The following is a 46,801-nucleotide window of genomic DNA, read 5'->3' on the forward strand; positions in this document are numbered from 1 at the left end:
CGGTCGGCTCGACATCAGGAGGATAGAATAGAGCCTCATGGCGGAACACGATCTGAGCAGGGCCGAACAAGCCTGGCTTGTATTGCAAGACGGCTTCGTAGCCGTCCCTGAAGCACTCGGCGAAAGACAAACTCTCGGGACGCGGGCCGACCAGTGCCATTTCGCCTCTCAGGACGTTCCACAACTGCGGCAATTCATCCAATTTGCTGAAAGCGAGAAACCTGCCCACCGTCGTCATCCGGGCGTCGTTGGCAAGTGTGAGCGCAAGGCCTCCCGCATCGCACCGCGGGTAGAATTTTCGGAATTTGTACATCTGGAAAAGCTGACCGCAGGCGCCTATGCGAGGCTGAACAAAAAGCAGTGGACGACCGCTTTCGATCAGCAGCGCCACTGCGACAAACAGCATTAGCGGTGACAGGGCAACGAGGCCGACGAACGCGGCGATGATGTCCATGGCGCGTCGGCAAAGTCCATGGCTTGCGCGGCGCATTGCAAGCCGGCCAAGGGGCATGTCAAACGCATTCATGCCGCAGCCCCTGCCCGAGCGCAACTGTTGAGGGCGGATGCCAGGGCATCCACCACTGCCTCCGCCACGGGAGACGTTATCTGCGGATGGAGCGGAATGGTCAGCTCACGGTCGGCGAAAGCCTCCGTCCGCGGCAGGTGAACTCCGGGAAAGAGCTCCCGGTAGAACGTCATATGATGCACCGGCGGATAGTGAATTGTCGTCTGTATGCCCTGCGCCCGCAATTGATCGATGACATCTTGCCTGTTGACGCCGCGCGGCAAAAGGATCGGCATGATGTGATAGGCAGAGGTGCGCGCTTCGACAAACGGCATCGAGATGGCTGGGCAGCGCATGGCGATGAGGCGTCGATACAGCGCGACGAGTATGCGCCTGACCTCATTCCATTCCTGCAAATTGCGCAGTTGCACCAGGCCGATGGCAGCCCGCATTTCATCCATGCGATAATTGAAGCCCAGCATGGTCACATCATATTGCGCAGTGCGGCTGTTCAGTCTCTGATGCGTGCCGGTGGTCATGCCATGGCCACGCGCCAGGCGAATCTTCTCCCGTAAGCCGGGGTCGCGCGTAATGACAACGCCGCCTTCGGCGGTGGTCATGTTCTTGTTGCCGTAGAAGCTGAACGCCGCCGCCGCACCATAAGTCCCCACCTCTTTCAGGCCAGGAGCATGTGCGGCGTCCTCGATGATGTAGAGCCCTCGCACACTTGCGAATGTCTGCCACTCCTGCTTGCTTGCGAGATAGCCTGCGAAATGGACGAGGATCACGGCCCTGGTGCGGGAGGTGCAGCTTGCCTCCGCATCTTCGACCGACATCAGAGGCACGTCATCGGATTCTATATCGACGAAGATAGGCTTGGCCCCGACATACAAGACTGCGTTCACAGTCGCCACGAACGTCAGTGAAGGCACCAGGACCTCGTCACCGGGTCCGATTCCAAGTCCATGGAGGATGAGGTGCAGGGCTGCGGTGCAGGAGGCGACGGCGACACAATCATCGGCGCCGTGCACCGCTGCAAATGCCTCCTCAAATGCTCTGACGCGTTCGCCCATCGTCAGCCAGCCGCTGTCAATCACCTTCGACAAAGCGGCCTTCTCTGGCACACCCAACACGGGGGCACTAACCAAGAGCATCCCAACCTCCCGGTGAACTCTCGCGCCTCGAAACGGCCTCAGGCAGCAGCCGCGGCTACCTCTATGGAAGCCGACTGCTCCTCCCAGGAAATCGTTTGCGCCTTCTGAAAATCTTCGACGCGGCCAATGTCCAACCAAAGACCTTCATGCTTATAGACATGCACGATCTGCCCATCTTGCAGCATTTGCAGCATGAGATCGTCGAATCCGAAGGGAATGCCCGATGGAATGAACTGCAGAACGGCTGGATCCATGCAGTAAATTCCCATGCTTACCAGATGCGTGAGAGCAGGCTTTTCGCGAAACACTTGGACAGTGTCATTAACCTCGTCGATGACGCCAAAGTCCATTTTGGTTACACGCGCTGCCGTCGCGATTGTAACCAGATCCTTGTGCGCGCGATGCGCCGCCACGAAACGGCTGAGGCTGAGGTCGGTTAGCACATCGCCGTTGAGGACCAGAAACGGTTCATCCAGTTCCTCTCTGATCAAGGAGAGTGGGCCGATGGTCCCGAGCGGTTCCATTTCCTGTGTGTAGCATATCTTGAGGTTCCATTGCGAACCATCGCCGCACACGCTGCGGATCAGATGACCCAGGTAGCCGGTTGTGACGTAGACGATTTCAATACCGTTGCGCCGTAGCCATTTAAGCAGCAACTCAAGCACTGGTCGAGCGCCGATAGGCATCAGAGGCTTTGGTAGAACCGATGTGAACGGGCGCAGGCGCATGCCCATCCCACCGCATTGGATAACCGCTTTCATATGACACTCCCTGCGCACAAGGCCATACAGTCCAACAATCAAGCTCAGCGTCCGAAGTTCACGCGCCCGGCTGGATTATGAGGTTTGGGCTGCCGGACGTGCTCCGAATTAGGTGCGAAATTACGCCCGGGCAGCAGACGTGTCGTCGTGCGTTCGAATGGCGCGCTGCGGAGGTGGCGGGTGGCAAAACGGTTGGAAGCCGCCATGTCGGGTGCGGTGCAACAGACCAAGGTCTGACTTTGCATCATGGTAAACGCGGAGTAGTCTGCGACCTGGAAAAGGTTTACGAGAGGGTTGAGAGGGTCAAGGTTTTTTTGGTCCGGCAGCGGGCCAAACCGGTATCGTCACAGAACGACTTCGCTTCCAAAATAACGTTCTGGACGCCTGTCGGTGTCTGCATGCCGGAGATGTGTGCGTTGGGGTGAGATGTACAAGATCGTCATCGCCGATGATCACGGCCTGTACAGGCGTGGCTTGCGGTTGGCGCTGAGCGCCGGCATCGAGGACATCGAGATATTCGAAGCAACATGTTTCGATGCGGTGGTTAGCCTCCTTGCCGAACAGGAATGCGTCAGCCTGGCGATGCTTGACCTGAATATGCCGGGGCTCTTCACGCAAGAAGTGCTGAGCGACGTCCTAGCGGCGTACCCGGACACGCGGTTTGCGATTGTTTCCGGAAACGATTCACGCTCCGAAATCCTGACTGCTCTCAATGTGGGGCTGCACGGCTATATCGTGAAATCGCAAACGGATGACGAGGTCGTGCTGGCAGTCAAGGAAATCCTGTCAGGTCGCATCTACGTCCCGGCGCTCCTGTCGCGGCACTTGGGAACGCACGAGCAGACGCCCGAGATCCGTCACGGGAGCAGCGTCGGTACCGGCGCTCTCGAAAGGCTCACATCCCGGCAGAAGGACGTTCTGAGGCTGATGGCCGAAGGATATTCAAACAAGGAAATTGCGCGAGATCTCGACATCGCCGAGGCTACGACGAAGATTCATGCGGCCGCAATTATGCGGGAATTAGGGGTTCGAAACCGCACGGAAGCCGCAGTTCTGATAAAGACTTGGTTGGGAACAGTGTGAGCTAAGCTTGGACTTCCTTCGGCGACAGCCGGAGGGAATAGTGCAATCCATCCTCCCTGATTTCGAATTGCGAGGAATGACCGAGAAGAGGCGTTCCGTCGGCTCCAAGAATCATCGATCCAAAACCCTGGCGCTTGATCGAAGTTGCGCGTCGGCGCCCCGTTTCTATCCAGTCAAAAACGATCTCGTCGCTCTGCCCGCCTGGCGCAAGAGCCCAACGTGCGTCAACCTTGCCTAGCGCATCCCCGAGCACGCCATGCTTGATCGAATTGGTGGTGAGTTCGTGGACTATCATTGCAAAACTCTCCGCCGCCCCGCCTGAAATCTTGATGTCAGGGCCTGTGATCGTTGCCTTGCCCGCTTCCAGGAAAGGCTTGAGTTCCTGAACGATGAGATCATGAATGGTGGATGATCCCTCAGCGCTGTGCATGAGCAGCGTATGCGTCGCCTCGAGCGCGCGAATTCGCTCGACGAGAGTTTCTTTGAAATTGGCGAGATCGCCCTCCGGCGCATCGAGCATCTTCACTATCGCCGAGATGACGGGGAACAGATTGCTGAACCGGTGACGCTGTTCCAGCATCAATTTTTCTTGCTTCCTTACGGCCGCGCGCAACAGTGCGGATTGGCGGCTGGACCGGTCCAAAAGAAAGGCGATCATCCCGCCGGAAAGCACGAGCAGGATTGCGCGTACCCACTCATCGGCGAGAATTTGGCCATTCACAATTATCCGGGCACCCAGGCCGGCGGCCGCCATCAAAAGCGTTGATGCGAGCGCAATCCGGCGGTTTTCCAGGAAGGCGATGACGACGATCGCCGGAATAAATTCGAGGAAGGCTGGGTCCGTGGCGCCCGCTAGGGAAACACTAACCTCAAAGAGCAGCGTAGCGACCAGTACAGCCGTCGACGCCAAGTGAGCTCGCGACAGGATTGTACCTCCCTCGGCATCCTCATCCAACCTAACTACAACTTTCGGCTTAGCCCGTCGAGGTTAGACCGTCGAGCCTGCAGCTAATACGTCTGCCTGCTTTCAGGTCGCCAAAAATCGAGGCCTTATAAAAACCAGTACCCAACCTTCTGGCTATCGATCGTCGAGCACGGATAGCAGAGATGGATAACGAGGATGGATGATCCATGAATCTGGTCAGCGGGCGCAACGACACGAGAATGATCGCGACATCTGGCATGATAGCGGCGGGCTCCGGCAGCAGAACAGCGGCTGCTTTCGCCAGAGACGCCTCTCGCAAAACCATCAGTCCGATCACAACGAGCAAATGCGTGCGGCCGTGCCTTGATTCCATAACCGGCATGCTCGAGCGCATAGGCTGTGGGTGGCTTGTGCTGAGCGAGTCAAAAAGGGTGCTCGAATGGAATGCGGCAGCCGAAAGCATCCTCACCGCCTGTGAGGATTGTCTGGATTCGCCTGGCGACCTATCGGCGGCGCTACGGAGCCTGACAGCGGGCGTTCCTACTCATTTTGTAGCCGGATCATTGTCCTGGATCGTAATCCGCAATGCCGGGGATCGGCCGGTTGTCATGAATGAAGAAGGCGTCGTCACCCCCGATGGGTCTATCATTGTCGCGCTCCTCGACCGTCAGCCGAGAACCGGGCCTAATCCGGAGACCCTGCGGAAAATGTTCGGATTGACCTGCGCCGAAACGGATCTGGCGTTGCGTTTGGCGAGTGGCGATGCCCCCTTGGAAATTGCCGAGCGCAGCCGGCTCAGCCGGACCACGATCCGCACCCAGCTGGCGTCGCTGTTTGCCAAGACGGAGACGAGGCGCCAGGCGGAACTGGTCGCCCTCCTAGGGCGCATCTCGGTGCTGCCGTAGAGCCGGCACGCTTCCGACTGTCCCGTGCGCCTCCACTTTGCGGCGCGTCACCGGCTCTGGGTTTGGTCAGGCAAATGGGGGCGGCTTGTCCCCACGACACCACCGAATGGGACGCGCCGATGCGCGACTATGCCAATGGCCCGCGCCGGATGTAGAGCATTGAGCCGCACGAAGTTCTCAGGAACAGCGCCTGGAGCAATTCCAGGAAGGCATGAAACGGCTTTCCATCCGAAATTGCGCAAAAAACAAAGAGACAGAGCGGTTCGCCGTTTCCGTGAAACGGTGAACTGCTCTAGCACCTCGCAAGGGGTCGCGTCAGCGTTTGCGGGTCTGCACTGCGCCAAGTTTTGGGCGTATCTTGAACAGGTATTCCAGGGCGTACTGGTTTGCGATCTTCATGACTGACGGCCGAAGTATTTGCACCGCGTCTCGCATTGTCGTTCGCAATGATTGATGTCGGAACCTGGCTGGGATACGAGCGACCCGCAGCGCACGCAAAAGCGGCTCGGGTCTCGGAAGGCCTTTTCTATCCTCGATCAGATGCCAGTTAAGCTGTTTGACGGCAAGCGTGACCTCGTCCACTTCTTCGTAGCTCTTCGACGTCGTTATGCTTGGATGATGTGTAGCATCGTAGAAGATCAGACCTTCGTTGATTGCCACCATCTCCCCATGTCGTGCGAGATCGACAAAGAACAGTTGATCGACACCGGCCGGGATGGATTTATGGGCGCGCATCTGGCATCCGGCGTGAATTACCGCGGCGTTGATCAGCAGCGTCGAAGGTATGATACCTAGACTCCTTGTCACTCGTACGAGATACAGGTCCGTCAGGCACTGCTGGCTTGAATAGAGCGAAATCCGGTTTTGCTCCGGCGGATCCGACCGCGTTACGACCCGGTTCTCCTCCACAACATGCGCCGCGCAGGTCATGAACGCTACCGACGGATATTCAACCGAGATTTCGGCAAATCTTTTCAGCGCTCCCGGGGCTAGCCAATCATCGTCATGCAACAACTTGATCCACTTACCCGTGCAGGCAAGCATGGCGTTGTTGGTGTTCTCCACCTGCCCTCTGCCCCTGTGGTTTTCAACAATCCGGATGCGCGGATCGCTTCGCGCATACTCTTCCACAATGGACCAGCTCTGCCCCCCTCGTCCGTCGTCGTCGCTGACAACAAGTTCCCAGTTGGAAAAGTCTTGTCCCACGATACTATCGATGGTGCGCCGAATAGTGTCCGGCCGGTGATACGTCGGGACGGCAACGGAAATGAATGGTCGTTCGCTCGAAGCGCCCGCAGGATCAGCGATATCGGTCACCGGACCGGGCGGCAGATCTGTCTCACTTTTGCCGCCAGCGACGGATTCTGCCGAGGGCACAGCTCCTTCAGAGCTCGCGTCGCTAGTCAACAGGAGCTTCATCGTAGTTTTTCCTCGCGATTGGATACGGACTCGACAGCGTTGCCGGTGCCGGTTCGGTGTCGCGCTTCAGAAGGTACAGCGAGGCGGCGGTTTTGATGGCAAACCCGACCGTCCCGCCAGCCGCCATGAGATAGATGACGTCGATAGGCTCCCAGCCCGCTTCGGCGCCGGCGAGCAGCGGACCGAAGACAAGCACCATCCGCGCGGCGTCGACGACCAGCCGTACCTCCTGCCGCCGCAACAGAGTAGGGACTTCGCTGAGCGGTGTCGACAAGGCCTGGACGGCGCCCATGAATGCCAAGGCAGTCATGATTTGGGCCGTCGGAATCCAAGCCTCGCCCAGGAGCGGCACGACAAGATAAGGGGCTGCCAGCCCAAGCGCCAATATCGGCAATGCGGTGAGGCCAGCGGCAAGCAGCAGGAGTCCCCGCGCGATACAGAACATACGGCCACCGCTGCTGTCCTTGTTCGCCTCGGCGACGAACACATTGCTTAACGGAGTGGCTATCAGCACGATGGGCCCGGTCACCAGCCGTGTCGCGACGCCGAGATAACCAGCGAAGGCGGCGCCGAACAACGACCCCACGATAATCGCCGGAAGATTGTTGATGGCATAACTGCCGAGGGTCGCGGGGATGTCGAACAATGGGAACTTGTATTCCCTGGCGGCCTTATCGAACGCACTTCTCCATGATGACCGGTAAATGCCGCGCACGTCTTCCCAACTCAGAATCCGGAAGCCCAGAAAAGCGAGAAAAATGAACTGGCTGAGGACATGCGCGTGCACCATCGCTTCGCCCCCGAGATGGGCAAGGCCGAAAACCAATTGCAGCAGCGCCATGGTGGCCGGCAGGATCAGACGGCCGAGGGCGAAGTCGCGCAGCAGGCCCGCACGCAAGGCCAAGCAATTCATAGTTTCAACAAGCGCTGCGCCGCTCATCCCAATTGGAACCAGCCAGAACAGATTTCTGAGTTGGGCGGGCGCAAAGCTCAGAAGCACCTGCCCGACCGCAAGGGCCAGCACACCAGTGGTCAATATGGCCAGCACGATGAGCTTGACAGTGACATAGGTCTGCTCGATTTCCTTGACGCCGTAGAGAGAGGGCTCGAAGCGCAGCGCCGCGACCGCGCCGAGGATGTTCACGGTTGAAAGATAGATCGTGAAGACGCCAAACTCCGCGGGGGAATAGAGGCGGGCCAATATCGGAATTGTGGCGACCAGCGTGAGTTGCCCTGCAATTGCCATTGCCGAAACACCGCCCGCAACGCGGACGATCTTGCCGATCGGGCTTGCTGTCATCCGCTCCTCCCTGGACCTCAGAAAGTCGCTGTAGGACATTGGTTCGCGACTCCGAGAAGCGGCTGGCGACTGGGATAGCGAGCGTACGGTGGCTGCCGCACCTCGCCATCATTCACCTGAATGATGTTGCACTTCCCAATGCCAGTTCGATTCCGCAATGGGTGAAATGAAGCGTCAGTAGCGGCTTCACGAAACTGTGTCGGCGGCCAAACTCAGCTACGTTTTGGCCGGGCTGGATCAGCGGGTTGGATGGGCGCGAGGCGGGTGGCCGGTGGCCCGTGGAGTCCCAATGTTTAGGATGGCTGCTCGACCTGACGGCGCTCACCATCCGGTTTATTCGGAATGTACCTGGCGATGATCGCCTGCTCAACCTCTTGCGTGCTCTTCATTGTCGAGCGTTGGCTTGAAGTTTTCGCACAAATAACGTCCCGCCCTGAAATGGCAAGTATGTCGCTCATCGTCTTGAAGACGCTGAGGGAATGCATATTGACTTCGAAATCGGCCTCGAAGAGCCGCTCCGCCGGGGGCTCGCGTTCCATGCGCCGGCGAAGACGAGCCGCCACTGTCGCTCGTGGCGCCACAACTCTAATCGTGAGATCCGCGACCGGTACATTGCCTAGCATCGTTGCGAGAATGGCTTTGTCCGCACTCCCATTGAGTAACGCCAGAGATCCGACTGCCTGAACGTAACCTTCGTCGAAGATTAGAATATCCTGGGCCAGCTTCGCTCGATCCCAAGCGTGTGACAGTTTCAGTATGTGCTGCCAAATTCGGGCGCGCCAGATTGGTCTTTTCGGAGGTATTGCTCTGAGCATCGACAGAGATTTCGACAGATTTGACCTGCCGGTTCGTGGGAAAAAAATAATCTTGGCCGTGGAAGCGGTTGCCGAGACGATCCTTGTCACGAACAGAAAGACGCCCAGATCAAGTGTCCCGGATCTGGTCGCTGGTTGGTAGCTGCGGACAACTTCGGCACGGTATCCGTCCTCGCGCAGTCGGCTGGCAAGAATAAGGGCGAAAGTTGTCTTGCCCGAACCGGGCGGACCGAAGAGCTCGACGATCACGATTCAACACTCGACATAGCGCCTCGCGGCTGGACTCACGGCATCCGCGCAAGTAACAAATCCGCGCTGTCGCCGAACCGATATTTGACGTGTCGTTTAAGATTGACCCGGGTGAGAACGCTCGCGGCGGGAATCGAAATTGTGCCGTCCCTTTGAGGCAGCTCCAAAACACCGCGAGCGATATCGGGCGGCGTCCTGTTCCAGCTAACGGCAAGAAGGATCGCGTTCGCCCAACTCGTCAGGAACCTTGCTTCCGGCCCGGCAAGGCCGGACGGCCCTTTGATGATGTCCAGGCTATACTCAGCCTGCAGTTCATCCCTGCATACAAGGCTGTCCGCGCGCGCCAGAGCCGGGCTCGGCCGAATATCGATGGTCGCTTTCTTGGCCCTGGGACCCGTGTCGGATCTCAGAATGTCGCTGGCCCTGTCTGACATGAGTTCGCACTTCCGAGAGCCAAAGTCATCGCGATATGAGGAGCTTACGATGGGCACCCGACTTCACCATCATCCATCTGAATGACACGATTCGGCAGCGCGGCTGGATCGCGAATTTGTGTGTCCGCTCAATGCAAATCATCGCAAACGGGTTCATTCTCGAACATCGGCACCCGCGCGACGCACTCACGGAAACCGGCGCGAGGATTCAACAATCGCTAGCCTCTCCGCAGGCAGAGGTAGCTCTCGAACTGGCCACCTCGATGCAGGAATTCATCGCGCGCCCCGCCGGACGATGTCATTTAGATGGATGATGGTGACGTTGGGCGCCGGTCGTAAGCTCCATCCGCATTTTGTCTTTCAGAAGCGCAGATTCATTCGGCAAGGTTTTTTGGGACAAGCGAGATGACCATTTGTCCGGCGTGTCGCAGCGTATCAACTGCGAAATTATTCGAAGTGACGGCTGACGAAGCCTCTCGACACTTTCTCAATCCGCGCCAGGAGCCGGTTCGCTTTCGAAAATTGACGAGCTACTTGTCAGACCTCTGGGGCAGCAACATGTGCGATATCCGCAGATGCACAGATTGCGGATTCGGTTTCGCAGATCCGTTCGTCGCGGGAGGCATTGAATTTTACAACCTGGCCTGGGCGCATCCTTCCTATCCAGCGATGAGATGGGAGTATGCAAGAACAATCGAAGAACTTGCGGACCTGAGGACCGACGGAAAAACTGTCATGGACGTGGGTGCCGGATTCGGCTTCTTTCTGGACCGCGTCAAAAATAAATTCTTCAAACCGTCGGATATTTTTGCGGTCGATTATAACGAAACATCGCAATCGGTATTGTCGTCAAAGGGTTTCACGACGTTTTCAGGCGACGTTCGCGGCGACAGCTTCGATCGGTTGGAGGAGTCATTCGACTTCATCTGCTTGTTTCAGGTGTTCGAACACATGGACAACGTAGACGACGTCTTCACTCGATTGAAGTTCCTGCTGAAGCCGCACGGGTCTGTCTTCATTGCGGTGCCCAACGAAAACAGAACCTACTATATGGAGTCTCATGGATCCCTCATTGACATGCCACCCAATCACATCGGCCGATGGACGAAACAAGCATTCGACGCGATTTGCCGGCGGCATGGCTTGCAACTGACCAAATGTGAGCGGGAACCGTTCAACCTGCTTGGATTCCTCAAACAAGACATCGTGAACAGCTATTTGCGCAAGGGAGAAGAGCCGGGCAGCCTGAGTGAGTTCGTGCGCGCCCTGCCGCGAAGCAAAGCTCAACGGATTGCACAGGCTTTGACCGCTTTGGCGATTTCACCATCGCGCCTGCCAGCATGGGCATATGCGGTCAGCAACGCGTCGACGCTGGGGGGGAACGCACTCTGGGCGAGGATCGACAAAGTCTCCTCGCCGACCGACGCTACGGAGACATCAAGCCAGGCTGCAATCAACGGCCAAGAGCAATTCCAAGAAAGTGCGTAACGGTCTTCCGTCTGGAATTTTTCAAATAGTTAGAGCAGTTCGGGACCGTCCGTTATGGTTGGGATCTCGCCCTGAACCGTAAAGTCATTAAGGCCAGCCGGGCGAAGCATCGAAGCTGACCGTATGCGTTCGAATTGGTTGTTGATGTAACGCGCGTTGGTCGTTCGACAACAAAGTAACTCAACACCGACAGGGCGATGGCGGCTCCAAGGCCGAAAACCCTTCCAATTATCCCTGGAAACTGAGCAAAGGGTTGCTGCCACAGATACATTGAAAAGGACAGCATGCCGATAGCAACGAGGGGCTTCGAACCGAGCAGGCGAAGCAACGCGGCGGGCGCTTGCCCAAGGTAGACCATGGCCAGGGCAAGAAGGGCACTTCCCACCCCATATTTAACAGGCTGCCAGTTCAAAATTGAAAAAGACTGCGGTTATCCCAAGGGCAATCGGCGCCCAGGATGGTACTTTGTACGAACGGAAAAGAAGATAGGCACCCGCGGCCATGAGGATCGAGGCAGCACGTACATCGGTGCGTCAATAGACGTCGTAGTAACCCCCGCCAAGTAGCGTTCGGATAGCGCCGTCGCTCCATGCGAGCGCCGCAAGCGACAGGCACACTATGCCCCCGGTTATCTGGGATCTGCGACTGATCGCGGCGATGGCTGCCAGGATGACGTAGGTGTGTTCCTCGACGCACAGCGACCATACGTGGTCAAGAAAGGCGACGCGCCCGGCTTCGAGCACGTAATAGTTGTGGTAAACGTAGATGCGCTGAGCAGATGTTGCCAGTCTGCGGGCCAAAGGCCGGCGCCAGCGGCAATCGCCATCCCAGACAGGAAGAATGCAAAGAGGGCGGGGTAAACGCGCGCTATTCGCCGACCAAAGAATTTCGGCAAGCCCATCTGTTTCACAAACAGAATGTCTGCCATCAGCAAGCCACTGAGAACGAAGAACCATCTCGACCCCAAAGCGGCCAGGGTTAATAAACCGAGATGCGAGATAGTGATCTGCCAGAACGCCCATAATTGCGACGGCACACAACCGTCCAGGTAGGGCAAATGCGGCAGACCCAACGATGGGTGACGCTAGCTAGATGTCGCCCTTCCGGCGCAGAAGAAGTTCCGCGACAAGGCGATTGAAGACGCAACGGCGCGCAATTGCCGCAACTCGCTCGCCCAACTGATTCCACGGCTTTGTCCGACAGCGACAGGAAATCCACTGGATACTCGATGGTTTACCCAACTCGATAAGGTGTTAGATCGGATGAAGTCCACCGAGCATCGGGTGTTGACCTCCCTAGCATCCATCGATCAGCCGCACGGTATTCGCAAAAGACTTGGCGATACTCTCGCTCATGCCGGAGTACGAGCCGGCGGTCCTTAAATCACCTTCTCGCGCAGGAGGTCGGCGCTGTCGCCGAGCCGATATCCGGCATGTTTTTTGAGATTCACCCGCGTAAGAACGCTGCCGACGGGTACCGGAATGGAATCATCTCCCTGAAGCAGTTCCAGAACACCGCGAGCGACATGGCGTTGCGTCTTCGCCCACCGGACGGCGAAAAGCACCACGTCCGCCCATTCGGTGAGGAATCTGGCTTCCGGCCTCCCAAGCCCCGATGGTCCATTTAAGACAACTACGCTGTAAACCGAGTGTAGATCTTCCATCACTTCAGACCCGTTCCCGCGTGACAGAAGCGTCAGCAGATCCTCCGAAGGGCCGAGGGTCATCAGGTTGATGCCGATTTCTGGCATGCTGGTGACAGCACCCTCCAAAGTGCACCGATTGCAAACATAGTCCGCGAATGAATGGCGAGCCTTAGGCCCACCATACTGGTCCAGAAACTCAAGCGTGAGTTGAGCGCCCTTGGGTTCAAGATCGACCATAAGGACTCGGCCGCCCAGGCGCGTCGCAACCAATGCCAAGCTCCAGGCGAGCTCGGTCGCCCCATCATCGGGCATGCTGGACGTCACAAGCATGATCTGCGCGGAGCGAGATCTCAGTTGACTTGGCGCTGCGGCGACCAGCAGCGACGTCACGGCGCGGCTGTATCCGGACTCCTGTTGGCCTAGCACCAGCTGCTTCAGTCGCTTGGCGTGCGTGATCGCGGCCCGAGGTATCAGCGCCAGGCACGGAACCTTGAGCGCTGCTTCAGCTTCAGCCTCACCGCGCAAAGTGCGATCGAAATGTCGGCGGAGAAGTACGAGAATTCCTCCGATCAGGCCGAACACGATCATGCCCGGCGGAACGAGGAAAATTGGTGGAAGGGTCGTTGGATTGGTAGGCGGCCAAGCGGCGGAAAGAACCCCGACTCCAGCGGACGGATTTGCAATCCGCCGCTTCAGATCCTGTTGACGGGCCAACAGGTCGTTGTATCGCTGGGTCAGGATGCTCACCTGCGGCTCGAGCGCGCGCAATCCGGAGAGCCGACCGGCTGTATCGGCCACAACGGCATCGAGAACCTTCTTGCGATCTTCCAGAGCCTCGACCTGAGAGCGATAAATGTCGGCCTCAGCGGCCACACGAGCGAAACCTTGCTCTACTGCATTGTCAATTGCTTTGCTTATATCCTTGTCTTCCGGCGCACGGGCCTGGCGAGTTGCAAGGTCGGTCAACTCGGACGTACCGATCGCTTCGGCCAGCGACGCCAATGGTGCGTTCTGCTTGCGAAGGTCCTGAATGCGTTGAAGGCGGGATACTTGCGCGGCGAGGTCCGCTTTGGACATCGATATCTGCTGCGTAAGTTCGGCAGTCTCCTTGGCCGCGTTGTCCGCCGCACCTTGATCCGCTGCGCCATGGCTCAGCCGATATCTTTCCAGACGATCCGTCGCTTCCGCGAGACTGTCTCGTATAGCCGGCAGCCCGGCAACTATCGAGTCGAGCTCCTGTTCGTCCGAAGCCTGACTTCTGCTTGCAAGATCGGCAATATACACATGGACAAACGTATTGGCCACAAGAGCGGCGCGCGTCGGATCCTTGTCGGTAAAGCCGACACTGATAACTCTGGACCTCAGTTCCTGCCCAATCCTTATACCATCGCGCAGCACCTTTAGTTCAGCCGCATCTGGCCCCGCCGGCGTGCTTTGCGGCCAGATTTTCGCCAGTAAATCGTCCAGAACAGGGCGCGATTTCGGCGGCTCGACGCGAGCCAGATCGGGAGAAGAGGTTGCGGTCGCGACATCAGCCTGTTTTGTACCGTCGGCGGCTTTGGCAACATTGGCGGCATCTGTTTTGCGCAATGCCGCCACGACACTTCGCAGATGGCTCTGCGACGAGAGCATGGTTATATGGTCGTCGATGCTGGATTCCAGCAGATCCTGGGTAGAACTCAAACCGCCGACCGGAGCCGCCCTGCTGGGCGCATCCACGAGTATCTGTGTGGTGGCCTCGTACTGGGAAGGCCGCGCAAGACCCAAAAGGGCGGCCAGGACACCGCCCGCGATTACCATGGTAAGCAAGAACCATTTTTTCCGCTGAAGGGTGACGAGGAGCTGATGGAGCGGCGTTTGCGTGTCCACCTGCTCTCGTAACGGCCGTCTCATGCGAGGATTTGGCGGCGGCACTTGTGGAAGATGGATGCGGCTAACCTTGGACCCTTCCATCTTATACTCCTGTAAGTTCGGGCACTCGAGAAAGCCCCCCTTCTGACACCGACGATCCGCTCGCCTCTTTGCGCCAGGCCTGGAACATAAGAGCTGGCCACAATTCGCGGGAATGATTGTTCTTTCCGTCGACGTGGTCGCGCCAGCACGCGTCCACCTTCGCAAGGTCGAATATCCCGTCTCCGGAACTGCGCATGCCGGCGATAAGGTCGTTGGCCCAAATGCGCAGCGGGCCTCTCAGCCAGACTGCTATGGGCACATCAAAACCTTGCTTTGGCCTGTCGATCAACCGCTCCGGAAGATAGCGGCGCAGCAAGTGACGAAGGATCCACTTACCGCCGCCATTGCGAACCTTCACATTGGACGGAAGGCGCCAGGCAAATTCGACGACCCGATGATCGAGAAGGGGGCATCGTCCCTCGAGGCTGTTGGCCATGGTGGCGCGATCCAGCTTCACCAGTATGTCGCCAGGCAGGTAGCCCCCCATGTCGTCATACAAGAGACGGGACAGCAGTCCGTCGAGCTGTTGTGCACTATCGTTCGATGCGGGCAGCTTCTGCCGGGTGAGGTTTTCGACCGCCGATCCCTTCAGCCTCTGATACAACTCGTCTTCGCTGGTTGCGGCGAGCAGTGGACCAAGCCGATCGAGCCGGTCACTCCGTAGCGCATGCCTGACACTCGCCGAAAGCGGCAGGTTTTCAACGATATCGTAACGGACCGCGCGGGCAAGCAACCCTGCCCCAGCCGCCAATGCGCGGCGCAGTGGTATGGGCAGCCGCTGATGCCGCTTCAATCTCTCCGCCATGAAATGACGGGCATATCCCGCGAAACATTCATCGCCACCGTCACCCGATAGCGCCACAGTCACATGCTGGCGGGCGAGCCGCGCCACCAGCAGCGTTGGAATCTGTGATTCGTCGGCGAAAGGCTCGTCCCAGATACGCGGCAATTCTGGAATGACCTCGCGTGCGGCGGTCGGCGAAAGGTGAAGTTCCGTGTGATCGGTTCCCAAATGCCGTGCTACTTCGGCCGCATAAGGGGCCTCGTCGAAGCCGGCCTCTGCAAAGGCGATCGTGAATGTGCGCACCGGACTTTTCGATTGGGCCTGCATCAGCGCCACCACGGTGGAGCTGTCAATCCCACCTGACAGAAAGCCGCCCAATGGCACGTCAGCGATCATCCGTTCACGAACGGCGAGCCGAAGCAGGTTGTCCAGGTCGTCGGTCAGATCCTCGTCGTTGCCGGCGATCTGATTTTCCCGGCCTGCGGCGGCGACCTCGGCCAGCGACCACCACTGTTTCACCCGCCTGCGAAGAGCGTCGGCGCAGCCCGCTTGAGTAAGATCGGTGGATCTAACGGAGAGCAGGGAACCGGGCGGTAGCTTGAACACACCCTGCCAGATGCATTTATGATCCGGTATCCACCCTCTCGAAAGCATGACTGCGGTCGCATCAAGGTCGAGTTCGGCCGAGAAGCCCGGAAAGCAGCGGATCGCCTTCAGCTCGGATGCAAACACCAGGGCATGCCCGACCAATGCGACGTAAAGCGGTTTTTTGCCCATTCGATCCCGTACGAGATGAAGGGTTCTGGTCTTTAGGTCCCATAACGCAAACGCAAACATGCCCGCAAAGCGTTTCAGGGCGGCCTCGATGCCCCAAGCCTCGATGGCGCACAGCATAATCTCCGTGTCACCAGTGCCGCGAAACCGATGCCCGGTCACTTCAAGTTCGCGCCGGAGATCTCTGAAATTGTAAATCTCGCCATTGAAGGCGACCACATACCGGCCACTAGCGGAATGCATGGGCTGACGCCCCGTCGCCGACAGGTCGACGATCGCCAGTCGCCGGTGGCCCAGCGCAATGCCCGCTTCACGATCTGTCCAACGTCCTTCGCCGTCCGGCCCACGGTGCCGAAGGGCCGTCGTCAGCAGGCTTATTGCCTCGAGCGGCTTCATATTCGCGGCGGCGTTTGCGAGAAGAATTCCAGCAATCCCACACATCACGCAACCCTTATGGGCTCGAGCCGCGGAGCGAACTCGCGAGGCGTACCCGCAACAAGGCACAGGGTCAGCGCAAACCACACGATCGGGTGACGGATAATCAGGTGTGGCATGCTGAAGATGACGATCGACACCATGAGCGCCAACAGCGCGTCCAGCTTCGCGCGCCACGCCGACATAATGGCTGCGCCAACGAGCCAGGCCAGCGCCAGAACCGAGATGGCGCCACCTTGAGTGTATAGATCGAGTATCGTGTTGTGAGCCTCAAAGGGTCGTGTAAGAAAATCAAACTGTCTCTCCCAGGTTGCCGGGCGGCTGACATGCGGACCCGGACCGAGGCCCATAGACCCTGATTGCACGCCCTTCTCCAACGCCGCGCTCCAAAGATATAAGCGGAGCTCGGCGGTTTCGGCTGTCGCTTCGCTGCCGTTGTCCTTGGTCAGGCTCTTGGCGAAGCTTTCGAGCGTGTTGGCCTCTGACAAAACATAGGGGGTGATCGAGACCGCCATCGGAAAACTGCCGATGAGCAATAGGAGCAGGGCCTGCCGTGAAAGGCTGACCTTATTGCCAGCTGTCTTGAGCCACGTCCTGATTTGCAGCCCGACGAATGTCAAGCAAGTCAGGATGCTGGTGTATAAATAGGCGTCACTCTTGGTCAGCCGTCCCACATAGAAGGTTAAGAACACGCTGGCGATGCCAAGGAGCCTACCCCAACCGTTGCGGGTGGTCGTCGCAAGATGCAAAGCCAGCGTTCCAAAGATCGCGCAGTAGAGCGCGAGTTGATTTGGATTCTCCGACCAGCCACGAAAGCGATCCCAGTACCATAACTCGATACCAGCCTGGGGGAGCCACCCCCAGCCCTGCACCACCTGAATGGCAAGTGTGACATTCGCGATCGCGATCAGCCACCACGCACTGCGACGCAAACGGCGATCAGCATCGGGCTCCGCGGCAGCCAGGCAGGTAATGCAGGCCAACAGAAGATACGCTTCCGTATCGTGCACCAGCCCGGTCGCGTATAGGATCGAGGTGAAATAGGCGACGATGGTGCCGAAAGCCAAAGCGACCGTCATCACCAGCCAGAAGCCGGCGAGTTTGGTCAGGGCGAGTGTAAGCACAGTACGGCCGCCGGCGAGTATTCGTCCGATCGACAGCATGATCCAAAGGACCAGGAACAATTCGCCGTAGCCAAAGGAGGTGCCCGGAAGGCTAAGCTGCGTCGCACCGGCCATTACGGCCCCAAGGGCGAGGAGCGCGTCCCGGGTCATCCGTGCATTCCACCGAGCCGCTGATCCGCGAGGTCGCGCCGAGGCGTGGTCGCGCGGCGCAGCCGAACAGACCCGCCTTGGGATCTGGCGTTGATCGTATTGTCGTACAGCTCGCAGTACTGGTCGACTATCAGCGGCAGTGCAAATCGCTCCTTGACAACTGCGGCGGAGCGGCTGCCGAAAATCGCTGCAAGGGGCCGATCCGACAGCAGGTCGACTATGCGATCTGCGAGCGCATCCGGGTCGCGCGGCGCGACGAGGTAGCCGTTCCATCCGTCTTCGATGAAATCGCTACAACCGGGCATTCTGGAAGCAACTGTCGGCAATCCCGCGAGACCCGCTTCCAGCAACACGCGCGGAATTCCCTCGCGGTATTCGGTTGGGAAGGCGAATATGTCAGCCATGCCCAGAAGAGCAGGAACGTCCTGCCGTTTCCCAAGCACGACGACGTGAGGCGCGAAGCGCTCAAATTCCGACGCTTCGACGGCAAACGGACCCTCGGATTGCCACGGACCGACAAAGACGAAGCGCGTATTTGGTCTTTTGGCGAGGACTTTTGGAGCCGCCGCAAGAAGGGTCGGTATCCCTTTTTGACGTGTCAAGCGCCCGACAAACATGACGACCTCAGCCGACTGCAGCCCGAATTCCTGACGCAACCTTGCTGCCGATGAACCAAGCCGTCTCGCGGCTGCGAACGCGCCGATGTCGATGCCGGATCCGCCGATAAGAAGACTTTCGCCGCGTCCTATCAGCCGGTAGCGCTCAAAAAATGCCTGGTCGTCGCGGTTTTGGAAGACTGTCGCAGCAGTCCAGAAGGACGCAAGCCATTGCAGGCCGCAAAAGACTGGACGAAGAGCCAGGGCGCTCGGCTGGAACGATGAGAACGTCCAGCCCAACCCGTTGATGGTGCGGACGACCGGTGCCTGTCCGCGCACCGCCAGCGGCGTCAAGAGATTGGGCTTCGTATCGAAACTTTGGACAATGTCCGGACGCAGTTCCGATATCAATCTGCGAAGTGTTCTGATCGTGCCTGCATCGCCGCCGCCGGTGTCAAAGCGGTCAAACCTATAGCTCCGGTGCGCTATGCCGTGGCGCAGGAATGGAGCTTCCTCGCCACTTGAGACAGCCGTGATCCGGAAGCCTCTCTCGCGCATTTCCATGAAAAACGGAATTCTCAGCGCGTGATCCTCGCCACCGACGCAGACCAGGTGCGGCTTCATTTTGCCAACCCCAAAAAGCTGCGGTCCTGCCCAAAATGGCTGGAACTTGGATAGTCTCTCATGGCCGCCATCTTTGCGAGGAATGCGTTCGATCGGCCATCAAGCTACGGGTGGACCCGAAGCTTGTCCTCGTCCGTTTAAATGACGGAACCGGTCGGTTCAGTGGCGTGATCAGGGCAGTATGATGCCGGAGCTGGTGCAGGTTAGGCGTCAACGCTCAGCTGGTTTAATGCTGGCTGGAGAAGGGGATCCGTCGCCATCGAGCGTCCGACTGACGATGCAGGACAGCTCCTGCGGTGACGCATCAAGAAGCCATCGTTAATTCGGATGCGAGGACCGGACCGATGTGGACGGGCATTGGGACTATGATGGCATGGCGCGCGAAGCAAACCGGGGTCGCTCAATGACGGTATATTCGTACGCCCGATGCCGTCTGTCTTCTTCGAAGACCCGTATCCATCGGACCTCGGAATTGCGCAGCGTAATATCCCGGTTCGTCGCGAGCTTGGCGGCCCGGAATGGCGTTGGCGCAACAACCTTGTGGGAGACGATCACCTTTCCGGCGAAAATCTCCTCAACCTCGTAATTCGGCATATCATTCTCCCGCACCCTTGTCCCGCGACCAGATAATCAACCTCGATCCGGGCAAAACGTTCCACAAAGCCATGAAACGCGCGGAGGCTCGGCCCCGCGCACGCAAGAGGTGATCTGATTTTGAAAGGTGGACCTGACGTCCAGGGGGAAAGCAGCGGCTGCAAAGATCATACAGGAGGAGCGGCGACCAGATGGACGAGAGCTAAGTTCGTCATCCAGTCGAGCGTCACGCCCGTTGTCCGAACCCTATCATGGAAAGGCGCGAGACCGGTGTCACAGGCCGAACCGGTAGGAGTGCTGAGTCGCTCCTACCGGCAAGGCGCCTTGTCAGATTACAAGAAAGGAGTGTTCGCCCAAATGGAGATGTGGAGCGAGCGAGGCAAATTGCGTCTGGGCATGCCCGCCAATTCCGTCGCCGTCGAAGGAGAGCACCCCGGTCGCACTGTTGTAGATGATGTGATCGCTCGCATCATGTGCACTGCGACCGATGTGGAAATCGCCGGCTGCAAGCGCGCCCTTCTGAAGCCCGGCGAATATGGCATGGTCGAGATGGATCTTGTCTTGCGAAACGTTGAAGTCGGCGATCCTGTCGATGTTGTACTTGCCAAGGGTCGTGTTGAACACGAAGGCATCGTGGCCCCCATGGCCCTTCAACAGATCTGAGCCGCCGCCGCCGTTTATCTTGTTGTCGCCGTTGTTGCCGTTGATCGTCTGGCCGAACTCGTTGCCTGTCAGATCGATGGCAGTTTTGCCGCCCGTCCTGGAGGTGGCGAGCTGTTCGATATGCGAGCCGGCGGATAGGGCATAGCTGACCGAGGCCATTACCTTGTCGAAGCCGCCGGTGACGCCTTCCATTATTTTGTCATGCGCGTTGTTGACGTGATAGGTGTTATTGCCCTTGCTGCCGTGAACAACCTGATCGACGTGTGAAGGGTCTGTGGTTGTCGGCGGGGGCGTCGCATCCGACGTTGGCGGCGTGGGCTCGGAGGTTGCCGGCGGCGTCGGTTCAGTGGTCGTCGGCGGCGTCGACGAAGTCGAGTTGGTATTGTGCTCGCGGAAGACCGCCTGCAACGCCGCAGAGTTCTCAAGGGCGGTATCGCCGTTTTGTGAGCCCCATGCATAGGTATAGTCGAATGCCGGCGACGGGACCAGCTTGGCCCAGTGATCAAACACAGCCTTCGCCTGCTCAGCGGTCGGGACAGCAAAGGCGGAGCCACTTTCGCTCACCCAATTCCCGCCGCCGAAAGCCTGGAATTCCGGGACGATACGGTCAGCCGGAATGCCTGATGCAACCGCGGCCGCGACGAGGCGATCGATCATCGAGTAGTCAGGATTACTGCCCGTATTGGAATGGATAACGTAGGCACCCATGCCGTAATAGTCGATACCCGTGTTTGCCGGATTGTAAGTATTGGCGAAACTCGGATCGGCGTTGGACCCCATGTTCATCATCGAGATGAAGGTCTTTGCGCCCGGGAAATGAGAATGAATCCAGTCAGATTCGGCCTTCAGATTTGCCGCGGTCGTCAGCGAATGCCAGTGACCAGTCGGGTCAGGCTCATCGCAGAGATAGAATCCGAACACCTTTGAATTGTTGAGGAAGGGAGTGACTTGATCAATGAAGGACGAGGTGGCTCCATCATGGGCGTTGAGATACACCAAAGCTTTCATTCCGTCAGGCAGTGCGTTTACCTGCGAAAGATATTGGACGTCGACGAGATTGAATCCGGCCGTTGCGACCTCGGCGGTCGAACCGCCCGATGCATAGTGAAGAGTTGCCATGCTTATTCCTTCTTGTGATTCGGCAACGCGCCCCGCCCCGCTCCGCCTGCCTAATTGAAAGCTACATTAGACAGAAATCACATACAGATTTCGTCGGTCAAAATAATTGATCGCGCCACCATTCGTTCGTTGGCGCCTTGCAGAAAAAAACACAACGTTTTCAGTTCGGTCACGCTTCGTTAGTCAACGTATCACGAAGCGTATCTTTCAATATTGTCCCCGCTTTCCACTGATTCAGCCGGTCCCATTTTGGCACATGGCCACGATTTCGCTTCATTTCGATTAAAGTAGGCTACATTAGCGAGGCCTCACGTCCGGCATATCGATCAGCGGCCTGACAATCCATGCAGTGAAGGCTTCCAATACCGGGTAAGGCCAAAATAAATGCGCGGTTATCCGCGTGAGAATAAGAAGGCAAATGAAGATCAAGCAAGAATCATCCTCACTTCTACGAACCGCAATGTCCGACTGCGCACCGGGATTGTTTGGAGTTGGGCTTTTTTCCGCAGTGACGAACCTCCTGGCATTGACCGGATCTCTTTATATGCTCCAGGTCTATGACCGGGTGCTGCCCTCCCAGAGCGTTCCGACTCTGGTTGGATTGACCGTTGGCATGCTGGGTCTATACGCAGCCTACGGACTGCTCGACTTCGTGCGGCTTCGTCTATTGGTCCGCGTTGGCAGCCGGCTCTACAGGAACCTTCACCAAAGAGCCTTCGCCATATCGGTGCTTTTGCCGCTCAAGGCCGGTCGGGAGGCAGACCGGCTGGACCCCCTGCGAGACCTCGACCACCTGCGCGGCTTTCTATCGGGATCGGGGCCGACTGTCGTCTTCGATGCGCCCTGGATTCCGTTTTATCTGCTGGTCATCTATATGCTGCACCCGTCGCTCGGTGTGCTGGCGACCATCGGTGCTCTTGCCGTCGTGGCGCTGACTGCGGTCGCGGAAATTTTCGGTCGCAGGCCTGCCAAGCTGACATCCGAAGCCATGATCTCGCAGCGTGCCCTTGCTGAGTCCGGCCGTCGCAATGCAGAGGTCGTCCAGGCCATGGGCCTCTCTTCCAGGCTGGCCGGGCGCTGGAGCGACATCGTTCATAGCTACCTGGCCCATCAGGAGCGGCTCTCGGACATCATAGGGGGGACCAGCTCGTTGTCGAAGGCGCTGAGGATGGCGCTGCAGTCTTCTGTGCTCGGCCTTGGCGCTTACCTTGTCATCGGCGGCGAAGCATCCCCCGGGGTGATCATTGCATCGTCCATATTGCTGGGCCGCGCGCTTGCTCCGGTTGATGCGGCGATCGCAAACTGGAAAAGCTTTCTGGCGACACGGCACAGCTATTTCCAACTCAGGGCCATGTTGGATTCCTTTGAAAACCCGATCGACCTCATGGAATTGCCCCAGCCGCAAACGCGGCTGGCGGTCGAGAATTTGACGGTGGCGCCGCCCGGCATGCCAAAGCCCACCGTGCTTGACGTAAGCTTCCAACTGTCCCGCGGCGCGGGCATGGCCATTGTGGGCCCAAGCGGTTCCGGGAAGACGACGCTCGTGCGGGCACTGGTCGGAGCCTGGAGGCCGCTGCACGGCACGGTGAGGTTGGATGGGGCCCCTCTCGATCAGTGGAACCCGCATTCGCTCGGCGCTCACATCGGCTACCTGCCCCAGGACGTCGAGCTTTTTGACGGAACCGTAGCGGACAACATCTCCAGATTCGGCGGCAAGAGCGATCCCAAAGGCGTGCTTGCAGCCGCTAGGGCCGCAGGCGTCTACTCAATGATCATGCACCTGCCCGAGGGATTCCAAACACGCATTGGCGAGGGCGGCAGGGCTTTGTCGGCAGGCCAGAGACAATTGATCGGCCTCGCCAGGGCGCTCTATGGCGAGCCTTTTCTCGTTGTCCTGGACGAGCCAAACTCAAATCTGGATGTCGAAGGTGATGCCGCACTTGCCGGAGCCATTCTGACCGTGCGTCAGCGCGGAGGCATCGTCATTGTCGTCGCACACCGTCCGTCCGCGCTTACCAACATTGATCAGGTTCTGGTGCTGGCCAATGGCATGGTCCGCTCGTTTGGCTCCCGCGAGGAGATCTTGGCGAGCATGGGGCGACCACCCTCTCCTGCGACGCACCGCCCATCCCCGGTTGTTCCAATTCAAAGGGGTGTAAGCGGACATGCATGATCTCCTGTCTCGGGTCTTTGCGTTCATGCCGTCTAACGCCTGGCTTGATGGCGGTCAGCGCGGCACGGATGCGAACTCGCTCAAGTCCCCCGGCAGCCTCGGACCCAGCCTGGCTCTCGGAATGGCAGTGACTTGCCTGCTGGTCGTCGGCGGAGGATTGTGGCTTGGCTTGACTGAGATTGCGGGCGCCGTAATCGCACCCGCGACGGTGGTGGTTGAGAGCAACACCAAGAAGGTCCAGCACCAGGCTGGCGGCACGATCAGCGGCATCTTTGCGCAAGATGGCGATCATGTTCGGGCCGGCGACGTGTTGGTCAGACTGGATGATACGCTGGCGCGGGCTAATCTTCAGATTATCAGCGAGGATTTCGACCGCGCCACAGCACGGCTTGCCCGGCTTGAGGCGGAGCGACAGGGGCGGGTGACAATGCAACTTCCAGCCGCCCTTCAGGCGGAGATGGACAAGCCAAGCGTGGTAGCGCTGATCGATGGTGAGCGCGCCTTGCTCGAAACGCGGGCGTCGGAACTGGCGGGCCAAAAAACGCTGCTTCGGAGCCAAACCGAGCAGATCCAGCGTCAGCTCGAAGGCCTGAAGGCACAGCAGGCTGCGATGGACGAATCCGCGGCTTTGCTGGGCCGCGATCTCACCGATGTGGATACTCTCTACTCCAAGAAACTGGTTTCGAAAGAGAGGCTCAGCAACGTCAGGCTGGACGCGACACGGGCCAAAGGCGAGTCTGGGCGACTGGCGGCGGCCGTCGCGGAAGCCCAGGTCAAGATCACCGAAACCGAGTTGCAGGTTCTGCAGCTTGATGAACAAAGGCGCAGCGAAGTGACGAAAGAGCTGCGTGAAACGGAAGCCAAGCGAACCGAGCTCGACGAGCGCAAGATCGTGGCGCAGGACGAGTTGACCAAAACTGAAATCCGCGCGCCGCAATCCGGAACGATACAACAATCCACTGTCCATACGGTTGGCGGTGTAATCGCTCCAGGGGAGTTGCTCATGACAATTGTCCCCGATGCGGACAATCTTGTCGTCGACGCGCTTATTCCCCCGCCGAGAGTGGATGATATTCGTTCCGGTCAACCGGTCTCAATTCGTTTCCCGGCATTCGATGCCGGCACGACACCCGCCTGCCAGGGCACGGTGAAATGGATTTCTGCAGACCTGATCAAGGACCAACAGCGCCAGCTCTCCTATTTCTCGGCTCGCATCAGCGTCGAGAACAAGACCGATTGCCTGACAGACGCGAAAGTGCTCAAGGCGGGCATGCCGGCCGAGGTTCACATAAGCACGGGTCAGCACAGCGTCTGGTCTTATCTGCTGAAGCCACTTACCGACCAGATGTCACGCGCTTTCCGGTAGGTCGGTCCTCGTTCGGACCATTCTTCCTCACGCTGTTGGCGTCCTTCGTTCGCATGGCGGAGAAATTAGCAAAGACTGATATGTCTTCGGGGTAGCCGGTGCCATGTTTTTCGTCCTAGCCCCCGCCGGTCAGGTCCGGCGCGCGGCGGCTGATTCCGCCAGAGCGCCGGGCCGCTGCTGGGTGCAGAAGCCGCTGGGTGCTGATTGGGCTAGCCCGGCCAAGAAATACCTTTTGGCGTTGTCTCCGGCGACCTGAGTTCGCCGGACGAGCCTTTTCAATGCACGAAGCGGCTTCTGAGCCAGGCCAGAATCCGGTTTCCGGTGATGAGCCTGCGAACCCGCGCGGCAGCCCAACTGGCCTGCATCGTGGCGCCGGCGTGACAGCTGCAGACGACATCGTGCAACTGCCAATCGGAAAGTTCGAAGAAGCGTTTGGCTTCGCCATACGTGTCCGACTGCAATCCGGCGGCGCGCAGCAATGGATCATCGAACGCAACCGCGAGCGGCGACCCGTCCGCCCGCACCCGTTCGCGAACCTCGGGATCGACATATTCGGTGCCCGTTAGCGCCGAGAGGCACCGCACGGGATTTCGATCGAGCAAATCAGCCCACCGCTCTATCCGCTGCGCTCTCGTTGCAAGAGGGATCAATCCAAGCCGGTCAATGACCGCAACCGATTGAAGTTCATATGATGTCTGATGCTTCATTGCTTGTCTCCTGTTCTAATAGCGGCGACATCTGCACAGCGCGCGGCAGGTTCTGCCGGAGCGCTGAAGCCCCCGCATGCGAGGGACACGCACGGGCTGATCAGGTGTTGCCCACCGATCTTCAACAGACGCCTTGGCGAGGCATCCGAAGTAAAGCCGAACTGTCAGCGATCTCCGATGTTCCCGCACAGACTTCACGCCAAGCGGTTTTCTCAGGCGCCGTCGCGGCTGCGCCTGGCGCGCGAACCGACCGGCGGTTCAACGACTGACCGGATCGCTTGGCCGCGAGGTCGCCGTGGTCGTCGCGATGGTTGACAGCCCAATTTGGAGGTCGTTCGCAAAATGGCCGTCCAAAGGCGCATCGGAGGCTTCGAACAACCAGAACGTCATCGTTATCGGCGCGTCGACGGGCGGCATCGAGCCGCTGAAGCGGATTGTTGGCAACCTGCCCGTCGATTTCCCGGCGGCCTTGTTCATCGTGCTGCACAACGGCCAGTTCAGCTATCTGCCGGATTCTCGACCGCGTGGGCGCTCGACGCGATAGCGGCCAGCAACGGCGCGGCTTTCAAGACAGGCTGCATCTATGTGGCGGCGCCCCGAGGCGTGAGAGGCTCGCCTGCCTATGCCGGCGCGCCACGCCAACCAAGCCCGTTCGGCATCATGTCGATAACGGGCCGACATCGCACATTTCGCGCCATGGATAATTTCCTAATGTGAGACAGTCCCGCCCTACAGTACTAATTAGGGTGTACTAATACACGCATTACTTGTGCGACCTACCTCGTTGTGCAGCCTATGGATGGCGGGGGCGGGAGTATAATCGCCTTCAGCCGGCGCCATGTGTTGTGAGCCCCCGCCGGTCAGGCCCGGTTCGTGCTACCCCCGCAGCCGGCCGGGCCGCCGGTCATCGCGCTGCGGCGTGGCATCCGTGATAGAAGATCACCTCGATCAGATCCCACTGCAGGCATCCGTGACCGGCCCGAGCCGCTTGACCAGTTCGGCAACGTCTAGAGTCGCCTTACGCTTGCACGTCAGGCAGTCGACCGAAAGGCCTTTGCAGGCCTGCAGCTTCTGACCGAGCGTGTCTTCAACGAAGGGATATTTGTTCGACGTTAGCGGTCCTCGTGAGTGGATCGCCGCACCGAGTGTAGAATATATTCCTGCACGCCCTGCTGCCAAGAGTACGCGATCACGTCCTTTGGACATAGCAATCTCCCCAACGAGAGGCGCCGGCCACCTTAGACCGCTGCGGTGATGGTGAAACATCCGCGGCGGGCTATCGGAACTTCCGCCCCGAGTTGGACGACTGAAACGAAACGGGCCCGCCCGGCGTGGGTCAACCGGGCAGGCCCGTCTCGGAGCCAAAGGGGATCGAGACTCCTAGCGGCCGGAGATATCACGAACCGTACCGCGCGGCCCAACCGGGTGGCCGGTCGATTGTTCCATTAGCGATCGCTTTAGAACTAACTCCCCTGTTCGGAGTTAAATGCGCATGGCTAAGGGCAGCATCAACATCGGCGATGAGGTCGCCATCACGGCGAAGGTGCGCAGGCGGGTCACAGAGGACCGGGTGAGCGTATCGATCCCATCCTATGCACAGCCCGCACTCGATTGTTGATCGAACGTCGAAGGTGACACACGGCCAGGAGATCGAGCTTCGAGGGGACGTGACGCGCGTTGATGACGGCAAGGTCACGATCAACCTCGGGATTCCGGTCACCGTGAACCCCGATACAGTCAGGCTGGTGATCGCCTACAAGCCACCGACAAGAAAGAAGCCGCTGGTGGACAAGCCAGCCTAGGTTCCTTTCCAACGGCTTGCATGCGTTTCGACCTTGCGCATAGATTCGGGTCCAAACACGTTGAAGGGGCGAACGATGGCAGGCGCGAAGCTCGGCATAGCGGCTTTCGGCACCGCAGGATCGGATTGCCTCGTGATTGGTCTGACTGCCGTCGATGACGATAAGGTCTGGCTTTGCTGTGCGTGGATGGGGTCGACACCCCGTCACCGCGGATTGCAGGCTGGCCTTGGCTGCCGCAGGCGCCGCCGCCAGCCTGGAAATGAATGCCTCCTTGCAACGCCGTGCCATCCTGGCAGCCTCGTTTCTATCCGTTGGTGTGCTTCCTCGACGCGTGGCGACGGCAGTTCTATCGTGAAAGCTTGTCGCGTCGTCCAGGCCAGCTTTGCATTTACGGATGTCAAGGTTCGTCCGTTACGCAATGAGATAGGAGAGTACCAAAAGTGTGGGGTCAATGGACCATGGTGGTCTCCGAAGAGGAGTGCTTTTGCTGACGGCCAAGCCTAGCCGAATTGCACCTCTATCGCCCACACTTTTTGGCAGCGCCGACCTCGGTCTTAGCGACAAATCAGAAACTCTCATTTCGCTGAAGCAATTGCCCTGCGGCCGGCCGGACAAATGAGAGTCTAATCCGGCCAGCGCAGGGCGCCGGCGGAATCCTTGCGCGCCGCCTTTATCGCATCCGCTGGCCGCTCCTTCGCCGCCAGCACCGCCCTCAGCCGGTCGGCCACGATCTCGGCCTCGCCGGGATGGAGGTTGCATGGGTCGAGGAAGAAGTGGCCGCGCTCGACCTCGTGGTTGCGCACGATGATCGGTGGCGAGCTGGCGGCAAGCGCCGAAGCCAGGCCAGCGGCGGTGAAGCGGCTTTCGGGCCGCACGAAGACCTGCAGGCGGTCGAGGGGGTTGGCGGTCGGGTCCGGAATGATCTGCGCACTGATGCCGGGAATGTCCTGCAGCGCCTCCTTCCACAGGCTGAGCGCCGCCTCTTCGCGTCGGCGGATGCCGGCATGGTCGCGCTTTTCCCAGGCTTCGAGCGCCGCCATGGTGCCAGCGATGCTTTCCTTGCCGACCTTCATGGCACGCGCGACGCCGCGGTTCTGCAGATAGGCGGCCCGGACAAGGTCCTTGCGGCCGGTGACGATGCCGCTGGTCGGGCCGCTGAGGAATTTGTGGCCGCTGTAGACGACGATATCGGCGCCGCGCGCGAGGAAGCTTCGCAGATCGTATTCGGACGCCGCGTCGACGATCACCGGAACTTTTTTGGCATGACAAATCTCGCAGAATTCCTCCAGCGAAAGCATGCCGTATTGAACCGTGTGGTGCGCGACGACGTAGAGCGCTGCCGCCGTGCGCTCGTTGATCGCCTCGCGCACATGATAATCCTGCGTGACGCTCACCGTGCCCGCGGGCACGACCTTGGCGCCGGCGACCCGGGCCGACTGATCGATCGGCGCGCCGTAGTTGACGATATGGCCGAGCTGGATGACGACCTCCGACTTCAGCCCTTCGGTGTTGTCCGGCAGCCGTTCGATTGCCAAAAGGTTGGTGCCGGTCATGGTGCCGGCGACGGCCATGGTGATGCCCGAGGCGCAACAGGCGGTAATGAAGCCGGCTTCGCCGCCGGTCAGGCGCGCGACGACCGTGCTCGCGGCGCGCTGCAGGTCATCCATCTCCACCCATTGTGAGGCGATCTCCGCCATGGCGCTGATCGCCTCGGGGATGATGATCGAGGCTCCGAGCGTCGTCATCGTGCCGGAGACGTTTATGATGGGCCTAAGCCCCAGCCGCTCGCGGATCGTGGTGTTGGAGCCGGTTTCGGAAAAGGTTTTCATGACAGCAGATCCTAATGTCAGGAAGCGATCTCAACGACCGCTTCGATTTCGACAGTGATGTTTCCAGGCAGCGAGCCGACGCCGATCGCCGAGCGCGCATGGCCGCCGATCCGGTCGAAGACATCGGCGAACAGGTCGGAGCAGCCATTGACCACTTTCGGGTGGTCGCTGAAGGTCGGCGTCGCGTTGACGAAGCCGAGCAGCTTCACCACGCGCACGATGCGGCCGAGGTCGCCCGCCGCCTCATGCATGACGGCGAGCAAATTGAGGCCGGTGAGGCGGGCATGCTCATAGGCCTGCTCGACGGTGACGTCCTCGCCGACCTTGCCGGTGCAAAGCGTGCCGTCGGCGCGCAGCGGCCCCTGGCCGGACAGGAAGATCAGCCGGCCGCTCTCGGCATGAGTGACGAAGTTGGCGATGGGCGTCGGCGGTTCGGGCAGCGTCAGGCCGAGTTCGGCGAGCCGGATGTAAGGTGTCATGGAAGAAGGCTCCCTAGGATGGCTTAGCCATCCGCTGTCGACAATGGGTGGCTCTCGCCACCAATGTCAGAAATGCGAGGCGCGAAAACGCGCCAGGAAAGAGCGGAGGCGCTCGTTGGTGGTCTCGGCGGCAAGCACATCCCTCGGCGGACCGACGGCGCTGACGCCGCCATCGGCCATGAAGACGATGCGGCTGGAGGCATCGCGCGCGAAGGCCATTTCGTGCGTCACCATGACCATGGTCATGCCGTCCTCGGCGAGGCTTTTCACCACGGCCAACACCTCGCCGACGAGCTCCGGATCGAGCGCCGAGGTGATCTCGTCGAGCAGCAGGATTTTAGGTTCCATGGCGACCGCACGCGCAATGCCGACGCGCTGCTGCTGGCCGCCGGAAAGCTCGGCCGGCAGGCTGTCGGCCTTGTGGGCGAGGCCGACGCGGCCCAGCCAATGCTCGGCGATCGCGCGCGCTTCCGATTTGCTCTTGCCGCGCACTTTGGTGAGACCGAGCATGATGTTGCCGGCGGCCGTCAGATGCGGGAAGAGGTTGAAGCTCTGGAACACCATGCCGGTCTCGGCGCGCATGCTGGCCAAGTCGCGCTCGCTGCGCCGCTGGCGCTGGCCGCCGTCGCGAAAACCGACCTCCTTGCCGTCGATGCGGATCGAGCCGCTGTCATAGCTTTCGAGGAAGTTGACGCAGCGCAGCAGCGTGGTCTTGCCGCTGCCGGACGGGCCGATGACGGTGACCACCTCGCCCTTCGCCACTTGCAGGCTCACCGAGCGCAGCACCTCGACGGAGCCGAAGGATTTCGAGACCTCGGCAATATCGAGAAGTGCGGCGCTGTCGCTGGAACTGGTGGCCATCGTGCTATTCCCGAATGAAGGCGAAGCTCCGCTCGAGCCGGCGGCTGGCGAGCGAGAGCGCATAGTTGATGGCGAAATAGAGAAGAGCGCCGAGGATGTAGAGTGGCATCGCCTCGTAGGTGCGGCCGATGACCTGGTTGATGGCCTGCATCAGGTCGGTGATGCCGAGCAGCGAGACCAGCGCGCTGCCCTTCACCGCGTCGGTGACGCCGTTGATCCAGGGCGGCAGGAAGCGGCGGAAGGCTTGGGGGAAGATGACGTAGGCGAGCCGTTGGCGGAAAGTCAGGCCGATCGCCATCGCCGCTTCCGACTGGCCCTTGGGAATAGAGGCGACCGCGCCGCGCAGATATTCCACGACCTGGGCTGTCTTGAACAGGGTGAGCGCCAGCACCGCGGCCCAGAAGGATTGCAGGTGAACGCCGACCGCCGGCAGGCCATAATAGACGAAGAAGATCAGCACCAAGATCGGGATGCCGCGAATGGTGTCGCTAAAGATGCGCACCGCCCAGCGCAGCGGCGCGGGGCCGTAGACGAGGCCGACGCCGAGAATGACGCCGGCAATCAGCGACAGCACCACGACCAGCAAAGACACCCAGAGCGTCAGCGCGAAGCCTTGGGCAAGGAACGGCAGGGCATAGGCGATCTGGCCAAGCATCAGCGCGCCGTCCTGTACCAGCGCTCAATCAAGCGAAGCGCGAAAAGCAGGACGTAGCCCGTCACCAGATACATCGCCGTCACCACCAGATAGACCTCGACGATGCGGAAGGTGTTGAAATTGATCCATTGTGCGCCATAGGTCAGTTCGGGCACCGAGATGACGGAGGCGACGGATGTGTCCTTGAACAGCGATATGAAGGTGTTGGAGAGCGCCGGCAGCGTGATCCGCATCATCGTCGGCAGGCGCACATGGATGAGCCGCTGCCAGGGTGTAAGCCCGATCGCCTTGCCGGCGTCAATCTGGCCGCGCGGCACGGCCTCCAGGCCGGAGCGGAACACCTCGACAAGGTAGGCGCCGCTATAAAGCGCAAGTGTGGCGACGAAAGAGGTCTGCGCGCTGTAGGCGATGTCGACGACGGTCGGCAGACCGTAGAAGACCAGATAGACCAACAGGATCAGCGGCACGTTGCGGATGAATTCGACGTAGGCCGCGATGATGCCACGCACGACGCGCCCGGCCGAGACATACCAGACCGCCAGTACCAGCCCGATAACGATGCCGATGGCGATCGAGATCACGGCAAGCTCGAGGCTGAGCAGCAGGCCGCCCGAAAGCTTGTCGAAATGCCGCCAGATCAGGTTGAAATTGAGCGTGTAGCCCATGTGTCCGTCTCAATGGCCTGCGGTGACGGATCAAGCATCCGCCACTCGCCAGGCCCGTGTCGAGGATAAACGGCGTAAGGACGGCACCTCCCGCCGGCTTTGCCAGATAGGCTTCGTCAGATGACCGGGAAGCCCGGATGGCGTGGCGGCGGCTCCTGGCCAAAGTATTCCTTGAAGGCGGCGTCGTAGAGCGCCGTCTCATGGCCGAACATGGCGATGGTGAAGGTCTGGTCGACGAAGGTCAGCCAGTCGAGATCGCCTTGTCTGAGCGCCGCGCCGTAGAGCATCGAATACCAGCTTTTGCCGGCGTCGAAATATTTGTCCGGGTTGCGCGAGGCGAGCCAGCGCACGGTGGACAGGTCGACCGCGGCTGCATCGACGCGCTTGGATTCCAACGCCTGCAAGACGTTCGCCTGGGTGTCGATCTGCATCACCTGCGCCTGCGGCAAGGCATAATGCACCGAACTTTCGGCATCGACATTCTGCAGGATCGAGATGCGGGTGGCGGAGCCCCCTGCAAGCAGCTTGTCGAATGTCTTGTTCTCGGAGCCGGGCAGCGTCAGCAGCGCGACGCCTTCGACGTAGTAGGGCCGCGAGAAATGGATCAGCTGCGAGCGCTGCGCGGTCATGGTCATGAACTGGATGGTGATGTCGACCTTGTTGGTGGTCACGTTCGGAATGCGCTGCGCCGGATCCTGCATGACGAACTCGACCTTGGTCGGATCGTCGAAGAGGCCCTTGGCGAGGATGCGGCCCATGGTGATGTCCATGCCGACCAGTTCGCCCGCATCGTTCTCGAAATGCCACGGCGCATTGGTGCTGCCGGTGCCGACGATCAGCTTGCCGCGATCGAGCGCGGTGCGCAGCACGCTGTCGGACGCGGCTTGCGCGGCGGCCTTCTCGGCGCTGATAGCGGTCAGCACGCCGGCGGTCGTTAGTCCTGCCATTCCCAATTTCAGAAAATCACGTCTTCCGGATGTGTCGTTCACAGCGACCTCCTTTTGTGTTGTGTTCCCCACACGAATACACGCGTCGGTAATCGATAAAGCCATTGTCTCTTACAAGAGATGCATGTATCCTGTACAGGACAGATACTAACACCGAGAATCGACAATGCAAGATGGCAAAGCGCTGAGCGAGTGGACGACAGACGGCGCGGAGGCGGAGAAGCCCGCGAGCTCGCGCGAGAAGGGCCTCAACCGCGTGCTGCACATTCTGGAGTTCCTGCACGCCACGCAGCGTGCGATCGGCATCGGCGAGCTGGCCAAGGGGCTCAACGCTCCGCGCTCGACGACCTACACGCTGGTGCGCGAGCTGGTTGATGCCGGCCTGCTGGAGATGGCAGGCGACGGCAACCGCGTGTATTTCGGCAAGAAACTCTACCTCTACGGAATGGCTTACATGCGCGGCAACGACCTGCTCAGGCGCGGGCGGCAGGAGGTCGACATGCTGTCGCGGGAGACAGGCGAGACATCGGAACTGTGCACGCTGCAGAGCGGCCGCTACACGATCGTGCATTCGAGCCCCGGCACGAGGCCGTTCCGCATCAGCTCGGCCACCGGCCTGCAGATACCGCTGCCCTGGACCGCCTCCGGCCGGCTGCTGCTCGCCGGCCTCGAACGCAGCCGGATCGAGGCTATGATCGCCGAGGACGACCTTGTGCTGCCGGACGGCCGCAAGATCGAGCTCGAGGACTTCATTGAAGACATCGCAAAAGCGCGTGTCAGCGGCTATTGCATGACCTCAGGCCTTGTCGACGCCTATACCAAATGCTTAGCGGCGCCGGTTTTCTCGGCGCCCGGCAAAGTCGAGGCGACGATGTGCCTGGTAGTCCCGATCGACACGTCGGAAGAGCGGACGGGCGAGCTGGTCGCACTGCTGCGCGAGCGCGCAGCCCGGTTTTCGATCTCGTGATCGAGCAGCGTTTAGGGCAGCTTCCGTTCAGGCGGTGATGTCGGGGATGATCCGGTCTTCCAGCGCCATAAGCCGGTAACGCAGGATCCGCCGTGCACCAAGTGCCTCGGAATTTTCCGATATCGCAGCGTAGCCGCAGATGGCAAGCAGCGCCGTCTCGTCCCTCCCGGCTGACTCTGGCGGAGTCGCTGCTGCCACCGCCTACTTCATGCACGGCTTCGATGAAGGGGCGTACGCTATCTCGTGCGCCCTAATTAGCGTTCGCATTTATTGGATGGTTCCGGGGTAGTGGCCCGCCGGGTCAGTGCCGAGTGCAGTTGCCATAACCGTTCGAGGCGCTTTCCTGTCAGGATGGAAGGTCCGATGTCAGCCGACAGCCCACCGCCGGCTGGGCGATGCGTAGCGCCAGTATGTCGGAGAGGAGGCCACGCCCTACAAAGTCGCGATGGACGCTTGGGTCGGGGCACGCTTGTCGCAGCCGGGCGCTTCCATGAGCCATGAAGCCTATACATCCGTCGTGCGACGGAGCCCGCCGCCGACAAGCCTGCGCTCGGCCGCCATCCTACGGCCGACGCTGGCGATGTCGGCTGCCGCCGAGCCGCAAACGACAGCCATCCAGAGCCGTGCCGACCAGAGATCGCGAGTTACCGCAAGCCAGGTCGACGAGATCCTGACATTGAGAATGCATCGGCTCAACTGCCTGCGGACAAGAGGTCACCCAAGAGACCGCTTCCCTCTCCAAGACCGGGTTTCCGTCGAGCGTCTCCCCGCCGTCTCAGACTATGCCCCTTCCCGCCCCCCTTTCAGCTGCCGGCCGAGCCGCCGCACACTGCATTAAACCGAGGCAATCGCTCAGAAATCGCGATTCTTGCAATGTGCAGCAAACATGCACGCATTGTGAAATAATTGTCTAGCCTACTGAAAAACAACCGCCACCCCAAAGCGCAATGTGCGCGCTTTTCTTAATCGGTTGTGCTTCCGATGACCTTGTGAACTCGTCGTTACCCGTCAATGTTGCGATAATACACGAATCTATGCTCCGCGCGACGATCCCGCGTTCTGGCGTCGATTTCCAATGCACCGTGCAGTCTTCCGCGCTCTGCGACGGGTGACTTGGCCGCATGCATCGAGAGTCCGACTGCCTGCGCCGCGACGTCAGTCCGAAGTAGGCGGCGACGTCGCGCGACCGGCGGAAGCGCGTCGGATCGTCGATCGCCGTCATGAACGAGAGCGCTGTCACCGGACCAACGCCGGGGATGCCATGAAGCGTCGACATGGCTCGCTGCGCGCCACCATTTTGACGAGGAGATCTTGCAGTCGGCCCACAGCGCCGAGCGCGCCGGACACCATCGCGTCCATCAGCTCGGCCGAAGCGGATCGTCCGCCACAGCCTGTCGCAACACCCGTTCAAAGGCCGCGCGTCCGACCTTGCCCAGTCGGACGGATGCCGAACGACTTCAGCGAGCGACGGATGGCGTTCTCCGGATCGAGGAACTTGGTCTTCAGATTGCGCCGGTGCGTCAGCAGAAGCCGGTTTGAAGGGTCACGTCGCGATTGTGGGTGACCGAGATCATTCCTGACCGGCACCTTCAATGTGGAGAGCCAACCTGTGGAACCATCGGGAAGAAGCTCGGGCTGCTCGATGGTCGCGTGTTTCCCATTTCTGAGGACGGCGAGTTCATCGTCACAAAGGCGAAGGTTGCCACATGGCCACCAGAAATTCTCCTTGCGCAAGCGATGGACCGATATCGTTGCGGATCGCAACTTCCGAAGGGTTACGTCGGGCAAATTATTGACAGACTGGTTAGCGTGCCGGATCGCTCTTTGCGCAAATTGTCTCTAATATATGGGACAACTAAGCAGAGGCGCGAGACCGATGGAGCAGCCCACCAAATTAGAAAGCTTGCGCTTCGTGCAGGCGATGTTGCGAGAGATGAGGCAATTGACCCAAGCAGATGGAGAGTACTTTCTCACCTATCTAATTGATGTGGCGTACCTTGAAGTGAGCGACCGCGTTCGGGTCAGTTGGGCGGATGGTTTAGGGTCGCCACTTCAGATCACGCGCCTCACGTAGCAGAGCCAGCCGGTGCGCCGTGCATCACGGCAGCGGTTCACCCCGTACCTGCAGCACTCTACAGCGCGGTTGCTCCTCGTAGTTTGCGTGGTGCCGTTCGCGTTGAACTTGTAGCAACAAGCCGCCCTCCGTTTTGCGTCTTTGTTATGCTGGCAAAATATTGGGCAATAAAGTCTGAGCGGGGGATCGGGCAACCTGCCTGCGCAAACACCCCTTGCCCCGCAACGTTGATCGTTTGGGGACCCTTCCTCCCTTAGCACGGCGAAGCGATCATCCAGCTATCGTGTCGCGGGTCTTCTCGAGTTTGTGAGCGTCTTGTTTTTGATCTCGGCTGGCTCCGGCCTAGTGCAGCAATACCCGGTTTCGGCCCGTTTGCTTGGCCAGGTAAAGTGCAGCATCGGCTTGAAGCTGCTCGAGTTCGGCGTTCGGCCAGCCGGCGGGAGCGCAGAGCTTCGCCTAGTTGGAGGTGGTCGCCAGCGAGCTATGGAACCAGCTTCCGCCTATCGGATGAGAGCAAAGGCTCGGAAAATCTAAAATCATCTGCTGTACGAACGCATGGACCCAGGCGGCGCTCGGTTCACTGGCGCGCCAGAGGGTTCAGGGCATTGGTTCCCGGCCGATCAAAAAATTGCCAAAAAATGTCAACAAGCACCGGCAGCAAGCGGCTACTCGTCCATCTCCAGCGGCTCATGCTTAGGCTGGCGATGCCATACAAGCTGCCGAATATCTTTCATATCGACCGCCTGATGGCATATCGGGCAGATATAGCTGGTTACGCAATAGCGCGGGTTGGGCCTGTCCTGTTTGCCGGAAATCGACGTTCCAAGATCGGACAATTTTGTCATCAAGTTGAAACATTCAACTCAGCTAAAATGTTCCGAGAACCGAGCAGGAACCTGCACGGGTGCGGGACCTGGATTGAGCGCACCGCAACAACGAATCTGTTATCCAAGCGCCAGCTAATATGATATCTTTCATGACAGCCCGCGCGGTGACGATCTGCAAGTCCCTCTAGTCCCCAGATCGCGCGGCGAGTGGGACCAGTCATCTTACGCCGGTGGCTGGTCCCTTCCTTTTGGCGAAGATGCCGTTATCGTTCGCCATATGCACTGGTTCTCCCCTCCCCTCCCCTTCCCGTCGCCGTCAAGACCGATAAGCCCGCCAGACGTGCAACTTTTCAAATGTCGAGGGTGCGGCTGCCGAACTGCTGAAATGAGCAAGCGCGGTCCGCATTGGGAATGGGCAGTGCGCGTCTGCATGGCGTGTCTCGAAGATCAAGCGACCCTCTGGGAGGTCCAATGGCTGTTCCGCCTCGGGGCCGAGGGGAAGGCCCTTTGCGGGAGGGAGACTGAGATGAAGAGCCAAGACATTTCACGATCTATGTCATCGGCTTCTTCGTCTGACCGATCTGGTACGCATGGAAGAGAGTGCAGGAAAGCAATCGCAAGGTATCCGAAGGCGCTGGCGCTAGTCAAAACGATCCACTGCACGGACGAGGATGGTGACTCCGAGGCGATCGTTGGAAGCGTGAATATAGGACCTTGCTAGACTGGTATATTACCAGGATCCCGAGCGCGGCGTCAGGGAATACGCGCCGATGTGACGGGAGATTGACGCGAAATCATATAGCGACTGAGCCTCTTCCATTTGCCCGAGACGCCGCTATCGTAATCACTGCCCGTCGCCACCTGTGCCCTCCGTGGAGGTGGCGGGCTAGAGGGCTGGTGTTGGGGTACATCAGCCCTCGTTTCTGTTGGCCGATCCAACAGTTGACGCCATAGGACGATGTTGCCGTCTGTGGCCTTCCAATGTTCGCCTATGAACAACTTCCGTGCGCCCTGGCAAATAGAACATCCAAATCTTCGAAAGCCTGCCATCCAACCCATCCCCGATTTAGACTTCAGTGCAAGCTGAATCGCGTATCAAGGCCGGCGCACGTTGTATCAAATCGGGATTTATCAATGGCGCAGAATTTGCATGTTCACGGGATAGCTAAGGGGGCGGCCGCACCCTCTCCCCGGCTATGTCCCTACGACCATAGGGGCGCCCGCCGCTGCCGCGAATGGGGCGGCGGGCTATTACGTCGTTTCGCTTAGCTCTATGTTCCCTCACGATTCTTGGCCTAGTCGGTCTGCGGGATTGAGCCGCGCCTTCGAGAGCGGGGCCCAACCGCTTCTCATCTTCGATGGCGCGATCGACTGCCTCAATTTCCTCTTGGAGCGCCTTCAGCTGGGCACCGTAGCTGGAGCCTTCGCTATCCCCGATCTGAAAGCCGCTAGCCCGCATAGCGTCGCGTGTATGGTGCACGTTACGGACCCCTTCGCGTCGAGTTGCGACCAGGATTTCCCTGAACTCTCCAAGACGTTCAATGTGTCGTGACCTGCCACTGACCTGCCACGGGTAATTTCCTCCATCTGAGATTAGAGTCCGGCCTCGATTGAAGGACGGACTGATGAAGAGAAAAGCGGTTTACCGAAGAGCAGATCATCGCGCTTCTGCGTGAGCATGAGGCGGGAGCAACGGCGGGCGACCTGGCGCGCAAGCATGGGATCTCCGAGGCGACGCTGTATAACTGGAAGGCGAAATATGGCGGGATGGACGTCTCCGATGCCAAACGGCTGAAAGCCTCGGAAGACGAGAACGCAAAGCTGAAGAAGCTGCTCGCCGACCAGATGCTCGAAGCGTCGGCACTGCGCGAGCTTCTTTCAAAAAATGGTAGGGCCCGCCGCCAAGCGCGAAGCCGTCGCGCATCTGCAGGCCGTCATGGGCGTGTCGGAGCGTCGGGCCTGTTCCTTCGTCGGTGCCGATCGCAAGATGGTCCGCTATCGCTTCCGGCGTCCGCCGGAGACGGAGCTGCGCACAAGGTTACGCGACCTCGCCAACGAGCACCGCCGCTTCGGCTATCGATGCCTGTTCATTCTGCTCCAGCGAGAGGGCGAGCCATCAGGGGTCAATCGCATCTACCGGCTCTACCGCGAGCAGGGCCCGACGCTGCGCAAGCGCCGGGCACGGCGACGAGCGGTCGGCACGCGGGCGCCGATTCTGGTTGAGGCGAAGCCGAACGCGCGCTGGTCGCTGGACTTCGTCCATGACCAGTTCGCCTGCGGGCGGCGGTTCCGGGTGCTGAACATCGTCGATGACGTGACGCGCGAATGCCTTGCCGCGATCCCGGACACGTCGATCTCCGGTCGGCGCGTTGCTCGGGAACTGACTGACCTGATCGCCTGGCGCGGCAAGCCGGACATGATCGTTTCCGACCACGGCACCGAGTTCACCTCGAACGCCATCCTCGCCTGGTCGAAGGATCATCGCGTCGAATGGCACTACATCGCCCCGCGCAACCCGATGCAAAATGGCTACGTCGAATCCTTCAACGGCCGAATGCGCGACGAGCTGTTGAACGAGAGCCTGTTCTTCGGCCTCGACCACGCCCGCAGTGCCATTGCCGAATGGAGGCTGGACTTCAACACCGCGAGGCCCCATTCCTCGCTCGGCTACCAGACCCCGGCGGCCTTCGCCGGAACCCTCGCCGCAACCGGCTCCGACGCTGCGCTCAATGAAGGCTTCGCGTCTCCGCCGGTTGCTCAAACCGCGCCATACGGCATAACAGAAACGGCCGAGGCTCTATCGCCACTGGATGAAAGTTCAGTGGCAGGTCAGCCTCGCCCGCGGGCGGACCGATATCGGCCGTGGTCCTCGCTTCGACGACACCCCCTAGCCCCTGCCTCGTTCGTGGCGGAAAGTGGCACTGACCGCAAGTGTTAGTTGGGGAGAAGCTCTCCTCTTTTGCTGCCGGCACGGAAGTACCTTCGGGCCTCCTGTGCGAACGCTGAACGCGCGCGCGCAAATAATTTCGCGGTCATGGAACCATCATCAGGCTCACGCATTTTTAGATCGACGGGTCACCCCCGTAGTCCCTCAAAACCCCTCGACCCGTCCGACGAGAAGCCGACCTGTAAAAAGGTCGGCTTTCTTTTTGGGGAGTGTCAAGCAGGCACCCGGGCCGGCCTCACGGGCACCGAAAGGGCTAAACCAACGGAGAGGCATCAAGGTTTTCGCAAAGTCGAAAGCGAAAGCCCGCGTTCTGCGGCCAAGTCTATGATCACCTGGTAGTGGGTCAGTTTGAAATTCAATCGAGCTTCTGGATGCGCCCTTTGTCGAGGCGGAACACGCCGTTGGCTCCGCCTTGGCGCTCGAAGTCGGTCTGTATTTCATCCCATGTGCTGAGATATCGGCCGCAATCATCGCACTTAATCGGCGTCGACGGTTCTGCGTTCTTTGGAATCCTGAGACGGATAGTGCCGCAATAGGGACACTCTAAAAGGTGGTCTAGATACTCGTCGGCCATGGTCACTTTCAGCCCACCGGAACTATATGGCAATTATAGCACTACGCGCTTCTTATAGGGACACGCACGGCCCAATTTTCGGCTTGCTTGGCTTCGATAAGCGCAACGATGTCCGCGATCAGCCCAAAGCTTGTCTATTACGCCCGCCGAGATGTGTCGCGAGCGCGACATGAACCTCAAGGCGGCATTCTGTGGCGCACCGTCTGAAAAATCAACGTTCGGAAACGTTAAGAGACGGTCGGTCCTTAGGCGATGTCCCCTCGGGTGATCCTTCGCTTCAGATCAACAATGTTGAGGAGGTCGACCAGATCGTCGGCATACTCCATGTCGAGGCCTACCGCTGGAGCGCCCCAGTCGTCGGCCGGCTGCCCGGTGAACACGTCGAAGACCGTCCAGGTCCCGTCGGGCTCCTTCCTAAGGTCGTACCGCTGCTGTGCCATAAGGTCTTAATTTAGGTCGCTTGGCAGCGCGCGCCTGCTCCTGCCGTTCAAGCTTTTCCAGCAGCCGAACGTGGATCGGTGGCAGAACTGGATCTACCCTCAGATATTGGCGGTAGTGTAAACGCCTTCGACTGGATTCCGAACGGATCAGCCCTCGGAAGGCTCGCTCTGATAATTGAGCCATAAGGATTTCCCTAACCTCGGGCACCAATCCGCGAGGAACGAAAGGGTTCCCTGAGGGGGATCGCAATGTTAGGGCGCGGCCGCCCTCTGGGCGTAGTTTGCCATTTCGCTAGACCCGAGCGCTTGAAGGTTCTCGCCTTGGCTTCGTCTTCGTCGGCAAAAATGCTGATCTCGCGCCCTTCGTTGAGGCCTCGCATGTCCGGGAACAAAGTTCAGCTTCGAGAGTTAATGGAGCCGTTTCAGCGGGCGATTAACCCAAATGCTTCTTGCGGTGAACGATGCGATCTCGTCAGCCGTTCTGGCTGGCAGGAGTGGGAATGCCGAAGTTTTCGGAGTGATCGACCTCACCAATAGAATTGAGGTCAGAATCGGCGCCACCAGCTTGGGAATGGCCATTCAGTTCGTCGCCAACGCCTCGGTGCTTGGATACGACGTTCGTAGGGCAATGGTCTTCTATGGTGAGCCGGGCACTCCGAGCTTGAGGGCGAGAGAGTGCGAACGGTTGTGGGCACAATTTGGCGGCGTTCTCCTTCAACGGTAGCCGTGCATTTTTAGCCGGCACGGAAAGCGATATGCTTCCCACAGCAGTGAGTCCCAATCCATCCCTCGACAAGTTTTTGAACTTGTTGGGCGCTAAATCCGCCCCCCTCACTGACCCCGCAAATTGCAGCGCGCGCAGCGGATGCCAGCCACTTGTCGACTCTTGCGTTCTCTTTTTGTTCGCTGCTGGAAAAACGGAGATATTCCCATGAAGCCGATGCGTGCAAGTGAAGCTGAGCTGCCCGAAGCATACGCCTTCGTGCATCGGGTCGAAAAAAACGCGAAGAGTTAGTCCGGCTTGCTCGCTGCATCTTCCTGATCAAGTCTGCCATCAAGCTCTTTCAGGAAATGTGCCTCGTTGAGAAGCGAGTTCCAATTCGTGCCGGTGCGTTTGATCAGTTCGCCGGCTTGGTCTCCCGAGATGCCGGCCTCCCTCGCCAGCCGCGCGGCTAACAAGTCCCATAGAGCTTGGTCAGCCTCGGGCAAGCTGCCTTCCCGATGAAGCATCGCTTCGAAGATCACCTCGAATAACCTCGTGATCCCTCTGGTGGCTTGTCGACCAGTGTCGGCAGTAGCGGAGCAATCACGGATAGCCGGACGCCGCCGGCACGCTTACGCATGAAACGCCCCAACAATGGGAACTTGATTCAATATGGCGTGATTGGTTCGGTTCCGTTAGGACCGCTAATGAACCTTGGAACATTCCTGCTTTGTGCGCCTTTCTTTTGGCGAAGGAGGAATCCCAAATGGCTGACGACAAGAGCAAACGCGACTTTCGGGACCGTGATAGGGTTTCTGGCGACGAGGAATATGAGGTCGGATATTTAGCCAGCAAATTCGGGCTCTCTATCCCACAGGTCAGAGAGCTTATCGAAATGCACGGTAACGACCGGGAGACGCTAGAGCGCGAGGCAAAAGCTCTTGGCGTCCGGTGACCTGTTGACAATCCCGATAGAAGATCTCAACGAGGCACTTTGCCTTATCAGAATGGGATCAAGGAAACTTGCCCGGCAGGCGTGCTACCGAGCGAAGCAGCGGTTTAGGTCTGGACCGATCCACGAAACCGAAGCGCTCGCCACAGTGGAGAAGCTCAACGAATAACCAAGCGGCCATTCGGTAGAGCCAAACACCCGATGATCTGGTCAATCATGCTCTGGTCTGGCTCGCGCACGGCCATCTCTTGCAATAGCCGCTTGGCGTGTTCCGGCCATTGGCCTTCAGGCATGTTTGTGTCCATGACGGATTTCCTGACGGCTTCGCCGATGATGTCAAAGGCGAAGGCTGAAATTGTCCGTCATTATTGTCCATTGTCTAGATCCCCAACAGGCCGGGAGCTTTACGAATTCAAGCGCCCGCACCTGCAACCACGCCAGCGACGATAGCGACTCTTGCTCTCTTGGATCAACGGATTCGCCCGTGCAATTTCTCCAGAACGAAAGCGTGCCGGCCTATCCTGCTTATTCTGCGCACAGGCCTGCCGCTGGAGAGTGTCCGGGGCAGGCCCGTCTCGGAGCCGGAAGGGAACGCACTCCTATGGCGACCGGTGAGAGATGCCGAGTAACCGTGCCGCCCGACGCGACCGACTGGGCGGTCGATTGTTCCATTAGCTTCGCTTGAGGACCGCCCCGCCTGTTCGGAGTTAAATCCGCATCGGAAAGGGCAGCATCAACGTCGGCGATGAGGTCGCAATCCGCCAAGGTGTGCAGGCGGGTCACGGAGGATCGGGTGAGCGTGTCGTTCCCGTCCTATGGACAACCCACTATGCGCAAGCGACGCAAGCCCTCAGGGAGTTTTGTACGAAACCGTGCAGTTTTTTTGGTTGAAGGCTGCAGTGGTGCGGCGCATGTTTCTTGCCGCGCCGGCTCGTCCCTCAAATCCGGTGTATGGCCCGGTCTGCGGAATCCTGTGTCACAACTTGATTTAGACAGACCGGGCTGTCCAATTACCCGTCCGCCGGCTGCACTCCTCCGGATCAGGGCGTGGTTGGTAAACTGCAGATTCCGATCCTCCCCGCGGCGCGGCACTCGTGGCAGACGATCACGTTGATCAGATTCCAGTGCAGGCATCCATGATCCGTGCCCGAGCCGCTTCACCAGTTCGGCAACGTCTAAGGTAGCGTTCCGCTTGCATGTGAGGCCGTTCACCGAGAGGCCTGTGCCGGCCTGCAGCTTCTTGCCGAAGCGCCGGCAACGCTATCGTCGCGACGGTCGACAAAACTGACCTTGCTGGCACGCGAGAGCCGCCTGCAAGCAGCATCAAATCGTAGGGAGAGATTGCCGTATCCGATTATATTGCTGCTGTCCTACCAGCGCGCCAACGCACGCTCTTCGCAATCCTGGCCTACGTCGCCATGGCAGCTTACTCGCCCGGCTTCCCCAAGCCGCTCACCTCGGGGGAGCACCTGCTTGCGTGGCCTTCAGGGTTGCGCGATGCTTTCCCCGCAAGAGGGGGCGGCTATGACCAATGCGCAAATTCTGAGCCAGCAGGAATTTACCTATAAAGGGCGTGTAGGCGCTTTCCTTTTCATCTGCGGACCGATCGCCAGCGGGCTCGTTATTGAGCGGATATCCTCATATCAGCGGCCCGTTACTCGTCCAAGCGGCCGGCGCGCTCGCGTTCTTCTTGGGCTGCGTCATGATGTTGGTTGGTCGGACATATCGGCATGACGTAAACGTCCAGAGTGGCGAGACTCAAAAAACAAAGCTCGGCGAAAGGTAAACTCTGATAGCCCGCCAGCACGGCGCTCTTGCCCGCCGCTCTCCTACACCGCCGAAGGGTCCGGCCCGCTCTGGCACATCTGTGCGGCCCGCTGCAAGCTGGCGTGATCCAAGAGGAAGGATCGATCTGTGGACGAAGAAATTGAGCTTCATCTTGAGAGGGACAGCGCCGAAGCACTGATGAGCGCGCTGCGTGCCTACCTGTGGAAGGCGTGATCGGTCCCCTATAGCCGCCCCGGCGCGCGTTCTTGCGAGCCGCATTCTCGAATGGCCAATTGGCTGCATTCCAGACAATTTTAAGCACCTTCGGACCTATGCGCGGTGTATCTGGGGCTTCGGTCGCCATTGCATCAAAGCCAGCAAAATAACACTCTACGCGTGTTGTGGGGCACAACCTTGTTCACCGATTACTACGAGCTTTTAGAAATCAGTCCGCGAGCCAATTTGGAAACGATTGAGCGGATTTTTCGCTATTTTGCCATGCGCTACCATCCCGACAATTTGGACACCGGCAATGAATCACGCTTCGGCGAAATCGTAGAGGCGCACAATACGCTCAAAGATCCGGTCAAGCGCGCCCAATACGATGTTTGGTACGAGCACCAATCAAGCGTTCGCCGTGAGCTGAGCGGGGAAGCCAGCGACGTCAAAGGGCTTGAACGGGACGTGGTCATTCAGGCCAAGCTGCTGTCGCTTCTCTGGGTAACGCGTCGACAAGACGTCAACAATCCCGACATCGGCGATGAAGAGCTCGAACGCCTGTCGGGCTGTCCGGGGGAACATCTGGAGTTTCATCTCTGGTATTTGAAGGCAAAGGGCTGGATAGCAAGGATCGAAAATGGAATGTTCGCCATCACCGTGGATGGCATCGATCGCGCCAATTCCGAACATCGCCGTGACGTGAGCGCCACCAGGCTCCTAGAGCACTCATGATCTAAGGTAGTAGACTTCGACAGCGAGCTTCTCCCTCGCCGCTGTCCTATGCCGCCATTGCCTCTGTCGCTCTCTGGCGGGTTTCCTTTGCCAGCGTCATGCATTGCAGAGCCGCAGCGCGAGACAGCCCGCGCGGCTTCTCGAGCCACGGCTCGAAATGCCCGTGCGGTAGCGTCGCCTTCATGTGGATGAGCCAGCACCCTACCCTGACCTGGACCCGCTGAACGACGATATGGCGTCGGTCCGATGGCCTAGCTTAGCAATTCCTTCATACATGCATGCTTTCTAATTCAACATGAGAGTACCGATGTTCAGCCGCATCTCGCGCACGATGGCAGGCGTGGGGCGGTCCACAAGCGGAAACGTTGCCGTTATCTTTGCGCTGACGTTACCGATCGTTGTCGGCGGGGCCGGCCTAGGCGTGGAGACGTCCTATTGGTATTATTCGAGCCTCAAGCTGCAGGGGACGGCGGATGCGGCCGCCTATGCAGGCGCGCTTGAGAAGCTTCAGGGATCCAACACCACAGCGATCACGGCGGCAGTCACCCAGTCGGCGACGCAGAATGGGCTGGGTACCGGCACCATCGTAGTCCACACGCCGCCCACTTCGGGGCCGAACACGGCCAAGAAGGCGGTCGAGGTGATCCTCAACCAGAACCTGGACCGGATGTTCAGCGCCATTTTCACGCAGAGCAAGGTGCCGGAACAAGCGAGGGCGGTGGCGCTGATCACCGATGCCTCCAAGGCCTGCGTGCTGGCGCTCAATTCGTCGGCCTCGCAGGCGGCGCTCTTTTCAGGCAGCACAAGCGTCAAGCTCATCGGCTGNTCNGTCATGTCGAATTCGAACGCCTCCGATGCCCTCAAGGTGCAGGGATCGGCCGGGCTTCAGTCCGACTGCCTTATCTCCGCGGGCGGTATCATACTGAACAACCCGGTAACCACGGTCTGCAAGTCTAACATCACCCATGCCTTGCCTGCGTCCGATCCGTTCGCCAGCCTGCCGGCGCCCTCCGCCACTAACCCGTGCAAGAGCATTAACGGCAACAAGACGACGCAAACAATCCAGGCCGGGACCTATTGCAGTGGCATGGACCTCAAGGGCAATGTCGCGCTTTCTTCCGGTGTCTATGTCGTGCAGGGCAGTTTCAAGATCAACGCCAACGCGGCCATCACCTGCGCCGCACCCTGCACCGGCGTGACCATCTTCATGTCCGGCAGCAACACCGTCAGTATGAACGGCAACGCCAGCGTGAACCTGAGCGCGCCGACCTCTGGCACCTATTCCGGCGTGCTGTTCTACGGCGACAGGACCGGCACCAGCGCGTCGAGCACCTTCAACGGCACCGCGAACTCGCTTTTGACCGGCGCTATCTATTTGCCCCGGCAGCGGGTCAATTACCTCGGCAACTTTTCCGGCAAGAACGGCTGCACACAGGTTGTTGCCGATACCATCCAGTGGTCCGGCAATTCCACCNTCAACCAGGACTGCTCGAGCCTTGGGATGAAGGACATCCCGTCCGCCCAGTCGGTCGCGCTCGTCGAGTAAGTCAAGTAAAAGCATGGCTCGAGCGGGCAAGAAGCTGGAGGCCGGCACAGGCCTGTCGGTCTATTGCCTC

At 59.4% G+C, this 46,801-nt stretch carries 41 protein-coding genes and 3 pseudogenes (1 of these 44 only partly in view); 15 read left to right on the forward strand and 29 right to left on the reverse strand.

Annotation, left to right across the window (positions count from 1 at the left end; all coding sequences use genetic code 11):
* The 3 genes in view from YU3_RS0124055 to YU3_RS0124065 are tightly spaced (at most 38 nt apart) and all read right to left on the reverse strand, a layout consistent with a single transcriptional unit that may run on beyond the window.
* Positions 1 to 526, reverse strand: the 5' portion of a protein-coding gene (locus tag YU3_RS0124055) for a sugar transferase (RefSeq protein WP_027168623.1). The gene continues 149 nt to the left of window position 1, outside the view; only the first 526 of its 675 coding nucleotides appear in the window; it begins with the start codon at positions 524 to 526; its stop codon lies off the left edge, out of view.
* The gene (locus tag YU3_RS0124060) at positions 523 to 1,659 is read right to left on the reverse strand and encodes a DegT/DnrJ/EryC1/StrS aminotransferase family protein (protein WP_027168624.1); all 1,137 of its coding nucleotides are present in this window, start codon (positions 1,657 to 1,659) and stop codon (positions 523 to 525) included. Before YU3_RS0124060 ends, YU3_RS0124055 begins: the two co-directional genes overlap by 4 nt.
* A gap of 38 nt (positions 1,660 to 1,697) precedes the next feature.
* Positions 1,698 to 2,420, reverse strand: coding sequence for an NDP-sugar synthase (locus YU3_RS0124065; protein ID WP_027168625.1), 723 nt, complete (start codon positions 2,418 to 2,420; stop codon positions 1,698 to 1,700).
* A gap of 426 nt (positions 2,421 to 2,846) precedes the next feature.
* Between YU3_RS0124065 and YU3_RS0124070 the strand changes: the two genes are divergently transcribed.
* The gene (locus YU3_RS0124070) at positions 2,847 to 3,503 is read left to right on the forward strand and encodes a response regulator transcription factor (RefSeq protein WP_027168626.1); all 657 of its coding nucleotides are present in this window, start codon (positions 2,847 to 2,849) and stop codon (positions 3,501 to 3,503) included.
* Between the two features lies 1 nt (position 3,504).
* Here YU3_RS0124070 and YU3_RS37385 read toward each other — a convergent pair whose 3' ends face one another.
* Complete coding sequence (locus tag YU3_RS37385; protein WP_051334069.1) at positions 3,505 to 4,413, reverse strand: HWE histidine kinase domain-containing protein; 909 nt, start codon at positions 4,411 to 4,413, stop codon at positions 3,505 to 3,507.
* A 221-nt stretch (positions 4,414 to 4,634) separates the two neighbouring features.
* Here YU3_RS37385 and YU3_RS0124080 point away from each other — a divergent pair, with 221 nt between their 5' ends.
* Complete coding sequence (locus tag YU3_RS0124080) at positions 4,635 to 5,333, forward strand: helix-turn-helix transcriptional regulator (protein WP_027168627.1); 699 nt, start codon at positions 4,635 to 4,637, stop codon at positions 5,331 to 5,333.
* 315 nt (positions 5,334 to 5,648) lie between these two features.
* On the opposite strand, the gene YU3_RS37390 is transcribed toward YU3_RS0124080, so the two are convergent.
* The 4 genes from YU3_RS37390 to YU3_RS0124100 form a co-directional block, all read right to left on the reverse strand.
* A complete protein-coding gene (locus YU3_RS37390; protein ID WP_084508270.1) occupies positions 5,649 to 6,752 on the reverse strand; it encodes a glycosyltransferase family 2 protein in 1,104 nt (367 codons plus the stop codon).
* The gene (locus YU3_RS37395) at positions 6,733 to 8,052 is read right to left on the reverse strand and encodes a lipopolysaccharide biosynthesis protein (RefSeq protein ID WP_198021708.1); all 1,320 of its coding nucleotides are present in this window, start codon (positions 8,050 to 8,052) and stop codon (positions 6,733 to 6,735) included. Before YU3_RS37395 ends, YU3_RS37390 begins: the two co-directional genes overlap by 20 nt.
* Positions 8,053 to 8,345: 293 nt before the next feature.
* Positions 8,346 to 9,116 (reverse strand): AAA family ATPase, encoded by a 771-nt coding sequence (locus tag YU3_RS0124095; RefSeq protein ID WP_027168628.1) that lies wholly within the window; start codon positions 9,114 to 9,116, stop codon positions 8,346 to 8,348.
* Between the two features lie 35 nt (positions 9,117 to 9,151).
* Positions 9,152 to 9,550: a hypothetical protein gene (locus YU3_RS0124100; RefSeq protein WP_027168629.1), complete on the reverse strand. Its 399-nt coding sequence runs from the start codon at positions 9,548 to 9,550 to the stop codon at positions 9,152 to 9,154.
* A 405-nt stretch (positions 9,551 to 9,955) separates the two neighbouring features.
* Between YU3_RS0124100 and YU3_RS0124110 the strand changes: the two genes are divergently transcribed.
* Positions 9,956 to 11,038: a class I SAM-dependent methyltransferase gene (locus tag YU3_RS0124110; protein ID WP_084508274.1), complete on the forward strand. Its 1,083-nt coding sequence runs from the start codon at positions 9,956 to 9,958 to the stop codon at positions 11,036 to 11,038.
* A 533-nt stretch (positions 11,039 to 11,571) separates the two neighbouring features.
* Here YU3_RS0124110 and YU3_RS40755 read toward each other — a convergent pair.
* The 7 genes from YU3_RS40755 to YU3_RS0124145 form a co-directional block, all read right to left on the reverse strand.
* Positions 11,572 to 12,060, reverse strand: coding sequence for a hypothetical protein (locus tag YU3_RS40755; protein ID WP_156913583.1), 489 nt, complete (start codon positions 12,058 to 12,060; stop codon positions 11,572 to 11,574).
* A gap of 356 nt (positions 12,061 to 12,416) precedes the next feature.
* The gene (locus tag YU3_RS0124120) at positions 12,417 to 14,552 is read right to left on the reverse strand and encodes an exopolysaccharide transport family protein (RefSeq protein ID WP_245273643.1); all 2,136 of its coding nucleotides are present in this window, start codon (positions 14,550 to 14,552) and stop codon (positions 12,417 to 12,419) included.
* 85 nt (positions 14,553 to 14,637) lie between these two features.
* A complete protein-coding gene (gene asnB / locus YU3_RS0124125; RefSeq protein ID WP_027168634.1) occupies positions 14,638 to 16,635 on the reverse strand; it encodes an asparagine synthase (glutamine-hydrolyzing) in 1,998 nt (665 codons plus the stop codon).
* Entirely contained in the window at positions 16,635 to 17,903 is a 1,269-nt protein-coding gene (locus tag YU3_RS0124130) for an O-antigen ligase family protein (protein ID WP_027168635.1), read from the reverse strand. Before YU3_RS0124130 ends, asnB begins: the two co-directional genes overlap by 1 nt.
* The gene (locus YU3_RS37400; RefSeq protein ID WP_051334071.1) at positions 17,900 to 19,123 is read right to left on the reverse strand and encodes a glycosyltransferase; all 1,224 of its coding nucleotides are present in this window, start codon (positions 19,121 to 19,123) and stop codon (positions 17,900 to 17,902) included. The genes YU3_RS0124130 and YU3_RS37400 overlap by 4 nt, the downstream gene beginning before the upstream one ends.
* Before the next feature lie 363 nt (positions 19,124 to 19,486).
* On the reverse strand, positions 19,487 to 19,717 hold the full coding sequence (locus YU3_RS0124140) for a hypothetical protein (protein WP_027168636.1): 231 nt from the start codon (positions 19,715 to 19,717) through the stop codon (positions 19,487 to 19,489).
* A gap of 327 nt (positions 19,718 to 20,044) precedes the next feature.
* Entirely contained in the window at positions 20,045 to 21,499 is a 1,455-nt protein-coding gene (locus tag YU3_RS0124145; RefSeq protein WP_027168637.1) for a calcium-binding protein, read from the reverse strand.
* A gap of 418 nt (positions 21,500 to 21,917) precedes the next feature.
* On the opposite strand from YU3_RS0124145, the gene YU3_RS0124150 reads away from it, so the two are divergent.
* Entirely contained in the window at positions 21,918 to 23,672 is a 1,755-nt protein-coding gene (locus tag YU3_RS0124150) for a type I secretion system permease/ATPase (protein WP_027168638.1), read from the forward strand.
* Positions 23,665 to 25,038, forward strand: a complete 1,374-nt coding sequence (locus YU3_RS0124155; RefSeq protein ID WP_245273644.1) for an HlyD family type I secretion periplasmic adaptor subunit — start codon at positions 23,665 to 23,667, stop codon at positions 25,036 to 25,038. Before YU3_RS0124150 ends, YU3_RS0124155 begins: the two co-directional genes overlap by 8 nt.
* 275 nt (positions 25,039 to 25,313) lie before the next feature.
* Here the strand turns inward: YU3_RS0124155 and YU3_RS0124160 are convergent, their stop codons facing one another.
* Positions 25,314 to 25,745 (reverse strand): hypothetical protein, encoded by a 432-nt coding sequence (locus YU3_RS0124160; protein ID WP_027168640.1) that lies wholly within the window; start codon positions 25,743 to 25,745, stop codon positions 25,314 to 25,316.
* A gap of 295 nt (positions 25,746 to 26,040) precedes the next feature.
* On the opposite strand from YU3_RS0124160, the gene YU3_RS0124165 reads away from it, so the two are divergent.
* The 4 genes and pseudogenes from YU3_RS0124165 to YU3_RS41830 all read left to right on the forward strand — a co-directional run.
* A complete protein-coding gene (locus YU3_RS0124165; protein ID WP_027168641.1) occupies positions 26,041 to 26,289 on the forward strand; it encodes a chemotaxis protein CheB in 249 nt (82 codons plus the stop codon).
* A gap of 948 nt (positions 26,290 to 27,237) precedes the next feature.
* The gene (locus tag YU3_RS42280; RefSeq protein WP_348631189.1) at positions 27,238 to 27,363 is read left to right on the forward strand and encodes a hypothetical protein; all 126 of its coding nucleotides are present in this window, start codon (positions 27,238 to 27,240) and stop codon (positions 27,361 to 27,363) included.
* 49 nt (positions 27,364 to 27,412) lie between these two features.
* Positions 27,413 to 27,547 carry a hypothetical protein gene (locus YU3_RS42285; RefSeq protein WP_348631190.1) on the forward strand — a complete coding sequence of 45 codons (135 nt, stop codon included), beginning with the start codon at positions 27,413 to 27,415 and terminating at the stop codon, positions 27,545 to 27,547.
* A 167-nt stretch (positions 27,548 to 27,714) separates the two neighbouring features.
* Positions 27,715 to 27,974: pseudogene (locus tag YU3_RS41830) on the forward strand (glycosyltransferase family 2 protein); the annotation flags it as partial.
* 196 nt (positions 27,975 to 28,170) lie between these two features.
* Here the strand turns inward: YU3_RS41830 and YU3_RS0124175 are convergent.
* The 6 genes from YU3_RS0124175 to YU3_RS0124200 all read right to left on the reverse strand — a co-directional run bounded on the left by YU3_RS0124175 (position 28,171) and on the right by YU3_RS0124200 (position 32,983).
* A complete protein-coding gene (locus YU3_RS0124175; RefSeq protein ID WP_027168642.1) occupies positions 28,171 to 29,376 on the reverse strand; it encodes an aminotransferase class V-fold PLP-dependent enzyme in 1,206 nt (401 codons plus the stop codon).
* A gap of 17 nt (positions 29,377 to 29,393) precedes the next feature.
* A complete protein-coding gene (locus tag YU3_RS0124180) occupies positions 29,394 to 29,855 on the reverse strand; it encodes a RidA family protein (protein WP_027168643.1) in 462 nt (153 codons plus the stop codon).
* A 66-nt stretch (positions 29,856 to 29,921) separates the two neighbouring features.
* On the reverse strand, positions 29,922 to 30,716 hold the full coding sequence (locus YU3_RS0124185) for an amino acid ABC transporter ATP-binding protein (protein WP_027168644.1): 795 nt from the start codon (positions 30,714 to 30,716) through the stop codon (positions 29,922 to 29,924).
* A 4-nt stretch (positions 30,717 to 30,720) separates the two neighbouring features.
* Entirely contained in the window at positions 30,721 to 31,371 is a 651-nt protein-coding gene (locus YU3_RS0124190) for an amino acid ABC transporter permease (protein WP_027168645.1), read from the reverse strand.
* The gene (locus YU3_RS0124195) at positions 31,371 to 32,036 is read right to left on the reverse strand and encodes an amino acid ABC transporter permease (protein WP_027168646.1); all 666 of its coding nucleotides are present in this window, start codon (positions 32,034 to 32,036) and stop codon (positions 31,371 to 31,373) included. Before YU3_RS0124195 ends, YU3_RS0124190 begins: the two co-directional genes overlap by 1 nt.
* Before the next feature lie 116 nt (positions 32,037 to 32,152).
* Entirely contained in the window at positions 32,153 to 32,983 is an 831-nt protein-coding gene (locus tag YU3_RS0124200; protein ID WP_198021709.1) for a transporter substrate-binding domain-containing protein, read from the reverse strand.
* 166 nt (positions 32,984 to 33,149) lie between these two features.
* On the opposite strand from YU3_RS0124200, the gene YU3_RS0124205 reads away from it, so the two are divergent.
* On the forward strand, positions 33,150 to 33,950 hold the full coding sequence (locus YU3_RS0124205; protein ID WP_027168648.1) for an IclR family transcriptional regulator: 801 nt from the start codon (positions 33,150 to 33,152) through the stop codon (positions 33,948 to 33,950).
* Between the two features lie 27 nt (positions 33,951 to 33,977).
* Here YU3_RS0124205 and YU3_RS40760 read toward each other — a convergent pair whose 3' ends face one another.
* From YU3_RS40760 to YU3_RS41840, 3 genes and pseudogenes are all read right to left on the reverse strand, one after another.
* Positions 33,978 to 34,148 carry a hypothetical protein gene (locus tag YU3_RS40760; RefSeq protein ID WP_156913584.1) on the reverse strand — a complete coding sequence of 57 codons (171 nt, stop codon included), beginning with the start codon at positions 34,146 to 34,148 and terminating at the stop codon, positions 33,978 to 33,980.
* A gap of 937 nt (positions 34,149 to 35,085) precedes the next feature.
* A pseudogene (locus tag YU3_RS41835) lies at positions 35,086 to 35,225 on the reverse strand (transposase); the annotation flags it as partial.
* A gap of 132 nt (positions 35,226 to 35,357) precedes the next feature.
* Complete coding sequence (locus YU3_RS41840; RefSeq protein ID WP_245273645.1) at positions 35,358 to 35,684, reverse strand: hypothetical protein; 327 nt, start codon at positions 35,682 to 35,684, stop codon at positions 35,358 to 35,360.
* Between the two features lie 142 nt (positions 35,685 to 35,826).
* On the opposite strand from YU3_RS41840, the gene YU3_RS0124215 reads away from it, so the two are divergent.
* Entirely contained in the window at positions 35,827 to 36,024 is a 198-nt protein-coding gene (locus YU3_RS0124215; protein ID WP_027168649.1) for a hypothetical protein, read from the forward strand.
* 2,483 nt (positions 36,025 to 38,507) lie between these two features.
* Positions 38,508 to 39,543: pseudogene (locus YU3_RS37415) on the forward strand (IS3 family transposase); the annotation flags it as partial.
* A 610-nt stretch (positions 39,544 to 40,153) separates the two neighbouring features.
* Here the strand turns inward: YU3_RS37415 and YU3_RS0124240 are convergent.
* The 3 genes from YU3_RS0124240 to YU3_RS0124260 form a co-directional block, all read right to left on the reverse strand.
* Positions 40,154 to 40,372 carry a hypothetical protein gene (locus tag YU3_RS0124240; protein ID WP_027168652.1) on the reverse strand — a complete coding sequence of 73 codons (219 nt, stop codon included), beginning with the start codon at positions 40,370 to 40,372 and terminating at the stop codon, positions 40,154 to 40,156.
* Between the two features lie 245 nt (positions 40,373 to 40,617).
* Entirely contained in the window at positions 40,618 to 40,812 is a 195-nt protein-coding gene (locus tag YU3_RS0124245; protein ID WP_027168653.1) for a hypothetical protein, read from the reverse strand.
* A 1,011-nt stretch (positions 40,813 to 41,823) separates the two neighbouring features.
* Entirely contained in the window at positions 41,824 to 42,057 is a 234-nt protein-coding gene (locus YU3_RS0124260) for a hypothetical protein (RefSeq protein ID WP_027168655.1), read from the reverse strand.
* Positions 42,058 to 42,281: 224 nt separating this feature from the next.
* On the opposite strand from YU3_RS0124260, the gene YU3_RS0124265 reads away from it, so the two are divergent.
* Positions 42,282 to 42,470: a DUF3606 domain-containing protein gene (locus YU3_RS0124265; protein ID WP_027168656.1), complete on the forward strand. Its 189-nt coding sequence runs from the start codon at positions 42,282 to 42,284 to the stop codon at positions 42,468 to 42,470.
* A 155-nt stretch (positions 42,471 to 42,625) separates the two neighbouring features.
* Here the strand turns inward: YU3_RS0124265 and YU3_RS40765 are convergent, their stop codons facing one another.
* Positions 42,626 to 42,772 carry a hypothetical protein gene (locus YU3_RS40765; RefSeq protein WP_156913585.1) on the reverse strand — a complete coding sequence of 49 codons (147 nt, stop codon included), beginning with the start codon at positions 42,770 to 42,772 and terminating at the stop codon, positions 42,626 to 42,628.
* 1,876 nt (positions 42,773 to 44,648) lie between these two features.
* On the opposite strand from YU3_RS40765, the gene YU3_RS0124280 reads away from it, so the two are divergent.
* Together YU3_RS0124280 and YU3_RS0124285 are read left to right on the forward strand one after the other, a co-directional pair.
* Positions 44,649 to 45,185: a J domain-containing protein gene (locus tag YU3_RS0124280; RefSeq protein ID WP_027168658.1), complete on the forward strand. Its 537-nt coding sequence runs from the start codon at positions 44,649 to 44,651 to the stop codon at positions 45,183 to 45,185.
* Between the two features lie 307 nt (positions 45,186 to 45,492).
* Entirely contained in the window at positions 45,493 to 46,731 is a 1,239-nt protein-coding gene (locus YU3_RS0124285) for a pilus assembly protein TadG-related protein (RefSeq protein WP_245273646.1), read from the forward strand.
* Positions 46,732 to 46,801 lie beyond the last annotated feature (70 nt).

Origin of the sequence: Mesorhizobium sp. WSM3224 (assembly GCF_000427725.1) — a bacterium.
Lineage (GTDB): Bacteria > Pseudomonadota > Alphaproteobacteria > Rhizobiales > Rhizobiaceae > Mesorhizobium.

What these genes read in the sequence shown, in the direction of transcription:
- YU3_RS40765 (WP_156913585.1), bottom strand. Translation starts at nt 42,772, where the DNA reads ATGGACACAAACATGCCTGAAGGCCAATGGCCGGAACACGCCAAGCGG.
- YU3_RS0124070 (WP_027168626.1), top strand. Translation starts at nt 2,847, where the DNA reads ATGTACAAGATCGTCATCGCCGATGATCACGGCCTGTACAGGCGTGGC.
- YU3_RS0124060 (WP_027168624.1), bottom strand. Translation starts at nt 1,659, where the DNA reads ATGCTCTTGGTTAGTGCCCCCGTGTTGGGTGTGCCAGAGAAGGCCGCT.
- YU3_RS0124080 (WP_027168627.1), top strand. Translation starts at nt 4,635, where the DNA reads ATGAATCTGGTCAGCGGGCGCAACGACACGAGAATGATCGCGACATCT.
- YU3_RS0124155 (WP_245273644.1), top strand. Translation starts at nt 23,665, where the DNA reads ATGCATGATCTCCTGTCTCGGGTCTTTGCGTTCATGCCGTCTAACGCC.
- YU3_RS0124145 (WP_027168637.1), bottom strand. Translation starts at nt 21,499, where the DNA reads ATGGCAACTCTTCACTATGCATCGGGCGGTTCGACCGCCGAGGTCGCA.
- YU3_RS40755 (WP_156913583.1), bottom strand. Translation starts at nt 12,060, where the DNA reads ATGGGCGTTCTGGCAGATCACTATCTCGCATCTCGGTTTATTAACCCT.
- YU3_RS37395 (WP_198021708.1), bottom strand. Translation starts at nt 8,052, where the DNA reads ATGACAGCAAGCCCGATCGGCAAGATCGTCCGCGTTGCGGGCGGTGTT.
- YU3_RS0124065 (WP_027168625.1), bottom strand. Translation starts at nt 2,420, where the DNA reads ATGAAAGCGGTTATCCAATGCGGTGGGATGGGCATGCGCCTGCGCCCG.
- YU3_RS42280 (WP_348631189.1), top strand. Translation starts at nt 27,238, where the DNA reads ATGGCTAAGGGCAGCATCAACATCGGCGATGAGGTCGCCATCACGGCG.
- YU3_RS0124240 (WP_027168652.1), bottom strand. Translation starts at nt 40,372, where the DNA reads ATGGCCGACGAGTATCTAGACCACCTTTTAGAGTGTCCCTATTGCGGC.
- YU3_RS0124100 (WP_027168629.1), bottom strand. Translation starts at nt 9,550, where the DNA reads ATGTCAGACAGGGCCAGCGACATTCTGAGATCCGACACGGGTCCCAGG.
- YU3_RS0124110 (WP_084508274.1), top strand. Translation starts at nt 9,956, where the DNA reads ATGACCATTTGTCCGGCGTGTCGCAGCGTATCAACTGCGAAATTATTC.
- YU3_RS0124215 (WP_027168649.1), top strand. Translation starts at nt 35,827, where the DNA reads ATGGAGCAGCCCACCAAATTAGAAAGCTTGCGCTTCGTGCAGGCGATG.
- asnB (WP_027168634.1), bottom strand. Translation starts at nt 16,635, where the DNA reads ATGTGTGGGATTGCTGGAATTCTTCTCGCAAACGCCGCCGCGAATATG.
- YU3_RS37390 (WP_084508270.1), bottom strand. Translation starts at nt 6,752, where the DNA reads ATGAAGCTCCTGTTGACTAGCGACGCGAGCTCTGAAGGAGCTGTGCCC.
- YU3_RS0124265 (WP_027168656.1), top strand. Translation starts at nt 42,282, where the DNA reads ATGGCTGACGACAAGAGCAAACGCGACTTTCGGGACCGTGATAGGGTT.
- YU3_RS0124190 (WP_027168645.1), bottom strand. Translation starts at nt 31,371, where the DNA reads ATGCTTGGCCAGATCGCCTATGCCCTGCCGTTCCTTGCCCAAGGCTTC.
- YU3_RS0124130 (WP_027168635.1), bottom strand. Translation starts at nt 17,903, where the DNA reads ATGACCCGGGACGCGCTCCTCGCCCTTGGGGCCGTAATGGCCGGTGCG.
- YU3_RS0124175 (WP_027168642.1), bottom strand. Translation starts at nt 29,376, where the DNA reads ATGAAAACCTTTTCCGAAACCGGCTCCAACACCACGATCCGCGAGCGG.
- YU3_RS0124160 (WP_027168640.1), bottom strand. Translation starts at nt 25,745, where the DNA reads ATGAAGCATCAGACATCATATGAACTTCAATCGGTTGCGGTCATTGAC.
- YU3_RS0124180 (WP_027168643.1), bottom strand. Translation starts at nt 29,855, where the DNA reads ATGACACCTTACATCCGGCTCGCCGAACTCGGCCTGACGCTGCCCGAA.
- YU3_RS0124245 (WP_027168653.1), bottom strand. Translation starts at nt 40,812, where the DNA reads ATGGCACAGCAGCGGTACGACCTTAGGAAGGAGCCCGACGGGACCTGG.
- YU3_RS0124185 (WP_027168644.1), bottom strand. Translation starts at nt 30,716, where the DNA reads ATGGCCACCAGTTCCAGCGACAGCGCCGCACTTCTCGATATTGCCGAG.
- YU3_RS0124200 (WP_198021709.1), bottom strand. Translation starts at nt 32,983, where the DNA reads ATGGCAGGACTAACGACCGCCGGCGTGCTGACCGCTATCAGCGCCGAG.
- YU3_RS0124140 (WP_027168636.1), bottom strand. Translation starts at nt 19,717, where the DNA reads ATGCCGAATTACGAGGTTGAGGAGATTTTCGCCGGAAAGGTGATCGTC.
- YU3_RS0124195 (WP_027168646.1), bottom strand. Translation starts at nt 32,036, where the DNA reads ATGGGCTACACGCTCAATTTCAACCTGATCTGGCGGCATTTCGACAAG.
- YU3_RS0124205 (WP_027168648.1), top strand. Translation starts at nt 33,150, where the DNA reads ATGCAAGATGGCAAAGCGCTGAGCGAGTGGACGACAGACGGCGCGGAG.
- YU3_RS37400 (WP_051334071.1), bottom strand. Translation starts at nt 19,123, where the DNA reads ATGAAGCCGCACCTGGTCTGCGTCGGTGGCGAGGATCACGCGCTGAGA.
- YU3_RS0124150 (WP_027168638.1), top strand. Translation starts at nt 21,918, where the DNA reads ATGAAGATCAAGCAAGAATCATCCTCACTTCTACGAACCGCAATGTCC.